This is a genomic window from Streptomyces sp. KL109B (assembly GCF_030766935.1).
Classification (GTDB): domain Bacteria; phylum Actinomycetota; class Actinomycetes; order Streptomycetales; family Streptomycetaceae; genus Streptomyces.
On record NZ_JASERL010000002.1, the window covers coordinates 1,030,874 to 1,087,637 of the forward strand.

General features: G+C 71.1%; 49 protein-coding genes (2 of these 49 cut by a window edge). 25 read left to right on the top strand and 24 right to left on the bottom strand.

Annotation, left to right across the window (positions count from 1 at the left end):
* Window positions 1-105, top strand: partial view of a TetR/AcrR family transcriptional regulator gene (locus RBJ65_RS10325; RefSeq protein WP_306318194.1) — the 3' end only. Its footprint begins 549 nt before the window's first position; the window shows 105 of its 654 coding nt (coding positions 550-654); its start codon lies off the left edge, out of view; it ends in the stop codon at window positions 103-105.
* 132 nt (window positions 106-237) lie between these two features.
* On the opposite strand, the gene acnA is transcribed toward RBJ65_RS10325, so the two are convergent.
* Window positions 238-2,952 (bottom strand): aconitate hydratase AcnA, encoded by a 2,715-nt coding sequence (gene acnA / locus RBJ65_RS10330; RefSeq protein ID WP_306318193.1) that lies wholly within the window; start codon window positions 2,950-2,952, stop codon window positions 238-240.
* A 455-nt stretch (window positions 2,953-3,407) separates the two neighbouring features.
* Here acnA and RBJ65_RS10335 point away from each other — a divergent pair, with 455 nt between their 5' ends.
* From RBJ65_RS10335 to RBJ65_RS10345, 3 genes are all read left to right on the top strand, one after another.
* Window positions 3,408-5,534, top strand: coding sequence for an NB-ARC domain-containing protein (locus RBJ65_RS10335; protein ID WP_306318192.1), 2,127 nt, complete (start codon window positions 3,408-3,410; stop codon window positions 5,532-5,534).
* A gap of 14 nt (window positions 5,535-5,548) precedes the next feature.
* Window positions 5,549-7,078, top strand: coding sequence for a UDP-N-acetylglucosamine 1-carboxyvinyltransferase (locus tag RBJ65_RS10340; RefSeq protein WP_306318191.1), 1,530 nt, complete (start codon window positions 5,549-5,551; stop codon window positions 7,076-7,078).
* A gap of 105 nt (window positions 7,079-7,183) precedes the next feature.
* Window positions 7,184-8,908, top strand: a complete 1,725-nt coding sequence (locus RBJ65_RS10345) for a serine/threonine-protein kinase (protein ID WP_306318190.1) — start codon at window positions 7,184-7,186, stop codon at window positions 8,906-8,908.
* Window positions 8,909-8,990: 82 nt separating this feature from the next.
* Here the strand turns inward: RBJ65_RS10345 and RBJ65_RS10350 are convergent, their stop codons facing one another.
* The 3 genes from RBJ65_RS10350 to RBJ65_RS10360 are packed head-to-tail and all read right to left on the bottom strand — an operon-like array spanning window position 8,991 to window position 11,416.
* Complete coding sequence (locus RBJ65_RS10350; RefSeq protein ID WP_306318189.1) at window positions 8,991-9,848, bottom strand: alpha/beta fold hydrolase; 858 nt, start codon at window positions 9,846-9,848, stop codon at window positions 8,991-8,993.
* 27 nt (window positions 9,849-9,875) lie between these two features.
* Window positions 9,876-10,298, bottom strand: coding sequence for a RidA family protein (locus RBJ65_RS10355; RefSeq protein WP_306318188.1), 423 nt, complete (start codon window positions 10,296-10,298; stop codon window positions 9,876-9,878).
* Entirely contained in the window at window positions 10,295-11,416 is a 1,122-nt protein-coding gene (locus RBJ65_RS10360) for an acyl-CoA dehydrogenase family protein (RefSeq protein WP_306318187.1), read from the bottom strand. Before RBJ65_RS10360 ends, RBJ65_RS10355 begins: the two co-directional genes overlap by 4 nt.
* 127 nt (window positions 11,417-11,543) lie before the next feature.
* Here RBJ65_RS10360 and RBJ65_RS10365 point away from each other — a divergent pair, with 127 nt between their 5' ends.
* From RBJ65_RS10365 to RBJ65_RS10400, 8 genes are all read left to right on the top strand, one after another.
* On the top strand, window positions 11,544-13,175 hold the full coding sequence (locus tag RBJ65_RS10365) for an AMP-binding protein (protein WP_306318186.1): 1,632 nt from the start codon (window positions 11,544-11,546) through the stop codon (window positions 13,173-13,175).
* A 142-nt stretch (window positions 13,176-13,317) separates the two neighbouring features.
* A complete protein-coding gene (locus RBJ65_RS10370; RefSeq protein ID WP_306318336.1) occupies window positions 13,318-14,091 on the top strand; it encodes a PaaX family transcriptional regulator C-terminal domain-containing protein in 774 nt (257 codons plus the stop codon).
* Between the two features lie 64 nt (window positions 14,092-14,155).
* Window positions 14,156-15,049 carry a sulfotransferase gene (locus RBJ65_RS10375; RefSeq protein ID WP_306318185.1) on the top strand — a complete coding sequence of 298 codons (894 nt, stop codon included), beginning with the start codon at window positions 14,156-14,158 and terminating at the stop codon, window positions 15,047-15,049.
* Entirely contained in the window at window positions 15,031-15,462 is a 432-nt protein-coding gene (locus RBJ65_RS10380; RefSeq protein ID WP_306318184.1) for a hypothetical protein, read from the top strand. The genes RBJ65_RS10375 and RBJ65_RS10380 overlap by 19 nt, the downstream gene beginning before the upstream one ends.
* Window positions 15,459-16,691: a glycosyltransferase family 4 protein gene (locus RBJ65_RS10385; RefSeq protein ID WP_306318183.1), complete on the top strand. Its 1,233-nt coding sequence runs from the start codon at window positions 15,459-15,461 to the stop codon at window positions 16,689-16,691. Before RBJ65_RS10380 ends, RBJ65_RS10385 begins: the two co-directional genes overlap by 4 nt.
* A complete protein-coding gene (gene cysC / locus RBJ65_RS10390; protein ID WP_306318182.1) occupies window positions 16,688-17,245 on the top strand; it encodes an adenylyl-sulfate kinase in 558 nt (185 codons plus the stop codon). The genes RBJ65_RS10385 and cysC overlap by 4 nt, the downstream gene beginning before the upstream one ends.
* Before the next feature lie 20 nt (window positions 17,246-17,265).
* Window positions 17,266-18,153, top strand: a complete 888-nt coding sequence (cysD, locus tag RBJ65_RS10395; protein WP_306318335.1) for a sulfate adenylyltransferase subunit CysD — start codon at window positions 17,266-17,268, stop codon at window positions 18,151-18,153.
* A 2-nt stretch (window positions 18,154-18,155) separates the two neighbouring features.
* A complete protein-coding gene (locus RBJ65_RS10400) occupies window positions 18,156-19,427 on the top strand; it encodes a sulfate adenylyltransferase subunit 1 (RefSeq protein ID WP_306318181.1) in 1,272 nt (423 codons plus the stop codon).
* Window positions 19,428-19,452: 25 nt separating this feature from the next.
* Here the strand turns inward: RBJ65_RS10400 and RBJ65_RS10405 are convergent, their stop codons facing one another.
* A complete protein-coding gene (locus RBJ65_RS10405) occupies window positions 19,453-21,738 on the bottom strand; it encodes a bifunctional salicylyl-CoA 5-hydroxylase/oxidoreductase (RefSeq protein WP_306318180.1) in 2,286 nt (761 codons plus the stop codon).
* 2 nt (window positions 21,739-21,740) lie between these two features.
* Complete coding sequence (locus tag RBJ65_RS10410; RefSeq protein ID WP_306318179.1) at window positions 21,741-22,571, bottom strand: enoyl-CoA hydratase family protein; 831 nt, start codon at window positions 22,569-22,571, stop codon at window positions 21,741-21,743.
* Window positions 22,572-22,815: 244 nt separating this feature from the next.
* Here RBJ65_RS10410 and RBJ65_RS10415 point away from each other — a divergent pair, with 244 nt between their 5' ends.
* Entirely contained in the window at window positions 22,816-23,271 is a 456-nt protein-coding gene (locus RBJ65_RS10415) for an ATP-binding protein (protein ID WP_306318178.1), read from the top strand.
* Here the strand turns inward: RBJ65_RS10415 and RBJ65_RS10420 are convergent.
* The 5 genes from RBJ65_RS10420 to RBJ65_RS10440 form a co-directional block, all read right to left on the bottom strand.
* The gene (locus RBJ65_RS10420) at window positions 23,237-24,679 is read right to left on the bottom strand and encodes an amino acid permease (protein WP_306318177.1); all 1,443 of its coding nucleotides are present in this window, start codon (window positions 24,677-24,679) and stop codon (window positions 23,237-23,239) included. The genes RBJ65_RS10415 and RBJ65_RS10420 overlap by 35 nt on opposite strands.
* Before the next feature lie 123 nt (window positions 24,680-24,802).
* Window positions 24,803-25,798: an ornithine carbamoyltransferase gene (gene argF, locus RBJ65_RS10425; RefSeq protein WP_306318176.1), complete on the bottom strand. Its 996-nt coding sequence runs from the start codon at window positions 25,796-25,798 to the stop codon at window positions 24,803-24,805.
* Window positions 25,799-25,894: 96 nt separating this feature from the next.
* Window positions 25,895-27,130 (bottom strand): arginine deiminase, encoded by a 1,236-nt coding sequence (locus RBJ65_RS10430; protein WP_306318175.1) that lies wholly within the window; start codon window positions 27,128-27,130, stop codon window positions 25,895-25,897.
* 145 nt (window positions 27,131-27,275) lie between these two features.
* Window positions 27,276-29,855, bottom strand: a complete 2,580-nt coding sequence (locus RBJ65_RS10435; protein ID WP_306318174.1) for a polynucleotide kinase-phosphatase — start codon at window positions 29,853-29,855, stop codon at window positions 27,276-27,278.
* Window positions 29,852-31,324: a 3' terminal RNA ribose 2'-O-methyltransferase Hen1 gene (locus RBJ65_RS10440; protein ID WP_306318334.1), complete on the bottom strand. Its 1,473-nt coding sequence runs from the start codon at window positions 31,322-31,324 to the stop codon at window positions 29,852-29,854. Before RBJ65_RS10440 ends, RBJ65_RS10435 begins: the two co-directional genes overlap by 4 nt.
* 117 nt (window positions 31,325-31,441) lie before the next feature.
* Between RBJ65_RS10440 and RBJ65_RS10445 the strand changes: the two genes are divergently transcribed.
* Window positions 31,442-32,365 (top strand): LLM class F420-dependent oxidoreductase, encoded by a 924-nt coding sequence (locus RBJ65_RS10445; protein ID WP_306318173.1) that lies wholly within the window; start codon window positions 31,442-31,444, stop codon window positions 32,363-32,365.
* A 247-nt stretch (window positions 32,366-32,612) separates the two neighbouring features.
* Window positions 32,613-32,801 (top strand): hypothetical protein, encoded by a 189-nt coding sequence (locus RBJ65_RS10450; RefSeq protein ID WP_306318172.1) that lies wholly within the window; start codon window positions 32,613-32,615, stop codon window positions 32,799-32,801.
* Between the two features lie 21 nt (window positions 32,802-32,822).
* Here the strand turns inward: RBJ65_RS10450 and RBJ65_RS10455 are convergent, their stop codons facing one another.
* The 7 genes from RBJ65_RS10455 to RBJ65_RS10485 form a co-directional block, all read right to left on the bottom strand.
* On the bottom strand, window positions 32,823-33,326 hold the full coding sequence (locus tag RBJ65_RS10455) for a DUF6099 family protein (protein ID WP_306318171.1): 504 nt from the start codon (window positions 33,324-33,326) through the stop codon (window positions 32,823-32,825).
* Window positions 33,327-33,478: 152 nt separating this feature from the next.
* Entirely contained in the window at window positions 33,479-33,838 is a 360-nt protein-coding gene (locus RBJ65_RS10460; protein WP_306318170.1) for a nucleotide pyrophosphohydrolase, read from the bottom strand.
* Window positions 33,835-34,971, bottom strand: a complete 1,137-nt coding sequence (locus RBJ65_RS10465) for an ATP-binding protein (protein WP_306318169.1) — start codon at window positions 34,969-34,971, stop codon at window positions 33,835-33,837. The genes RBJ65_RS10460 and RBJ65_RS10465 overlap by 4 nt, the downstream gene beginning before the upstream one ends.
* Window positions 34,972-35,174: 203 nt before the next feature.
* Window positions 35,175-35,555 carry a cell division protein SepF gene (locus RBJ65_RS10470; protein ID WP_306318168.1) on the bottom strand — a complete coding sequence of 127 codons (381 nt, stop codon included), beginning with the start codon at window positions 35,553-35,555 and terminating at the stop codon, window positions 35,175-35,177.
* 106 nt (window positions 35,556-35,661) lie between these two features.
* Window positions 35,662-36,420, bottom strand: coding sequence for an ABC transporter ATP-binding protein (locus RBJ65_RS10475; protein ID WP_306318333.1), 759 nt, complete (start codon window positions 36,418-36,420; stop codon window positions 35,662-35,664).
* 139 nt (window positions 36,421-36,559) lie between these two features.
* Window positions 36,560-38,035 carry an amidase gene (locus RBJ65_RS10480; RefSeq protein WP_306318167.1) on the bottom strand — a complete coding sequence of 492 codons (1,476 nt, stop codon included), beginning with the start codon at window positions 38,033-38,035 and terminating at the stop codon, window positions 36,560-36,562.
* Window positions 38,036-38,181: 146 nt separating this feature from the next.
* Entirely contained in the window at window positions 38,182-38,757 is a 576-nt protein-coding gene (locus RBJ65_RS10485; RefSeq protein ID WP_306318166.1) for a TetR/AcrR family transcriptional regulator, read from the bottom strand.
* 165 nt (window positions 38,758-38,922) lie between these two features.
* On the opposite strand from RBJ65_RS10485, the gene RBJ65_RS10490 reads away from it, so the two are divergent.
* The 8 genes from RBJ65_RS10490 (at window position 38,923) to RBJ65_RS10525 (ending at window position 47,516) form a co-directional block, all read left to right on the top strand.
* Window positions 38,923-40,638: a CocE/NonD family hydrolase gene (locus tag RBJ65_RS10490; protein ID WP_306318165.1), complete on the top strand. Its 1,716-nt coding sequence runs from the start codon at window positions 38,923-38,925 to the stop codon at window positions 40,636-40,638.
* A 30-nt stretch (window positions 40,639-40,668) separates the two neighbouring features.
* Entirely contained in the window at window positions 40,669-42,333 is a 1,665-nt protein-coding gene (locus tag RBJ65_RS10495) for an ABC transporter substrate-binding protein (RefSeq protein WP_306318164.1), read from the top strand.
* Window positions 42,330-43,280 carry an ABC transporter permease gene (locus tag RBJ65_RS10500; RefSeq protein WP_306332123.1) on the top strand — a complete coding sequence of 317 codons (951 nt, stop codon included), beginning with the start codon at window positions 42,330-42,332 and terminating at the stop codon, window positions 43,278-43,280. Before RBJ65_RS10495 ends, RBJ65_RS10500 begins: the two co-directional genes overlap by 4 nt.
* Window positions 43,277-44,146, top strand: coding sequence for an ABC transporter permease (locus RBJ65_RS10505; RefSeq protein ID WP_306318162.1), 870 nt, complete (start codon window positions 43,277-43,279; stop codon window positions 44,144-44,146). The genes RBJ65_RS10500 and RBJ65_RS10505 overlap by 4 nt, the downstream gene beginning before the upstream one ends.
* Window positions 44,143-45,117, top strand: coding sequence for an ABC transporter ATP-binding protein (locus RBJ65_RS10510; RefSeq protein ID WP_306318161.1), 975 nt, complete (start codon window positions 44,143-44,145; stop codon window positions 45,115-45,117). The genes RBJ65_RS10505 and RBJ65_RS10510 overlap by 4 nt, the downstream gene beginning before the upstream one ends.
* Window positions 45,101-45,934, top strand: a complete 834-nt coding sequence (locus tag RBJ65_RS10515; RefSeq protein WP_306318160.1) for an ABC transporter ATP-binding protein — start codon at window positions 45,101-45,103, stop codon at window positions 45,932-45,934. Before RBJ65_RS10510 ends, RBJ65_RS10515 begins: the two co-directional genes overlap by 17 nt.
* 19 nt (window positions 45,935-45,953) lie before the next feature.
* Window positions 45,954-46,385: a DUF3237 domain-containing protein gene (locus tag RBJ65_RS10520; protein ID WP_306318159.1), complete on the top strand. Its 432-nt coding sequence runs from the start codon at window positions 45,954-45,956 to the stop codon at window positions 46,383-46,385.
* Between the two features lie 123 nt (window positions 46,386-46,508).
* A complete protein-coding gene (locus tag RBJ65_RS10525; protein ID WP_306318158.1) occupies window positions 46,509-47,516 on the top strand; it encodes a glycosyl hydrolase in 1,008 nt (335 codons plus the stop codon).
* Here the strand turns inward: RBJ65_RS10525 and RBJ65_RS10530 are convergent.
* The 4 genes from RBJ65_RS10530 to RBJ65_RS10545 all read right to left on the bottom strand — a co-directional run bounded on the left by RBJ65_RS10530 (window position 47,506) and on the right by RBJ65_RS10545 (window position 51,841).
* Window positions 47,506-48,576, bottom strand: a complete 1,071-nt coding sequence (locus RBJ65_RS10530) for a LacI family DNA-binding transcriptional regulator (protein ID WP_306318157.1) — start codon at window positions 48,574-48,576, stop codon at window positions 47,506-47,508. The two genes, RBJ65_RS10525 and RBJ65_RS10530, sit on opposite strands and share 11 nt — an antisense overlap.
* The gene (locus RBJ65_RS10535; RefSeq protein WP_306318156.1) at window positions 48,573-49,436 is read right to left on the bottom strand and encodes a carbohydrate ABC transporter permease; all 864 of its coding nucleotides are present in this window, start codon (window positions 49,434-49,436) and stop codon (window positions 48,573-48,575) included. The genes RBJ65_RS10530 and RBJ65_RS10535 overlap by 4 nt, the downstream gene beginning before the upstream one ends.
* Window positions 49,433-50,290, bottom strand: coding sequence for a carbohydrate ABC transporter permease (locus RBJ65_RS10540; protein WP_306318155.1), 858 nt, complete (start codon window positions 50,288-50,290; stop codon window positions 49,433-49,435). The genes RBJ65_RS10535 and RBJ65_RS10540 overlap by 4 nt, the downstream gene beginning before the upstream one ends.
* 210 nt (window positions 50,291-50,500) lie before the next feature.
* Window positions 50,501-51,841: an ABC transporter substrate-binding protein gene (locus tag RBJ65_RS10545; protein ID WP_306318154.1), complete on the bottom strand. Its 1,341-nt coding sequence runs from the start codon at window positions 51,839-51,841 to the stop codon at window positions 50,501-50,503.
* A 204-nt stretch (window positions 51,842-52,045) separates the two neighbouring features.
* On the opposite strand from RBJ65_RS10545, the gene RBJ65_RS10550 reads away from it, so the two are divergent.
* Both RBJ65_RS10550 and RBJ65_RS10555 read left to right on the top strand, forming a co-directional pair.
* Window positions 52,046-54,478: a glycoside hydrolase family 2 protein gene (locus RBJ65_RS10550; RefSeq protein ID WP_306318153.1), complete on the top strand. Its 2,433-nt coding sequence runs from the start codon at window positions 52,046-52,048 to the stop codon at window positions 54,476-54,478.
* Complete coding sequence (locus RBJ65_RS10555; RefSeq protein ID WP_306318152.1) at window positions 54,475-55,506, top strand: LacI family DNA-binding transcriptional regulator; 1,032 nt, start codon at window positions 54,475-54,477, stop codon at window positions 55,504-55,506. Before RBJ65_RS10550 ends, RBJ65_RS10555 begins: the two co-directional genes overlap by 4 nt.
* Here RBJ65_RS10555 and RBJ65_RS10560 read toward each other — a convergent pair.
* Complete coding sequence (locus tag RBJ65_RS10560; RefSeq protein WP_306318151.1) at window positions 55,418-56,014, bottom strand: flavin reductase family protein; 597 nt, start codon at window positions 56,012-56,014, stop codon at window positions 55,418-55,420. The genes RBJ65_RS10555 and RBJ65_RS10560 overlap by 89 nt on opposite strands.
* Before the next feature lie 2 nt (window positions 56,015-56,016).
* Window positions 56,017-56,764, bottom strand: the final stretch of a protein-coding gene (locus RBJ65_RS10565; RefSeq protein WP_306318150.1) for a tryptophan halogenase family protein. Its footprint extends 878 nt past the window's final position; only the last 748 of its 1,626 coding nucleotides appear in the window; the start codon falls outside the window, past its right edge; the stop codon is at window positions 56,017-56,019.

Here is a 56,764-nt window from a genome sequence, read left to right on the forward strand (position 1 = left end):
TCCTTCCACGGCGCCCTCCCCCTGCCGGGGAAGGAGGTCGACGCGCTGGTCGGCTCAGGCGTCGACGCCTTCCTCCAACTCCACGGAGCGGACACCCGCGCCTGACCCCCGCCGGACTCGGGCGGCAGGCGCCCCGCAAGCACAGAAGAACCCCGCACCCGGTACCGGGTGCGGGGTTCTTCGTCGTTCCAGGTCGCGCGGCCCCGCTCACGGGGCTGCGCACTGGCTCACATCAGGTCAGGAACCGGCGAGCTCGCGCAGCACGTACTGCAGGATGCCGCCGTTGCGGTAGTAGTCCGCCTCACCGGGGGTGTCGATGCGGACGACCGCGTCGAACTCGACGCCGGTGTCGGTGGTGACCTTCACCGTGGACGGCGTGGTGCCGTTGTTGAGCTCGGTGACGCCGGAGATCGAGATGGTCTCCTCGCCGGTCAGGCCGAGGGAGTCCGCGGACTGGCCCTCCGGGAACTGCAGCGGCAGGACGCCCATGCCGATGAGGTTCGAGCGGTGGATGCGCTCGTACGACTCGGTGATGACGGCCTTGACGCCGAGGAGCGCGGTGCCCTTGGCGGCCCAGTCGCGGGACGAGCCGGAGCCGTACTCCTTGCCGCCCAGGATGACGAGCGGGGTGCCCTGCGCCTGGTAGTTCTGCGAGGCGTCGTAGATGAACGACACCGGGCCGTCGGCCTGCGTGAAGTCGCGGGTGTAGCCGCCCTCGGTGCCCGGCGCGATCTGGTTGCGCAGGCGGATGTTGGCGAACGTGCCACGGATCATGATCTCGTGGTTGCCGCGGCGCGAGCCGTACGAGTTGAAGTCGCGGCGCTCGACGCCGTGCTCCGACAGGTACTTGCCGGCCGGGGTGTCGGCCTTGATCGCACCGGCGGGCGAGATGTGGTCCGTCGTGACCGAGTCGCCGAGCTTCGCGAGGACGCGGGCGCCGGAGATGTCCTCGACCGGGGCCGGCTTCATCTGCATGCCCTCGAAGTACGGGGGCTTACGGACGTACGTCGACTCGCTGTCCCACTCGAAGGTGTTGCCGGTCGGGACCGAGAGGGCCTGCCACTGGGCGTCGCCCGCGAACACGTCCTCGTACGACTTCGAGAACATGTCCTCGCCGATGGCGTTGGCGACGACGTCGTTGACCTCGGCCTCCGACGGCCAGATGTCCTTGAGGAAGACCGGGTTGCCGTCCTGGTCGGTGCCCAGGGCGTCCTTCGTGATGTTGACCTTCATCGAACCCGCGATGGCGTACGCGACGACCAGCGGCGGGGACGCCAGGTAGTTCATCTTGACGTCGGGGTTGATGCGGCCCTCGAAGTTCCGGTTGCCGGAGAGGACGGACGTCACGGCCAGGTCGTGGTCGTTGACGGCCTTCGAGACCTCGTCGGGCAGCGGGCCCGAGTTGCCGATGCAGGTGGTGCAGCCGTAGCCGACGAGGTTGAAGCCGACCTTGTCGAGGTACGGGGTCAGACCCGACTTGTCGAAGTAGTCCGTGACGACCTTCGAGCCCGGGGCGAGCGTCGTCTTGACCCACGGCTTGCGGGTCAGGCCCTTCTCGACGGCCTTCTTCGCGACGAGGGCGGCGGCCACCATCACGTACGGGTTCGAGGTGTTGGTGCAGGAGGTGATGGCCGCGACCGTCACCGCGCCGTGGTCCAGCTCGTACGTCGAGCCGTCGGGGGCGGTCACGGTGACCGGGTTCGACGGGGTGCCATTGGAGACGGCCGGGGCGTCGGAGGCCGGGAAGGACTCCTTGCCCGCCTCGGAGTCGTCGGCGACGTAGTTGCGCACGTCCTGCGAGAACTGCTGCGCGGCGTTCGCGAGGACGATGCGGTCCTGCGGGCGCTTCGGACCGGCGATCGACGGAACGACCGTGGAGAGGTCGAGCTCCAGCTTCTCGGAGAAGTCCGGCTCGGCGGCCGGGTCCAGCCAGAGGCCCTGCTCCTTGGCGTACGCCTCGACGAGCGCGACCTGCTGGGCGTCACGGCCGGTGAGGCGCAGGTAGTTCAGGGTCTCGTCGTCGATCGGGAAGATCGCGGCGGTGGAGCCGAACTCCGGCGACATGTTGCCGATGGTGGCGCGGTTGGCGAGCGAGGTCGCCGCCACACCCTCGCCGTAGAACTCGACGAACTTGCCGACGACGCCGTGCTTGCGCAGCATCTCGGTGATCGTGAGCACGAGGTCGGTGGCGGTGGTGCCGGCCGGCAGCTCGCCGGTCAGCTTGAAGCCGACGACGCGCGGGATCAGCATCGAGACCGGCTGGCCGAGCATCGCGGCCTCGGCCTCGATGCCGCCGACGCCCCAGCCCAGGACGCCAAGGCCGTTGACCATCGTGGTGTGCGAGTCCGTGCCGACCAGGGTGTCGGGGTAGGCCTGGCCGTTACGGACCATGACCGTACGGGCCAGCTTCTCGATGTTGACCTGGTGCACGATGCCGGTGCCGGGCGGGACGACCTTGAAGTCGTCGAACGCGGTCTGGCCCCAGCGCAGGAACTGGTAACGCTCCTTGTTGCGGCCGTACTCCAGGTCCACGTTCTGCTTGAACGCGTCCGAGGTGCCGAACTTGTCGGCGATGACGGAGTGGTCGATGACCATCTCGGCCGGGGACAGCGGGTTGATCTTCGCCGGGTCGCCGCCGAGGGCCTTCACGGCCTCACGCATCGTGGCGAGGTCCACGACGCAGGGCACGCCGGTGAAGTCCTGCATGATCACGCGGGCCGGCGTGAACTGGATCTCCTTGTCGGGCTGGGCCTGGGAGTCCCAGTTGCCGAGCGCACGGATGTGGTCGGCGGTGATGTTCGCGCCGTCCTCGGTGCGGAGCAGGTTCTCCAGAAGGACCTTGAGGCTGTAGGGAAGGCGGGCCGAGCCCTCGACCTTGTCCAGCCTGAAGATCTCGTACGACTCGTCGCCCACGCTCAGCGTGCTGCGGGCGTCGAAGCTGTTCGCCGACACGACAGTCTCCTTCAGTGCATTCAGTACCGGACCGCGGGAACGAGTGAGGTAAGGTAACCCTTACCTCGCCCCTCCGGGCGGCCTTGGCGCGCCTTCGCGCGGATATCTCGATGTCGAGATAACCCTAGTACATCGCTCGGCGGAACCACCAAGGGGCATCGTCGTCCGCGTACCGAGGGGCACCGTCGTCCGCGTCACCCAGGGGCATCGCCCTGCGCGTACCAGGGGGCATCGTCGTGCGCGTGCCACGGGGCGCGTACCCACGACGGGTGTCTTCATCTGTCTCCATGCCTGTCTCCATCCTCGCCGTCCTCGCGCCCTTCCGCCGTTCGGCGCGGCACTTTCCCATCCCGGGCGACGCCCCGTGACCGATGCGGGCGAAACCCCGCGCGCGACGGTGGCCGCCTGGTAACACCGGGTGACCAACTGTTGATCCGGAAGGGGACGGGCCGGACATGCCGGAGAAGCGACAGCCGGGAAATCTGCCGGAGGAGACCGTCCGGCTGGTCGGGCGGCAGGCGGAGCTCGACGAGGTGACACGGTGGTGCGGGCGCTCCCGCCTGGTGACGGTGACCGGGGTGGGCGGAGTCGGCAAGACCCGGCTCGCGCGGGAGGCCGCGGCCGGGCTCCGGCCCGGGTTCCCCGACGGGGTGTGGTGGGTGGACCTGTCCCCGCTGCGGGAGGGCGGCGTCCTGGCGCACGTCATCGCCGAGGCGCTGCCGCTGGCCGACCAGACCAGCCGCCCCATGCTCGACGTACTGACCGAGTACCTGACGGAACGCCGACTGCTGCTGGTCCTCGACACCTGCGAGCACCTGGTCGAGGAGTGCCGGGCGGTCGCCGCCGTACTGCTCCAGGCCGCACCGGGGCTGCGGGTCCTTGCCACCAGCCGCCGCCCGCTCGGCCTGCACATCGAGGAGGTGCTCGCCCTCGATCCGCTGCCCGTGCCGGAGGCCGACGACGACGCGGCGGACTCCCTCGTGCTGCTGACCGAACGGGCCGCCGAGGCGGTGCCCGGCCGCACCCTCACCGCCGCCGAGCGCGTCGAGGCGGCCCGGCTGTGCCGCCGCCTCGAAGGGCTGCCGCTGGCCCTGGAGTTGGCCGCGGCGCGGCTCCGGGAGCTGCCGGTCGCCGAGCTGAACCGGCGCCTCGACGACCGCTTCGCGATCCTCGGCGACACCGAGCACGAGGACTTCGACGCGGACCCGCCCTGGCACCAGGCGCTGCGCACCGCGATCGGCTGGAGCCATCAACTGTGCACCCCCGCCGAGCGGTTGGCCTGGGCCCGCCTCTCGGTGTTCGCCGGAAGCTTCGACGCCGACGCGGCCCGCTGGGTGCTCACCGATGAACGGCTGCCCGCCGGGCAGGTCCCCGAACTGCTCGCCGCCCTGGTGGAGAAGTCCATCCTCGGCTGGCAGCCCAGCGGGTCCGGGGAGCGCTACCGGATGCTCGACACCATCCGCGAGTACGGCGCCCACTGGCTGCGCGGCCTCGGCGAGGAACACGAGCTGCGCGTCCGGCACCGGGAGTGCTGCCAGGCGCTCGCCGACCGGGCGGACGCCGCGTGGATGGGGCCCGAGCAACTCGACTGGTACGAGCGTCTCGTCGCCGAGCACGCCAACCTCCGCGCCGCGCTCGAATTCTGTCTGGCCGAAGGGGACGGGCCGGCCGCGCTGAAGCTCAGCGGGTCGCTGTACTTCTTCTGGACGGCCTGCGGTTTCGCCAAGGAGGGCCGGCACTATCTGGCCAGGGCCCTGCTGCTGGACCGGGCCGTGACGCCGGACCCGGCACTGGGCCCGGCACCGGGCCCGCACCGGGCCAAGGCCCTGTGGGCGGGCGGCCACGTCGCCGTCATCCTGGGCGAGGCGGAGAGCGGGCTCAGGTTCGCCGCCGGGTTCCGGGAGGCCGTGGCCGCGGAGGGCGACGAGGACGCCGGGTTCGTCACCGCCGCCGTGGCGGGGCTCAGCCTCACACTGCTCGGCCGCCTCGACGAGGCCGCCGCCGCACTGGACGCGGCGCCGCCCGGCCGCCCCGGCACCGGCAAGTACATCGCCGCCTGGTTCGCGACGCGGACCATCCGCGGTTTCGTCCACGTCTGCCAGGGCGAGTTCGCCGAGGCGGCCGCGCTCGCCGACGAGCTGCGCCACGAGGGCGCCAGGCGCGGCGAGACATGGGGCCGGGCCTGGGGCGACTACGTGCTCGCCGTCGCGGCGCTGGCCCTTGGCAGGACGGCGGAGGCCGCGGCCCTGGCCCGCGCCGCCCTCGACGGCAAGCGCCGCTTCAACAACGGCGTCGGCATCGCCATGGCGGTCGACGTGCTCGCCTGCGCGGCCATGCACGCCGGGCACGCGGAGGCCGCCGCCCGGCTCCTCGGTGTCGCCGAGCAGACCTGGCACACCCTCGGCACCCCCCAGATGGGCATCCCGCCGCTCGTCGCCGCCCGCCGGGACTGCGAGGCGCGGGCCCGCCGCCGCCTCGGCGACGAGAGATACGCGGCCGTCTTCGCCTCCGGCTACGACACCGACCTCGACACCGGCATCGCGTACGCACTCGCCCCCCAAGATGCGACATCTCATATCTGAGATAACCTGCCGCCATGGCAGACGACTACCTCGAACGCATCGGCAAGCTCATCCGCGACGCCCGTCAGCACCGGGGCTGGACCCAGTCGCAGCTTGCGGAGGCGCTCAACACCAGCCAGAGCGCGGTCAACCGCATCGAGCGCGGCAACCAGAACATCAGCCTTGAGATGATCGCCCGAATTGGCGAAGCCCTCGACAGTGAAATCGTCTCCCTCGGGTACGCGGGACCGATGCATCTGCGCGTGGTCGGCGGACGCCGGCTCTCGGGCTCGATCGAAGTGAAGACGAGCAAGAACGCGTGCGTGGCTCTGCTGTGCGCCTCGCTGCTCAACAAGGGCCGCACCGTGCTGCGCCGCGTCGCCCGCATCGAGGAGGTCTACCGCCTCCTTGAGGTGCTCGGCTCGATCGGCGTCCGCGCCCGCTGGATCAACGAAGGCGCCGACCTGGAGATCGTGCCGCCCGCCGAGCTCGACATGAACGCCATCGACGCGGACGCCGCGCGCCGCACCCGCTCGATCATCATGTTCCTCGGCCCGCTGCTGCACCGCATGGACCACTTCAAGCTGCCGTACGCGGGCGGCTGCGACCTCGGCACCCGCACCATCGAGCCGCACATGATCGCGCTGCGCCGCTTCGGCCTCGACATCACGGCGACCGACGGGCTCTACCACGCGGAGGTCCACCCGGACGTCGCGCCGGACCGCCCCATCGTGCTGACCGAGCGCGGCGACACCGTGACGGAGAACGCGCTGCTCGCCGCCGCCCGCGCCGCCGGCACGACGATCATCCGCAACGCCTCCTCCAACTACATGGTCCAGGACCTGTGCTTCTTCCTTGAGGCGCTGGGCGTACGGGTCGAGGGCATCGGCACGACGACGCTCACCGTGCACGGTGTGCCGCACATCGACGTCGACGTGGACTACTCGCCGTCCGAGGACCCGGTCGAGGCGATGAGCCTGCTGACCGCGGCCGTCGTCACCCAGTCCGAACTCACGGTCAAGCGCGTGCCGATCGAGTTCCTGGAGATCGAGCTGGCGGTCCTTGAGGAGATGGGCCTCGACCACGACCGCTCGGCGGAGTACCCCGCCGACAACGGCCGCACCCGCCTCATCGACCTGACGGTCCGCCCCTCGAAACTCGAAGCGCCGATCGACAAGATCCACCCGATGCCGTTCCCCGGCCTGAACATCGACAACGTCCCGTTCTTCGCGGCCATCGCGGCATCCGCCCAGGGCAAGACCCTCATCCACGACTGGGTCTACGACAACCGGGCGATCTACCTGACCGATCTGAATCGGCTGGGCGGCCGCCTCCAACTCCTCGACCCCCACCGGGTGTTGGTCGAGGGGCCCACCCGCTGGCGGCACGCCGAAATGATGTGCCCGCCGGCGCTGCGGCCCGCCGTGGTCGTGCTGCTCGCGATGATGGCGGCCGAGGGCACGTCGGTGCTGCGCAATGTGTACGTGATCAACCGCGGGTACGAGGATCTGGCGGAGCGGCTCAACTCCGTTGGCGCGCAGATCGAGACGTTCCGGGACATCTGAGGTACGCGTGTCGTCGCAGTCCGGTAACGGCAGCCGGGCCGCGGCGACATCGCCATATGGTGATGTTCGATTCAACACCTGATCAGGACGAGGGAGTTGTCGGACATGGGGGACGGGAGCGGGGACGGGGGCGGCGGACTCGGAGCGGGGTTCCGGGCGCTCGGTGCGGACGATCCGGCGAGCGTGGCCGGTTACCGGCTGGCCGCGAGGCTCGGGGCCGGGGGCATGGGCAGTGTCTATCTGTCGTACACGCCGGGCGGCCGCCCGGTGGCGATCAAGGTGATCAGACCCGAGTTCGCGGGCGACCCTGAGTTCCGGCGCCGGTTCCGCCAGGAAGTCGGCGCGGCGCAGCGGGTCCAAGGGCTCTACACCGCCTCCGTCGTCGACTTCGACACCGAGGGGCCGCGGCCCTGGCTCGCCACCACGTATGTGGCCGGTCCCTCCCTCGCGGACGCGGTGTCCGGGCAGGGGCCGCTGCCCGCCGGGACCGTGCCCCTTCTCGTGGCGGGGGTCGCCGAGGCGCTGACCGCCATCCACGGCGCGGACGTCCTGCACCGGGACCTCAAGCCCTCCAACGTGCTCCTGGCCTCGGACGGCCCGCGCGTCATCGACTTCGGAATCGCCCGCGCCGCCGACGCCACCGCGCTGACCGGCACCGGATCGGTGATCGGCACACCGGCGTTCATGTCGCCCGAGCAGGCGACCGGCGGCGCGCTGACGCCCGCGAGCGATGTCTTCGCCCTCGGCCAGATCGCCGTCTACGCCGCGACCGGGCGCCCCGCGTACGGCGACGGCCCCTCGCACGCGCTGCTGTACCGCATCGTGCACGAGGAGCCCGACCTCTCCGACGTGCCCGCCGCGCTGCGGCCGCTCGCCGAGTTGTGCCTGGCCAAGGCCCCCGAGGAACGGGGAACGCCGGCGGACGTCATCGCCGCGTGCGAACGGGCCACGCCGGAGGGCCGGCTCCGGCTGGGCGACAGCTGGCTGCCGGGCGCCCTCACCGCGGCGATCACGGCCCGCACTCCGGCGGCGCCGCCGGCGCCGGCCTACGCGCCGCATCCGCCGACCCGTCCCGCCGGTCCGCACGCGGCGCCGACGCAGACCGCGTACGCGACGCCGTACGGCGGGCCGACGACGCGGCCGGCGGCGTCGGTCCCGGGAGGCCGACGGCGCGCCAGGACCGCCGTCGCGGCGGCGGCCGCCGCGCTCGTGCTCTTCGGCGGCGGCGTGCTGGCAGCCACGCTCTTCGACCAGGGGGATCAGGGGAGCCAGGGGAACCAGGGGAACGACAAGAGCGGCGGCTCCGGCGGCACGTCCGGGCAGGCGCGCGGCGGCACGACACCCACAGCTACGACACCGACAGCTACGACACCGACGGGCGTGACGCCGACGAAGGAGTCCTCGGCTCCCGCGCAGCAGGAAGCGCCCCCGAAGGCCGAGCAGTACAAGGCGCTCGACCTGCCGGTCGACCACGGCCTGAACCTCTCCGACAATCCGCCGCGGCCTGTCGATGGAACAGGCCAGTACAGCGGTGACTTCGACTATGCGGGCTGGAATCTCGACGCCTTCCGCGCGGCCCCGGAGAACCAACTCGCCCTGTTCGCCGAAGGCAAGCGGGGATCCCTCGAAACCTGTAGGTCAGCGGCCCGCTACATCACGAAGATCAAAGTGGCCGACCTCTCCGCGGGAGACCAGTTCTGCGTACGCACGAAGGACGGGGACCTCGGGCTCGTCACGTTCCGGTCGGACTCACCGGAGAACACGGAGGGCACGGCGAGCCAGTTCGCCACGATCGACCTCACGGTCTGGCACGACGCCCTGAGCCAGTAGTGCGCGGCCGACGCCCCGCTGCTCAGTCGCCGCAGGGGCTTGAATGGCTCAATCGCCGCCGAGGCCCTATTGAGCCGAGGCCCTATTGAGTCGACGTGGTGAAGTCGCGGATCGCTGTCGCCAAGGCCCTCGGCTGGTCCAGCGGGATCAGCGTGCCGCAGTCGTCCAGTTCCACCAGGCGGCCCTGTGGGAGGAGTTGGGCGAGGCGGTGGGCGTGGGCGAGGGGCATCATGCGGTCCTGTTTGCCCCAGACGACCAGGGCCGGGTGGTCGTAGGCGCGCAGGGCGTCGGCCGCCTCCAGCATTTCGGTCTTCACGCCGGAGCGGAGGTAGTGGAGGAAGAGGGCGCGGGGCGCCGGGTTCTCGCGGAGCGGTGCGATCCAGTCGTCGATCAGTTCGTGCGGGACGGGGCGGCGCGACATCACCGCGTACCCCGTGCCGGGCATGCGGCGCAGGGGGCGTACGGAGAGGGTGCGGATCAGGAACGGGATGCCGCCGGGGACGCGGGACAGGACGGTGAGCATCTTGCCGGGCGAGCCCGGCGGGTAGTTGTCGAAGGCCTCGCAGCCCGCGATCACCATGCGGCCCACGCGGTCGGGGCGCTCGGCGGCGAGTTGCTGGAGGCGGCCCGCGTCGTTCTCGACGAACACCGTGTCGTCGCCGAGCTTGAGGGTGTCGGCGAACTCGCCGATGAGCAGGGCGACCGAGTGCGGGGTGACCTGGGCGCCGGGGTTCAGGGGCGTGTGCTGGCTGCCGTACGGGAGGTGGGGCACGATGCACCGGAACGACGCGCCCAGTTCCTCGACGACGTGCCGCCACACCGAGCCGTTCTGGGCGAGCCCGTGGAGGAGGACGACGGGTGTGCCGTCGCCTCCCGAGTCCTCGTACGCGATCGGCCCCACGGAGAGGTCCACGACCGTCGGTTCCGGCTGCTGCGTCATACCGTCGACACTAGGCGCCGGGCGGGCTCAGGGCAGGACCGCGATTCCGTCGAGTTCCACCATGGCGTCCTCGTCCCAGAGGCGGGTGACGCCGACGACCGCCATCGCCGGGTAGTCGCGGCCCGCCAACTCGCGCCAGATTCGGCCGAGTTCGCGGGCGTGCGTCCGGTAGTCCGCGATGTCGGTGGCGTAGACCGTGACGCGGGTGAGGTGCTCGGGCGTGCCGCCGGACGCGCGCAGGGCGGTGAGCAGGTTGGTGAGGGCGCGGGTGAACTGGGCGGGGAGGGTGGCGCCGGTGACCTTGCCGTCGGCGTCGAGGGAGGTCTGGCCCGCGAGCATCACCAGGCGGGTGCCGGTGGCGACGACGGCGTGGGAGAAGCCGGTGGGTGGGGAGAGTTCGGGCGGGTTGACCCGTTCGACGTCCGCACTGTCCGCACTGTCCGCGCTCATTGCGCCGCCTCCTTGTACAACTCGCGGGCGATGATGGCCTGTTGGACCTCGGTCGCGCCTTCGTAGATGCGGGGCGCCCGGACCTCGCGGTACAGGTGCTCCAGTACGTGGCCGCGGCGCAGCGCCCGCGCGCCGTGCAACTGCACCGCGGTGTCGACGACTTGCTGGGCGGTCTCGGTGGCGAGGAGTTTCGCGGCTGCAGCTCGGCGCGGGACGTCCGTGGCGCCCTCGTCGTACGCGGACGCCGCCGCGTAGACCATGAGGCGCGCGGACTCGACGCGGACCGACATGTCGGCGACCTGGTGGGCGACCGTTTGGAGGTTCTTCAAGGGGGCGCCGAACGCCTCCCGTTGGGACGTGTGCGTGAGCGTCGCGTCGAGGGCGGCCTGCGCCATGCCGACGGCGAACGCGCCGACGCTGGGGCGGAACAGGTTCAGCGTGCCCATCGCGACGCGGAACCCGGCGTCGACCTCGCCGAGCACGTCGTCGCGGGTGACCGGGACGCCGTCGAAGGCCAGGGCGCCGATGGGGTGCGGGGAGAGCATGTCGAGCGGCTCCCCCGTCAGGCCGGGGCGGTCGGCGGGGACCGCGAAGGCGGTGACGCCGCGGGCGCCCGCGTCGGGGGTGGTGCGGGCGAAGACGGTGTACACGTCGGCCTCGGGGGCGTTCGAGATCCAGCACTTCTCGCCGGTCAGGCGCCAGCCGTCGGCGTCCCCCTCCGCCGCGAGGGACAGCGCCGCCGCGTCCGAGCCGGCGCCCGGCTCGCTCAGCGCGAACGCCGCGACGGCGCGGCCCGCGCGCACCTCCGGGATCCAGCGCTCGCGCACCGCCGGGCCGCCGTGCGCGTGGATCGGGTGCGCGCCGAGCCCTTGCAGCGCGAGCGCCGTCTCGGCCTCCGTGCTGACCTGGGCCAGGGACTCACGGAGCAGGCAGAGGTCGAGGGCGCCGGAGGTGAACAGACGGTCCAGGAGACCGAGTTGGCCGAGTTCGGCGACGAGGGGGCGGTTGACGCGGCCCGGTTCGCCCTTCTCGGCGAGCGGGGCGAGGCGCTCGGCGGCGAGGGCGCGCAGCTCCGCGCACCACGCGAGCTGCTCCGGTTCGAGCGAGAATGTCCCCATACGTGGTGCTCCTCTCACGGCTGCCTCGCGGTCGCACACAGGAACCGTATCGCGCCCCGTTGACTGTCGTCACCATCACGATACGCTCGATGGGCGGTCACCGATCCCAACAAAGGGGCGCCCGGACATGACCACCACCCCGTCTCAGCCGTTGTCCCCGTCGGCCCATCTGGACACGTTCGCGCGGGACCATCTGCCGCCCGCCGCGCTGTGGCCTTCGCTCGCCTTCGACCTGCCGGAGCTGCGCTACCCGCAGCGCCTGAACTGCGGCGCCGAGCTGCTCGACGCCACCGTGCGGCGGCACGGCACGGACCGGCCCGCCTTCCACTCCCCCGGTCAACGGCCTTGGTCGTACGGCGAGTTGAAGACGTACGTCGACCGGATCGCGCACGTACTCACCGACGACCTGGGCGTCGTGCCCGGCAACCGGGTGCTGCTGCGCGGCCCCACCACCCGCCATCTCGCGGCCTGTTGGCTCGCCGTGATGAAGGCGGGGGCCGTCGCCGTGACCGTGCTGGCGCAGCAGCGGGCGAGCGAGCTGGCCACGGTGTGCGGGATCGCCGAGGTCGGGCACGCGCTGTGCGACGTACGGTCGGTGGACGACCTGGCGAAGGCCGAGGTGCCGGGGCTGCGCATCGCCACGTTCGGCGGGGACGGGCCCGACGACCTGCTGCACCTGGCGGCCGGGAAACCGGCGGCGTACGAGGCCGTGGAGACGGCCGCCGACGACGTCGCGCTGATCGCCTTCACCTCGGGGACCACCGGGCGGCCCAAGGGGTGCATGCACTTCCACCGGGATGTGCTCGCGGTCGCGGACACCTTCTCCCGGCACGTTCTGAGGCCGACCCCGGACGACGTGTTCGCGGGCAGCCCGCCGCTGGGCTTCACGTTCGGGCTCGGCGGCCTGGTGCTCTTTCCGCTGCGGGCGGGCGCGTCCGCCCTGCTGCTCGAACAGGCGGGTCCGCAGAAGCTGTTGCCCGCGATGGCCGAGCACCGGGTGTCGGTGCTGTTCACCGCGCCGACCGCGTACCGGGCGATGCTGCCGGAGCTCGCGGCGTACGACATCTCCGCGCTGCGCCGCTGCGTGTCCGCGGGCGAGAACCTGCCCGCCGCGACCTGGCAGGCCTGGCAGGAGGCGACGGGCCTGCGCATCATCAACGGCATCGGCGCCACCGAACTCCTGCACATCTTCATCTCCGCCGCCGACGACGCGATCCGGCCGGGCACGACCGGGCTCCCCGTACCGGGCTGGCAGGCGCGCATCATCGACACCGAAGGCCACCAACTCCCGGACGGCGAACCGGGGTTGCTCGCCGTACGCGGACCCGTCGGCTGCCGCTACCTCGCCGACGAGCGGCAGACCGGGTACGTACAGCACGGATGGAACGTCACCGGGGACACGTACATCCGCGAGGCCGACGGCTACTTCCGGTACGTGGCACGGGCCGACGACATGATCATTTCCGCCGGGTACAACATCGCGGGCCCGGAGGTGGAGGACGCGCTGCTCCGCCACCCGGACGTGGTGGAGGCGGCCGTGGTCGGGCGGGCCGACGAGGAGCGCGGGCAGGTCGCGGTCGCGTATGTGGTGCTGCGGGCGGGGGCGCGCCAGGACGCGGAGGCGCTGCGGGAGTTCGTGAAGGCGGAGCTCGTCCCGTACAAGTGCCCGCGCGCGGTCGAGTTCCTGGACGCGCTGCCGCGCACGGCCACGGGAAAGCTCCAGCGGTTCCGGCTCCGCGAGCCCAAAACCGTAGAGTGACCGCGTGCCCGAGCAGCCCCAGCCCAGCGCCCCTCACCGGCCCACCGCGCCTCACCAGTCCCCCACCCCTCAGCAGTCCACCGCTCCTCACCAGTCCCCCACCCCTCAGCAGTCCACCGCGCCTCATACGCCGCGTTCCCTCATCGTCACCCTGTACGGCGCCTACGGCCGCGGCCTGCCGGGTCCTGTGCCGGTCGCCGAGCTGATCCGGCTGCTCGACGCGGTGGGCGTCGACGCACCGTCCGTACGCTCGGCGGTGTCCCGGCTGAAGCGGCGCGGCCTGCTCCTCCCGGCCCGCACCGCGACCGGCGCGGCGGGCTACGCGCTCTCCGACGACGCCCGCCAGCTCCTCGACGACGGCGACCGCCGCATCTACGCGGAGGGCGCTTCGGGAGGCACAGGCTGGGTGCTCGCCGTGTTCTCCGTGCCGGAGTCCGAGCGCGCCAAGCGGCACGTGCTGCGCTCCACACTCGCCGGACTCGGCTTCGGCACGGCGGCGCCCGGCGTGTGGCTCGCGCCCATCGGCGTGTACGAGGAGACCCGGCACACCCTGGAGCGCATCGGCTGCGCCGGGTACGTGGAGCTGTTCCGGGGCGAGCACCTCGGTTTCGCGGCGACCGCCGACGCCGTGGCCCGCTGGTGGGACCTCTCCGCCCTCGCCAAGCTCCACGAGGCGTTCCTCGACGAGCACGAGCCGGTGCTGCGCGCCTGGCAGTCCCGCGAGGACACCCCACCCCGCGAGGCCTACCGGGACTACCTGCTGGCCCTCGACTCGTGGCGCCACCTCCCGTACGCCGACCCGGGCCTGCCGCCCGAGCTGCTGCCGGACGGGTGGCCGGGGGTGCGGGCGGCGGGGGTGTTCCGGGCGTTGGACGGGAGGTTGCGGGGGGCGGGGGCGGAGTTCGTGGGCGCGTAGCCCTAAGGGAACCCTCAGGTTCCTCCGCGCCTGCTCTCAGAATGCCTGCTTAGCGTCGTTTCGCATGAGTCTGATGCGCAACATGAACCGGGCGCTGACCGCCACCACCGGCCTTCAGGTGCGCCGCGCGCCCAAGGAGCGGGCCGTGGCTCCCGCCGAGCCGTCGCCCAAGTCGTCGTCCGTGAAGCGGGGCGCCGCGACGTACCGATGTACCGACGACCCGGCGACCGACCGGCTGCTCCGCCGACCCGTGTTCATCATGTCGCCGGTGCGCTCGGGCTCGACGCTGTTGCGGATGCTGCTCGACGCGCATCCGCGGCTGCACGCCCCGCACGAGTTGCACATCCGCCGCCTGGAGGTCGGGTACGGCAGCAAGTTGTCCCAACGCGCCATGGACGCGCTGGACTTGGGGCGGGGCGACCTGGAGCATCTGCTGTGGGACCGCGTGCTGCACCGCGAACTCGTGAAGTCCGGCAAGGACTTCGTCGTCGAGAAGACGCCCAGCAACGCCTTCGTCTACCAGCGGATCCGCGACTGCTGGCCCGACGCCCGCTTCGTCTTCCTGCTGCGCCACCCCGTCTCCATCGCCCAGTCCTGGCACGAGGGCGATCCGGAGAAGCGTACGTACGACGAGGCCTGCGCGGACGCGCTGCGCTACATGATGGCCGTCGACAACGCCCGCAAGGGCATCACCGGCGGGCACACCGTCCGCTACGAGGAGCTCACCGCCGATCCGGAAGGGCGGCTGCGCGGACTGTGCACCTTCCTCGGCGTCGACTTCGAGCCGTCGATGCTGGAGTACGGCGCCCGCGACGAGACGCAGGTCCAGAAGGGGCTCGGCGACTGGCGGGACAAGATCCGCAGCGGCAGCGTGCAGGCGGGGCGCGAACTGCCGCAGGACGACGAGATCCCCGAGGTGCTGCGGCCCATGTGCGAGGCGTGGGGGTACGCCAAGTGAAGCCGCGCGCCGAGGTCGAGGAAGTGTGGCCGAGGGACGGGCGGATCGGCGTCGTCGGGCGGCTGTACGGGCTGCACGCGGGGGTCGGGGACGGGTGGCGGCTGCTGCTGACGCGGCGTTCGCACACCGGTCATGTCCTCGCGTACGACGTCGAGTTGGACGGTGAGCGGTTCTCCTGTGCGTGGGACGTGGCCGATCTCGCCGCGTACGACGACGGGTTCGGCGGCGCCGACCAGTGGGACCTGCATCTCAGCGACGGGGGCCTGAGGCTGCGCGTCGGGCGCCGGCTCGACGACATCCGCGGCAAGAAGGCGATCTACGTGTATCCGGTGCAGCCCGTGCCAGGGGCGGGGTTCGGCGTGCGGCCGTACTTCACCGTCGAGGACAACCTGTCGCTGGAGTGCCGCGCATGAGCAACACCCGGATCCGGTACCTGCTGCTGCACGCCTACGGGCGCGGCGGCACCATCCGCACCGTCTTCAACCAGGCCAACTCCCTTGCCGCGGCGGGCTGGGACGTCGAGATCGTCAGCGCCGTGCGGCGCCGCGAGGCCCTGCAGTTCCCGCTGGACGAGCGGGTGCCGGTCACGACGGTCGTCGATCTACGGGAGAGCGCCGCCCCCGAGGCCGCGGAGCCGGGGCTCGGCGGCTGGTGGCGTGCGCGCCGGCGCGACAAGCTGGCCGCGTCTCCGGCCCGAGAGATCCCGCGCGGCGAGTTCGGCCACCGGTACTTCGACCGGCGCCTCGAACTGGCCCTCGGCGCGTACCTGCGCTCGCTCGCCGACGGCGTGCTCGTCACGACGCGGCCCGCCCTGAACTTCCTCGCCGCCACGCACGCCACGAGCGGCGTGGTGCGGGTGGCGCAGGAGCACATGAACCACGGCACGCACCGCCCCGACGTGCAGCGCCGCATCGTCGAGACGTACGAGCGGTTCGAGGCGGTCGCCGTGCTGACGGAGCGGGACCGGGCCGAGTACGCGCGCCTGCTGCCCGCCGCGCGGGTCGTGCGCATCCCCAACGCGGTGCACTCCCTCGACCAGGTCCCGGCCAACCACGGCTCCAAGATCGTGGCCGCGGCCGGCAGGCTCTTCCCGCAGAAGGGCTTCGACCTGCTGATCCCCGCGTGGGCGAAGCTCGTGGAGGAGTTCCCCGACTGGCAGCTGCGGATCTACGGCAGCGGTGAGAAGAAGGCGCAGCTGCGTCGCCTGATCGAGGAACACCACCTCTACAACCACGTCCTCCTGATGGGCCACACCGACCGGCTCGACGACGAACTCGCCAAGTCCTCGCTGTACGTGCTGAGTTCACGCTTCGAGGGGCTGCCGATGGTGATGATCGAGGCGATGGCGCACGCGCTGCCCGTCGTCTCCTTCGACTGCCCGACCGGCCCCGCCGACGTGCTCACGCACGGCGTCGACGGGCTGCTCGTGCCGGAACAGGACCCCGACGCCCTCGCCGACGCGCTGGCCCGCCTGATGGGCGACCGCGAACTCCGTACGGAGATGGGTACGGCGGCGCTGCTCACGGCGGCGGCCTACGGGCCCGACGCGGTGCACCCGCGCTGGGAGGCCCTCTTCACCGAACTGACCACCCCCGACGCCAAGCGGGCCGTGCGCGGCGCCGCGGAAGGACTGCACGTATGACGACGGCCACGAAGGAACGCGCCCGCGGCGCAACGGTCTGGCTGACGGGGCTGCCAAGTTCCGGGAAAACGACCGTGGCGCGCGCCCTCGCCGGGCAGTTGCGCGCGGAGGGCCACCGCGTCGAGGTGCTCGACGGCGACGAGATCCGCCGCTTCCTCTCGGCGGGCCTCGGCTTCAGCCGCGCGGACCGCCACACGAACGTGCAGCGCATCGGCCTCGTCGCCGAGATCCTGGCGCGCAACGGCATCTTCGCCGTCGTGCCCGTCATCGCGCCGTACGCGGACAGCAGGGAGGCCGTGCGCAAGCGGCACGCCGCCAGTGACACCCCGTACATCGAGGTGCATGTCGCGACGCCGGTGGAGGTGTGCAGCGAGCGTGATGTGAAGGGTCTGTACGCGCGGCAGGCGGCGGGGCAGTTGAAGGGGCTGACCGGGGTCGACGATCCGTACGAGCCGCCGGTCGAGCCCGACCTGGCGCTGGAGACGCAGCACCAGACGCCGCCGCAGTCGGCGGGGTCGGTGCGGGCGGTGCTGGCGGCGAGGGGGCTGGTGTGAGCGACTCGACGACGCAGACCATGAGCCACTTGGACACCCTCGAATCCGAGGCCGTGCACATCTTCCGTGAGGTGGCGGGCGAGTTCGAGCGGCCGGTGATCCTGTTCTCCGGCGGCAAGGACTCCATCGTGATGCTGCATCTGGCGCTGAAGGCGTTCGCGCCGGCGCCGGTGCCGTTCCCGCTCCTTCACGTCGACACAGGGCACAACTTCCCCGAGGTGATCGCCTACCGGGACCGTGTGGTCGCCGCACATGGGCTCAGCCTCCATGTGGCGTCCGTACAGGACTACATCGACCGGGGTGTGCTCCGCGAACGCCCCGACGGGACCCGCAATCCGCTCCAGACGGTGCCGTTGACCGAGGCCATCCAGCACGAGCGTTTCGACGCCGTCTTCGGCGGCGGGCGGCGCGACGAGGAGAAGGCGCGGGCCAAGGAGCGGGTGTTCTCGCTGCGCGACGAGTTCTCGCAGTGGGACCCGCGGCGCCAGCGCCCCGAGCTGTGGCAGCTCTACAACGGCCGGCACGCGCCGGGCGAGCACGTCCGCGTGTTCCCGCTGTCCAACTGGACGGAACTGGACGTGTGGCAGTACATCGCGCGGGAGCGCGTCGAGCTGCCGGGCATCTACTTCGCCCACCAGCGGGAGGTGTTCGACCGCGGCGGCATGTGGCTGACGGCCGGGGCGTGGGGCGGCCCGAAGGACGGCGAACGGGTCGAGAAGCGGCAGGTCCGCTACCGCACCGTCGGCGACATGTCCTGCACCGGCGCCGTCGACTCCGACGCGGAGACCCTCGACCAGGTCATCGCGGAGATCGCGGCCTCCCGGCTCACCGAGCGCGGCGCCACCCGCGCCGACGACAGGCTTTCCGAGGCGGCCATGGAAGACCGCAAGCGTGAAGGGTACTTCTAGAGATGTCTGCTCCTGCTGAGACCGTTGAGGCCGGTACGTTGCGTCTGGCCACCGCCGGATCCGTCGACGACGGCAAGTCCACGCTCGTGGGCCGCCTTCTGCACGACTCCAAGTCGGTCCTCGCCGACCAGCTGGAGTCGATCTCCCGCACCGGCACGCCCGATCTGGCGCTGCTCACGGACGGCCTGCGCGCCGAACGCGAGCAGGGCATCACCATCGACGTCGCCTACCGCTACTTCGCGACCCCGCGCCGCCGCTTCATCCTCGCGGACACGCCGGGGCATGTGCAGTACACGCGGAACATGGTGACCGGCGCGTCCACCGCCGACCTCGCCGTGGTCCTCGTCGACGCCAGGAACGGGGTCGTCGAGCAGACCCGGCGGCATGCGGCGATCGCGGCGATGCTGCGGGTGCCGCGGGTTGTTCTGGCGGTGAACAAGATGGACCTCGTCGGGTACGAGGAGGCGGTGTTCGCGCGGATCAAGGGTGAATTCGCGGCGCACGCGGGCGAGTTGGGGATTCCGGAGCACCACATCACCGCGATTCCGATCTCGGCGCTCGCGGGCGACAACGTCGTGGAGCCGTCCGCCCGCATGGGCTGGTACGGCGGCCCGACCGTCCTGGAGCACCTGGAATCGGTCCCGGTGACGGGCGAATCGCCGTCGGCTCCCGCGCGGTTCCCGGTGCAGTACGTCATTCGGCACGGTGAATTCCGGTACTACGCGGGCCAGTTGGTGTCGGGTGCGCTGCGGGTCGGCGACGCCGTGACCGTGCATCCTTCGGGGCGTACGTCGACGATCGCGGCGCTTGATGTGCTGGGCACGCGGGTCGAGGAGGCGCACGCCGGGGCCTCGATCACGGTGCGGCTCGCCGATGAACTCGACGTGGCGCGCGGTGACGTGATCGCGCCGTCGGGCGGGCGGGGGCCGACGGTGACGCGGGATGTGCGGGGGGCGGTGTGCCATTTGGCGGACCGGGTGTTGCGGGTGGGTGAGCGAGTGTTGGTGCGGCATGGCACGCGGACGGTGCGTGGTGTCGTCAAGTCCCTTGGCGGGGCCGGGGAGTTGGCGGTGAATGACTTGGGCGTGGTGGTGCTGCGCACGGCTGAGCCGTTGCCGCTTGACGGGTATGCCGAGGTACGGCGGACCGGGGCGTTTCTGTTGGTCGACCCGGCGGATGGGATGACGTTGACCGCGGGGATGGCCGAAACGGTGTCGACGTCGCGAGGCTCCGCCCCGGACCCCGCGGGCTCTCGTTCGAAAGGCGGGGCTTGAAGGCGGGGCTTAAAAGACACCCGGTTCACCCGGGGAGCACGAGCCTCGGTTTTGGGGCGTCCAGGCGGCCTGTTTGGGGGCGGCGGCTGCCGGCGGCGTACTGCTGGGGCCAGGTGACGGCCGGGCCCGTGTAGCCCTGTTCGGCTGCGGCGTGGAGCGTCCAGTTGGGGTCGTACAGGTGGGGGCGGGCCAGGGCGCACAGGTCGGTGCGGCCCGCGAGGACGAGGGAGTTGACGTCGTCCCACGACGAGATCGCGCCGACCGCGATGACCGGGATCCCGGCCTCCGCCCGGATCCGGTCCGCGTACGGGACCTGGTAGGAGCGGCCGAACGCGGGGCGTTCCTCGGAGACCACCTGGCCCGTGGACACGTCGATCGCGGCGGCGCCGTGCGCGGCGAAGGCGCGGGCGATCGCCACGGCCTCGTCGCCGCTCGTGCCGCCCTCCGCCCAGTCCGTGGCGGAGATGCGGACCGTCATCGGCCGGTCGTCCGGCCACACGTCGCGTACCGCGTCGAAGACCTCAAGGGGGAACTTGAGGCGGGCCTCCAGCGAACCCCCGTAGGCGTCCGTGCGGCGGTTCGTGAGGGGGGAGAGGAAGCCGGAGAGGAGGTAGCCGTGGGCGCAGTGCAGTTCCAGCAGGTCGAATCCGGAGCGTGCCGCCCGCCAGGCCGCTGAGGTGAACTGTTCGCGTACGTCGGTGAGTTCGGCGGTCGACAGCTCGCGCGGGAGTTGACTGTCGGGGCGGTAGCGGAGTGCCGACGGCGCGACCAGCGGCCAGTTGTCCTCCGGCCGCGGCAGCGGTTCGTCCATGCCCTCCCACATCAGGCGCGTGGAACCCTTGCGGCCCGAGTGGCCGAGTTGGACGCCGATCGCCGTTCCGGGGGCCTGCGTGTGGACGAATTCCGTCACTCGCCGCCAGGCGACTGCCTGTTCCGGCGTGTAAAGGCCCGCACACCCCGGCGTAATGCGGCCCTCCGGGCTCACGCACACCATTTCCGTCATGACGAGGCCGGCGCCGCCGAGGGCCCGCGCCCCGAGGTGGACGAGGTGGAAGTCGCCGGGAACCCCGTCCACCGCCGAGTACATGTCCATCGGTGACACCACGACGCGGTTGCGCAGCTCAAGACCGCCCAGCCGGTACGGCGTGAACATCGGGGGCGTACCCTCCGGGCAGCCGAACTCCCGCTCCACCGCCTCCGTGAAGCCCGCGTCCCGCATCCGCAGGTTGTCGTGCGTCACCCGGCGCGAGCGCGTGAGCAGGTTGAAGGCGAACTGGAGTGGCGGCTGGTCGAGGTAGCGGTCCAGTTCCTCGAACCACTCCAGGCTCGCCCGCGCCGCGCGCTGCGTCGACGCCACGACGGGCCTGCGCTCCTCCTCGTACGCGCTCAATGCCGCCCCGATCGTGGGCTGTTCGGTGAGACAGGCCGCCAGGGCCAGCGCGTCCTCGACCGCCAGCTTCGTACCGGAGCCGATGGAGAAGTGCGCGGTGTGCGCGGCGTCGCCGATGAGCACGCAATTGCCGTGCGACCAGCGGTCGTTGACGACAGTGCGGAAGGTGAGCCAGGAGGAGTTGTTGGCCTTCAGGGGGCTTCCGCCCAGTGCGTTCTTGAAGATCTTCGCGCAGGTGTCGATCGAGTCGCGGACGTCCGTGTCCGCGAAACCGGCCGCCCGCCACACCTCCTCGCGCATCTCGACGATGACCGTCGACTCGCCCTCGCTGAACGGGTATCCGTGCAGTTGCATCACGCCGTGCTCCGTCTCCGCGATGTCGAAGCGGAAGGCGTCGAAGGCGAAGTCGGCGGCGAGCCAGATGTAGCGGTTGCGGTGCTCCTCGATGTGCGGGCGGAACGCGTCGGCGTAGGTGTCGCGGGTCTTGCTGTGCACTCCGTCGGCCGCGATCACCAGGTCGTACTCCGCGCGCAGCCGGGCCACGTCCGGTGCCTCCTCCTGGAAGCGCAGGTCCACGCCGAGCCCGCGGCAGCGGCCGTGCAGGACGTCGAGGAGACGGCGGCGGCCGAGTGCCGCGAAGCCGTGGCCCGTCGAGGTGTGGCGGCGGCCCCGGTGCGCGATGTCGATGTCGTCCCAGCGCACGAACTCGTCCTGGAGCGCGCTGTAGACCACCGGGTCGGCGTGCTCGATGCCGCCGAGGGTCTCGTCGGACAGGACGACGCCGAAGCCGAACGTGTCGTACGGGGCGTTCCGCTCCCAGACCGTGATCTCCCGCTCCGGGTCGAGGCGCTTGAGGAGCGCGGCGGCGTACAGGCCGCCGGGGCCGCCGCCGACGACGGCGATCTTCCGGGCCCTGACCATGGTCACCTCCCCTGCCACTTCGGCGGGCGCTTGTCGGTGAACGCGGCGTGGAACTCGGCGTAGTCCTCGCCGTGCATGAGGAGTGCCTGGGTGGCCGCGTCCATTTCGATGGCCGCGGACATCGGCATGTCCAGTTCCGCCGTGAGCAGCGCCTTCGTCTGGGCGTAGGCGAGCGCCGGGCCTTCGGCGAGGCGGTGGGCGAGGGCGAGCGCCGCCTCGTCGGCCCTGCCGTCGTCGGTCAGCTCGCTGAGCAGGCCGATGCGCTCGGCCTCCGGTGCGCGCACCGGTTCGCCGAGCATGAGGAGGCGGGTGGCGTGGCCGAGGCCGACGACGCGGGGCAGCAGATAGGCCGCGCCCATGTCGCCGCCGGACAGGCCGACCTTCGTGAACAGGAACGCGAAGCGGGCGCTCGGGTCGGCGATCCGGAAGTCGGCGGCGAGGGCGAGGACCGCGCCCGCCCCTGCCGCGACCCCGTGCACGGCGGCGATCACCGGGAACGGGGCCTCGCGCACGGCCCGTACGACCTGCCCGGTCATCCGGTTGAAGTCGAGGATCTGCGCGGTGTCCATGGCGAGGGTGGCGCCGATGATGTCGTCGACGTCGCCGCCGGAGCAGAAGCCGCGGCCCTCGCCGGCGAGGACGAGCGCGCGGACCGTCTTCTCGCGGGACAGCTCGGCGAGGAGGTCGCGCAGGTCGGCGTAGGCGCCGAAGGTGAGCGCGTTGAGTTTCTCGGGGCGGGCGAGGGTGACCGTGGCGACGCCGTGCTCGTCCACGGCGTACGTCAGGTGGTGCCAGGAGTCGGTGCGGGCGGCGGAACCGGTGAAGGGGCTCATGCGGGCCTCCGGCATACGTGACGGCTCGACCCGTCGAAGGTATCACCGACTTGTGACTGTCGTCATGAGTGCGCGATAGAGCGGGGGTGGCGGAAGGCGGCAGGCGAAAAGAGGCCGGACGTCCCGACCTGCACCGACAGGAGCCTCTTTCGCCCCACGCCGTACCATTCATAAGGTTGAACGCAGGACAGTCCCCCTTGAGCCCGTTGACACCCATGAGCCCGTTGACCCCCAGGACTCCGCAGTGACCCCCTTCTCCGGTCCCCCCACGCCCACGTCGTGGCGCATCGCCCTGCCGCACACGGCCGCGGCCGTGCCGGTGGCGCGCGCCCTCGTGCGGACCGCGCTGTCCGAGATCGACTCACCGGGGGCGGACACGGACACGGCGGAGCTGCTCACGGCGGAGCTGGTGGCGAACGCGGTGGAGCACACCGCGGGGGACGCGCCGATCGAGCTGGTCGTGGAGCTGCTCGACTCGGGCTGTCAGGTCGAGGTGCACGACGCGGACCCGGCGCCGCCGACCGAGCTCACCAACCCGGAGGACCCCGGGGCGCCCGACCCCTGGCAGGAGCACGGCCGCGGCCTGCTCCTCATCCGCACGCTCAGCTCTTCGTGCGGGCACCGCCCCACCGATTCCGGCAAGGCGGTGTGGTTCACGCTTCCGGCTACGGTGCCTGCGCCGCGTCCGGCTTCGGAGTAGCGCCGTCCCCGAGCCGCGAGTTGCGGCGGCCGTACACCGCGTAGATCACCGCGCCCACGGCGAGGAACACCAGGAACTGCAGCATCGTCGTCCAGCCGGTGCCCCAGATCAGGTACAGGCAGAAGCCGACGCCGAGGATCGGGCTGACCGGGTACAGCGGCAGCCGGAACGAGCGCTTCAGGTGCGGGTGCGAGCGGCGCAGCGCGATCACCGCGATGTTCACGACGACCATGGTGGCGAGGGTGCCGATGGTCGTCAGGTTCACGACGGCGTCCAGCGAGGAGAACGCGGCGGGGATCGCGAAGACGACCGCGACGATCCAGGTGCCGCCGACCGGCGTGTGCGTCTTCGGGGAGACCCGCTCGAAGACCCGCGGGATCAGCCCGTCACGGGACATCGACATCAGGATCCGCGTCTGTCCGTACATCACGGCGAGCACGACGGAGGCGATGGCGACGACCGCGCCGAACGCGATGATGCCGCCGCCGATGGACGAGCCGGTGACCTGGTCGACGACGAGGGAGAGCGCGGCGGGCTTGTTCCCGACGGCGTCCGCGCCGAGCGCGCCGATCGCGGCGACGGCCACGGCGACGTACAGCAGCGTGACGATGCCGATGCAGATCATGATCGCGAGCGGGATGTTGCGGCGCGGGTTCTTGACCTCTTCGCCCGCCGTGGTGACCGCGTCGAAGCCGATGTACGAGAAGAAGGCGAGCGAGGCGCCGGAGGTGACACCGGCCATGCCGTCCTTGAGGAACGGCGTCAGGTTCCCGGCCTGGAACGCGGAGTACGCGATCGCGCAGAACACGATCAGGATGCCGATCTTGAGCACGGCCATCGCGGCCGTCGCCCGCGCGCTCTCCCGGATGCCGCGCACCAGGAGTGTCGCCGCCATCAGCATCACGAGCACGGCGGGCAGGTTGATCACGCCGCCGTCGGCGGGCCCTGCGGACAGCGCCTCGGGCAGCTGCCAGCCGAAGACGCTGTCGAGCAGTTCGTTGAGGTACTGGCTCCAGCCGACGGCCACGGCCGAGACGGACACCCCGTACTCCAGGAGCAGGCACCAGCCGACGAGGAACGCGACGCGCTCGCCGAGGGTCGCGTAGGCGAAGGAGTACGAGGATCCGGAGACCGGGATCGCGCTGCCCAGCTCGGCGAAGGAGAACGCCGTGAAGATGCAGGTGATCGCGGCGAGGATGAAGGAGACGATGACGGCGGGCCCGGCCTCGGCGACCGTGTCGGACAGGCCGACGAAGATGCCGGTGCCGACGATCGCGCCGACGCCGAAGCACACGAGCTGGAAGAGCCCCATGGTGCGCTTGAGGCCGTGGCCTTCGAGGTCGGCGCCCGATTCGGCGATGAGGGATTCGGGCGACTTGATGCGCAGGCCGGACGGGGTCGGCGACATGGGGTGGTGCTCTTTTCTGGTGGTGCGCGGGGCGGCGGGGTAGGCCGCGTGCTGGTGGGGCCGGTATGGGGTGGTCCGGCTCCACCAGTTTGAACGGTTATTCGTTGAATGTGCTGTTTGTGGCTACTGGCCGAGCGTGGCGACCATGACGGCCTTGATGGTGTGCATCCGGTTCTCGGCCTCGTCGAAGACGACGGAGTGCGCCGACTCGAAGACCTCGTCGGTGACTTCGAGGGACTCCAGGCCGTACTTGGCGTGGATCTCGCGGCCGACCTTCGTGCCGAGGTCGTGGAAGGCGGGCAGGCAGTGCAGGAACTTCACGTCCGCGTTCCCGGTCGCGCGCAGCACGTCCATGGTCACGGCGTACGGGGCGAGGGCCTTGATGCGCTCGTCCCAGATCTCCTCCGGCTCGCCCATCGACACCCATACGTCGGTGACGACGAAGTCGGATCCGGCGACGCCCTCCTCGACGGACTCGGTGAGCGTGATGCGCGCGCCGCTGGCGGCGGCCAGCTCGCGGGCCTTCGCGACGATGCCGTCGGCCGGCCAGTACGCCTTCGGCGCGACGATCCGGACGTCCATGCCGAGCAGGGCGCCGGTGACGAGGTACGAGTTGCCCATGTTGAAGCGGGCGTCGCCGAGGTACGAGAAGGAGATCCCGCCGAGCGGCTTCGCGCTGTGCTCGGTCATCGTCAGCACGTCGGCCAGCATCTGCGTGGGGTGCCAGTCGTCGGTCAGGCCGTTGTAGACCGGCACGCCCGCGTACTCGGCGAGCGTCTCCACGATGGCCTGCTCGTCGCCGCGGAACTCGATGGCGTCGAACATCCGGCCAAGTACGCGGGCGGTGTCCTTGCTGGACTCCTTCTTGCCGATGTGCGAACCGGCCGGGTCGATGTACGTCGTCGACGCGCCCTGGTCGGCGGCGGCGACCTCGAAGGAACAGCGGGTGCGCGTGGACGCCTTCTCGAAGATCAGCGCGACGTTCTTGCCCTTGAGGTGCTGCGGCTCCGTCCCCGCCTTCTTGGCCGCCTTCAGCTCGGCGGCGAGGTCGACCAGGCCTCGGAACTCCTCGGCGGTGAAGTCCAGCTCCTTGAGGAAGTGGCGGCCGGTGAGGTTCATGGGAGTGCTCCTGGACATGGCTCGGGGACGAGATCGGGACAGTGGAAGTCTATACGATGTCCCACATTTCTATTCAGTGATGCACGGCACCCCTGTTCAGTGGTGCACGGCGTCCCGTTCCACCGGGCAGCTCATGCACCGCGGCCCGCCCCGGCCCCGGCCCAGCTCGCTGCCCGGGATCTCGATGACCTCGATGCCCTGCTTGCGCAGAAACGTGTTCGTCGTCGCGTTCCGCTCGTACGCGACGACGACGCCCGGCTCGACGGCGAGCACATTGCAGCCGTCGTCCCACTGCTCGCGCTCGGCGGCGTGCACGTCCTGCGTCGCGGTGAGGACCCGGATCCCGGAGAGCCCGAGGGCGGCGGCGATGGCGCGGTGCATGTGCTCGGGCGGATGGTCGGTGACCTTCAACTCGGCGCCCGACGTGCCCGGTTCGATGGTGTACGAGCGGAGCATGCCGAGCCCCGCGTACTGGGTGAACGTATCCCCGTCGACCATCGTCATGACCGTGTCGAGGTGCATGAACGCGCGCCGCTTCGGCATGTCGAGCGCGACGATCGTCCGGGCGGACCCCGCCGCGAACAGCTTGTGCGCGAGCATCTCCACGGCCTGCGGCGTGGTCCGCTCGCTCATCCCGATGAGCACGGCGCCCTGCCCGATGACGAGGACGTCGCCGCCCTCGATGGTCGACGGGAAGTCGGCCTGCCCCTCGGACCAGACGTGGAACGGTTCGGGGGCGTCCCGGAACAGCGGATGATGCCGGTAGATCGCCTCGAAGTGCACGGTCTCGCGCTGCCGGGCAGGCCAGCGCATCGCGTTGATGGATACGCCGTCGTAGATCCACGCCGAGGTGTCGCGCGTGAACAGGTGGTTGGGCAGCGGGCCGAGCAGGAAGTCGTCGAGCTCCATGACGTGGAAGCGCACGGAGGTCGGCTCCGGGTGCGCGGCGAGGAACTCCCGCTTCGTCATCCCGCCGATCAGCGCCTCGGCGAGCTCCGGCGACGGCAGCGTCTCGAACGCCTCCCGCAGGTGGTCCGTGGCCAGCGGCCCGTACTCCTTCTCGTCGAAGACGCGGTCCAGGACGAGGCCGCGGGCGGCGTCGACGTCGAGGGCCTCGGTGAGCAGGTCCCCGAACAGGTGCACGCTGACGCCGCGGTCGCGGAGCACGTCGGCGAATCCGTCGTGCTCCGCGCGGGCGCGGCGTACCCACAGCACGTCGTCGAAGAGCAACTGGTCCTTATTGCTGGGCGTGAGCCGCTTCAGCTCCAGGTCGGGCCGATGCAGAACTACTCGGCGTAGGCGACCGGCCTCGGAGTCGACGTGGAATCCCATGGCCACATCCTTACCCGCCCCACCGTGATTGCGCCCTGGGGCTCAATCGCCGGCGGGGCTTGGTGTGTCAAGCCTCGCCGGCGATTGAGGCGCGGGGGCCGGGGCAGAGCCCCGAGGCCGCAACCGCGGGTGACCGGGACAAACGTCAGAGCCGAGGATCGACCGGCTCCGACTCAAGCGCCAGAACCGCGAACACGGCCTCGTGCACCCGCCACAACGGCTCCCCCTCCGCCACCCGGTCCAGGGCCTCCAGGCCCAACCCGTACTCCCGAACCGCCAACGACCTCTTGTGCCCAAGAAACCGCTGCCGCAACTTCACGAGATTCCCCGGCCTCGTGTACTCCGGCCCGTAAATGATCCGGAGGTACTCCCGCCCACGGCACTTCACACCGGGCTGCACCAACCTCCCCTTCTCGTCCCGCACCAACGCCCCGACCGGCTTCACGACCATGCCCTCGCCGCCCCGCCCGGTCATCTCCAGCCACCAGTCGACCCCGGCCCGCACCGACCCGGCGTCCCCCGTGTCGACGTACAGCCGCCGCGTCGTCTGCAGCAGCCCCGTCGTGTCGTGCGCGACGACCCGGTCGATCAGCGCGAGCTGCTCGTCGTGCGGCACCGCCGCGAGCGAACGCCCCCGCACCGCGAGGATCTGGAACGGCGCGAGCCGCACACCGTCGAGCCCGTCCGTGGTCCAGCAGTAGCGCCGGTACGCCTCCGTGAACGCCGCCGCGTCGGCCGCCCGGCCCCGCTGCCGGTCCAGCAACTCGCCCACGTCGACGCCCCGCCCGGCCGCCTCCTCCAACGCCCCGAGCGCCCCCGGGAACACGGCACCGGAGGCCGCGCCCACCGCCGCGTACTGGGCGCGCAGCAGCCCGGACGCCTTGAGCGACCACGGCATCAACTCGGCGTCGAACAGCACCCAGTCGGTGTCGAGCTCCTCCCAGAGCCCGGCCGCCGTGACGGCGTCCCGCACCCGCGCGAGCACCGCCTCCGTCGTCCCGGCGTCGTCGAAGAACGGCCGCCCGGTACGCGTGTAGACCGAACCGGTGACGTCTCCCGCGGCCCCGAACCGCTCCTTCGCGGCCTCAGCGTCCCGGCACACCAGCACCACGGCCCGCGACCCCATGTGCTTCTCCTCGCACACGACGCGCTCCACGCCATCGGCGGCGTACTGCGCGAACGCCTCCGCCGGGTGCTCCAGGTAGCCCTCCACCTTCGACGTGGCGGTGGGCGCCATCGTCGGCGGCAGGTACGGCACGAGCTGCGGCGCGACGGCGAACCGGCTCATGACCTCAAGGGCCGCCGCCGCGTTCTCCTCGCGCACGGTGACGCGCCCGCTGTGCCGGGTCTCGACGCTGCGCCGCCCGTACACATCGGCGAGGTCGAGCGGCCGCCCCTCGTGCCCGCCCGGCGCCTCGGTCGCCAGCGGCCTGGTCGGCTCGTACCAGACCTGCTCGGCCGGTACGTCGACGAGCTCGCGCTCCGGCCAGCGCAGCGCGGTGAGCTTCCCGCCGAACACGGCACCCGTGTCGAGGCAGATGGTGTTGTTGAGCCACGTGGCGGTGGGCACCGGAGTGTGTCCGTACACCACGGCCGCCCGGCCCCGGTAGTCCTCCGCCCACGGGTAGCGCACCGGAAGCCCGAACTCGTCGGTCTCCCCCGTCGTGTCGCCGTACAGGGCGTGCGAGCGCACCCGCCCGGACGTGCGGCCGTGGTACTGCTCGGGCAGCCCGGCGTGGCACACGACGAGCCGCCCGCCGTCCAGCACGTAGTGGCTGACGAGGCCATCGACGAACGCGCGCACCTCGGCGCGGAACTCCTCGCTCTCCCCCTCCAGCTGCGCGATGGTCTCGGCGAGCCCGTGCGTGTGCCGCACATTGCGGCCCTTGAACCAACGCCCCAGCTTGTTCTCGTGGTTGCCGGGCACGCACAGCGCCGTACCGGCCTTCACCATCCCCATCACGCGGCGCAGCACGCCGGGTGTGTCGGGGCCCCGGTCGACGAGGTCGCCCACGAAGACGGCGGTCCGCCCCTCGGGGTGCGCCCCGTCCACGTAACCCAACTTGCCGAGCAGAGTGTCGAGTTCGCTCGCGCATCCGTGGATGTCGCCGATGATGTCGAACGGTCCGGTGAGGTGGGTCAGGTCGTTGTACCGCTTCTCGGTCACGACACTCGCGCCCGCCACGTCCGCGACGCCGCGCAGCACGTGCACCTTGCGGAAGCCCTCGCGCTCCAAGTGCTTGAGGGAGCGCCGCAGTTCGCGGGTGTGCCGGGAGATGACGCGGCGCGGCATGTCGGCGCGGTCGGTGCGCCCCGCGTTCCGCTCCGCGCACACGTCCTCGGGGACGTCGAGCACGATGGCGATGGGCAGCACGTCGTGCTTGCGTGCCAGGTCGACCAGTTGACGGCGGGCGTCCTGCTGGACGTTGGTCGCGTCGACGACGGTGCGGCGGCCCGCCGCGAGCCGTTTGCCCGCGATGTAGTGCAGTACGTCGAAGGCGTCGCGGCTGGCGCCCTGGTCGTTCTCGTCGTCGGCCACGAGGCCCCGGCAGAAGTCGCTGGAGATCACCTCGGTCGGCTTGAAGTGCGCCCGCGCGAACGTGGACTTGCCCGATCCGGACGCCCCGACCAGCACGACCAGCGAGAGGTCGGTGACGGGCAGCACACGCCCGCCCTCGGTGGTGTCGTCGTGGTCGGTGGAACTTGTGGTGCCGGCGGCGCTCATACGGCCTTCGCCTCCTTCTCATCCGTTTCGGTTCCGGTCGTCGTGAAGACCGCCATCTGCGTCGGCGGCCCCACCTCGGGGTCCTCGTCCCCCACCGGCACGTACCGCACCGCGTATCCGTGCCGCTCGCCGACCCGCTCCGCCCACGCGCGGAACTCGGCGCGCGTCCACTCGAACCGGTGGTCGCCGTGCCGGACGTGCCCGGCGGGCAGCGTCTCCCAGCGGACGTTGTACTCGACGTTCGGCGTGGTCACGACGACCGTACGGGGCCGCGCCGAGCCGAACACCGCGTACTCCAGGGCGGGAAGGCGTGGCAGGTCGAGGTGCTCGATCACCTCGCTGAGCACCGCGGCGTCGTACCCCTTGAGCCGCTTGTCGGTGTACGCGAGCGAACCCTGCGTCAGCCGTACGCGCGCCGCCTGCCGCTCCCCCAGCCGGTCCAGCTTCAGCCGGCGCGAGGCAACGGTGAGCGCCCGCACGGACACGTCGACGCCCACGATCTCGGTGAACCGCACGTCCTTGAGCAGCTCCCGCACCAACTGGCCCTGCCCGCAGCCCAGATCGAGCACCCGCCCGGCACCGGTCTCGCGGAGCGCTTCGAGGATCGCCTCCCGGCGCCGCACGGCCAGCGGCACGGGACGCTCCTCGGTGTCGCTCTCCTCGTCCACGGCGTTGTCGATCTCGTCGACATCCGTGTCATCGGCGTCCGCGAGCCGAATGAGCTCAAGGCGCTCCATCGCCTCCCGCGTCAGCGACCACCGCCGCGACAGATACCGGCCCACGATCAGCCTCTGTTCGGGGTGCTCCGCCAGCCACCCCTCCCCGGCGCGCAGCAACTTGTCGACCTCGTCGGCCGAGACCCAGTAGTGCTTCGCGTCGTCGAGCACCGGCAGCAGCACGTACAGGTGGCGCAGCGCGTGCGCGAGCCGCAGCTCGCCCTCCAGGACCAGACGTACGTACCGCGAGTCGCCCCACTCCGGGAACCGCTCGTCCAGCGGCACGGCCGTCGCCTCGACCGCCCACCCGAGCGGCTCGAACAGCTTGCGTACGAGATCGGACCCACCCCGCGCGGGCAGTGCGGGCACCTCGATGCGCAGCGGCAACGGCTGCTCGGCCCGCTCCGGACGCGCCCTGCACACGCCGCGCAGCGCACTGGAGAAGACGCTGCTCAGCGCCACCGCGAGCAGCGAAGACGCGGCGTACGGCCGGTCGTTCACATACTGCGCGAGCGACGCGTCGGGCGCGCCGCCCCGGCCCTTGCCCCGGCCCCGCCGCGCCAGCGCCACGGGATCCACTTCCAGCAGCAGCGCGGCCGTGCACCGCTCGTCGCCGGCCTCGGGGTAGAGGACGTGCGCGGTGCCGTGCGCCGTGCTGAAGACCTGCGCCCTATCAGGGTGCTTGTGCAGCAGAAAGCCCAGGTCGGTGGCCGGATTCGCGGCATTGCCCGTGGTAGAGATCGTCATGAACACACGCCCGAGTATGACCGCCGCCGCGCCCTGGCCACCATGGGTTTTCGCCCGCGCGAAGCCGCCGACGCCGCCGCCCACTTCATCGAAGCGCACGCCCCTGACCTGCATGATGGGTGCATGGATCTTCGCGTTTTCACCGAACCGCAGCAGGGCGCCACCTACGAGACGCTGCTCCGCGTCGCCAAGGCCGCCGAGGACTTGAACTATGGAGCCTTTTTCCGGTCCGACCACTACCTCCACATGGGACCCGTCGACGGCCTGCCGGGCCCCACGGACGCCTGGACCACGCTCGCCGGGCTGGCCCGCGAGACGAGCCGGATCCGGCTCGGCACCCTGATGACGGCCGGCACCTTCCGCCTTCCGGGCGTGCTCGCCATCCAGGTCGCCCAGGTCGACCAGATGTCCGGCGGCCGCGTCGAGCTGGGGCTCGGCTCCGGCTGGTACGAGGAGGAGCACTCCGCGTACGGCATCCCGTTCCCCAAGGAGAAGTTCGGGCGCCTGGAGGAGCAGCTCGCCATCGTGACGGGCCTGTGGGAGACGCCGGTCGGCCAGCGCTTCAACTACGACGGCACGTACTACCAGTTGACGGACTCCCCGGCCCTTCCCAAGCCCGCCCAGCCGCGCGTACCGATCCTCGTCGGCGGCCACGGCGCCAAGAAGACGCCCGCGCTCGCCGCGAAGTACGCCACCGAGTTCAACATCCCCTTCGCCTCGATCGCCGACACCGAGCAGCAGTTCAAGCGCGTGAAGGCGGCGGCCGGGGAGCACGGCCGCGCCCAGGACGCGCTCACCTACTCCAACGCCCTCATCGCCTGCGTCGGCCGCGACGACGCCGAGGTGAAGCGCCGCGCCGACGCCATCGGCCGCGACGTCGACGAACTCAAGGCGAACGGTCTCGCCGGCTCCCCCGCCGAAGTCGTCGACCGCATCTCCGCCTACCAGGCCGTCGGTTCCCAACGCATGTACCTCCAGATGCTCGACCTCGACGACCTGGACCAGCTGGAACTGATCGCTTCCGAGGTGGCTCCGCAGTTGACCTGAGCCGACGGAAGCGTTCGCACACGCGTCGACCTCGCCGTCCGCCTCTTCGGCCCCGTCACCACGGTCGGGTGAAACTCGTCAACCCGGTGCGTGGTGACGGGCGTCGCGCAGTGACTCGGTCCCCGTCGTGATCGTTGACTCGGGCGGAGCCGGACCGCCCGGCACCCGCGCCGGCGGTCGCTGCCGGGCGCCACATTGCGTCAACTCCCCTTCCCCGCGCGGGAGGGCGAGGGCCGAGGAGGCCGCCATGTCCCAGGAATCCGTGCCGGATCAGGCCGGGCCGGACACATCCGTGCCGGAGCAGCAAGGCGCCCCCAAGGGTCTGCTGCAGCAGATGGAAGAGCTGATGGCCGCGCTCAACGCCGACCTGTCGCAGCTCGACGCCGACCTCCAACAGCCGCCCGGGGCCTCGCGCCCCACCGGTGAGGACGCCTGAGCAGGGCACCACCGCCCGCTCTCACGCCGCCGAGTCCGAGTCCGGTTCCGGCTCGGGCTCCCGGTCGGCCAGGGGCAGGGCGCGACCGCCTCGCGGAAGCCGCTGCAGTATGTCGAGGATTCTGTCCCTCGACTCGTCCGCCGCGTCGATCGCTTCCATGCACTGCCAGTAGGCCCCCTCCTCGAACGATTCGCTCGCCACCCCGACGAGGGCGATGCCCACGTCGCCGAGCAGCGCGCCGAGGTCGATCAACGCCTGGTGCACATCGCCCAGTTCGGTCAGCTGGGCCGCCCGTATGCCCCCGGCGCCCACGACCGGTGTCGCCGAGCCGCCGCTGCCGCGAGCCCCCGCCTCGCCCAGCCCCAGCGCGTCTACCCGTAACTCCGGTGGCCCCTGCAGGGCGAGGCGGCTCCCTATCGCCTGCGCCAGGGCCTGTGCCTGCCATGCCTCCCTCATGATGTCCGGCGGTTCCTGACTCTCCGCCAGGGCCCGTCGGCCGACCCCGATGAGTCGTACCGCATCCATCGCGTCCCCGATCGTCTCCCGCCCGAACTCCTTCGGCCACTACCCAGAGTGAAGGCATGCGCGACGAAAAGCTAGGGGGTGCCCGAAATCTGTGGACAGAAAGTGCGATCTGAATAAGACTTTGACTCCGGAGAGTGACATTCGGTCCCGGATTACCCAACTTCCTTGCCGGGGACCGGGAACCGCCGCTCGTTGCGGTCGATCTTCGCCGACAGCGCGGCGAGCGCGTCGATGCCCAATACCTCGCAGAATTGCAGGAGATACGCGAGGACGTCGGCGACCTCGTCCTCGACCCGGTGGGCCGATTCCGGGTCCGTCATCACGCGGGCCGACTGCTCGGGGGTCAACCACTGGAAGATCTCGACCAGTTCGGAGGCCTCGACGCTGAGCGCGGCCGCCAGATTCTTCGGGGTGTGGAAGGGCTGCCAGTCGCGGGCGGCCGCGAACCGGGCCAGGCGGGCCTGGAGGGTTGCCACGTCGAGGGGACCGTCTTCGGTGCGTTCTTCGCTCATCGGCCCAGGTCTACCATCGTCGCCCCCTCCGCCCGCGCTCCCCACGTCGCCGCCGAGTCCTCGCCGAGCGCGGCGACGAGCCGGATGTGGCCGCGGGCGCACATGCGGGCGGCGAGCGCGGTGAGTTCGGCGCACTGGGTGGGGTCGAGGGCGCGGTCGAAGCCGTCGGCGAGGACGGTCAGGCTCTGGAACGCCTCCGGTACCTCGGCCGCCGCGTCGACGGCGAGCACGCGGGGTCCGGTGAGCAGGACGAGCGCGAGGGCGAGGTACCTCAACTCGCCGTCCGCGAGCCGCTCGACGGGGCTGGTCACGCCGGCCCCGCGGTCCACGACGGCGCGCACGGACCCGTCGGGCGCGGCCTCGGCGCGTACGTCGGCCACCGGGCCCGCGAGTCCCGCGCGGGCCGCGGTGACGAGGAGGGTGTGCCGGTTGCCGCACTCGGCGCCGGTGCGGCGCAGTACGGAGGCGAGGTTGCCGCAGCCGCCGTGCAGCCGGTCGGCGGCAGCGGGGGCCGGGACGCGCATCCGGCGGGGGTCCGGGTCGCAGGCGAAGGTGGAGCGCAGGCCGACGACGACCTGCTCCGCCGCGGCGAGCACCTTGCGCTGCCCCTCCGTGCGGCCCGCGACGCGCAGCGGGAGCATCGCCGTACCGAGCAGGTCGTCGGGGAGCGGTCCGCGGGTCACGGGCACGGAGCCGGCCGTGTGCCAGGCGGCCTGGACGTCGCGTCGGCCGGGGTCGCGCAGGGCGGTTTCCAGGTACGTGACGTCGGGGCCGGTCAATCGCTCGCCCACGACGCGGAGTTCGGGTTCCGCCTGGACGGCGAGGTCGAGGCGGACGGGGCCCGCGGGGCCCTCGACGGTGCAGCCGATGCGGAAGCCGCGGCGGCGTTCGGCGTCGGGGCGCGCGCGTTCGGGGACGTAGGCGCGGGGGTCGGGGAACACGTCGGCGAGGTGGGCGCCGCCGCCGAGTCCGGCGAGGGCGGTCAGGGCGTGCAGTGCGCTGCTCTTGCCGCTGCCGCTGGGGCCGGAGAGGGCGGTGAAGGGGGCGAGGGGGATGGTGATGCCGCGGTGCCGGGCGTAGGCGGAGAGCCGGAGGCGGGTGACGCGCGGGGCGTCCCGGCGGAGCACGGTCATGGGGTGAACGTAGGTGGGGCCTGGGGCGCAGAACCGTTTGCGCGCGGTCGGCTTCCTACGATCGGGGGACTATGCCTGTCGGGCTTGCCCGGGTGTTCGGTGTGCGGTCGGCCGGGGTTGCGGCCTCGGGGCTCTGCCCCGGACCCCGCTGGCTCTCGTCCGACGGCGGGGCTTGATTTGCCGGCCGCACGGGCTTGATGTGGTTACGAGACCGCGCCCGCCACCAGGCCCTGGACCTCCGTGCCGGGAGGGGCCAGGAGGAAGACGTTGCGGTCGACGCGGTGCATGCCGCAGCCGAGGCCCATGACGACGCCGCTGCTGAAGTCGAGGACGCGCTTGGCGACTTCGGTTTCGGCGCCGGTGAGGTCGAGGAGGACCGGGATGCCGGACATGACGGTCTCGGCGACCTCGCGGGCGTCACCGAAGACGTTGATCCGTAGGACGACGAAGCGGCGGCGGGGCTCGGTGTCCGCTTCCGGCATCGCCCGGTGGTCGACCGCGGACGGCCACTCGTTGCGGTTGCGGAGCGGCACGACCTGGGCGAGCCCTTCCCACTGTTCGTCCGTGACGTCGTGGCCGTTCACTGCCCCCACCCCGTTTGGGCTCGCACTGTTGTCTGCACCGCCCAATTCTTACGTCATGTAACCCGTTCGGCCCAACACCGACACGGTGCGGAGTCCGTGCGTCCGGTCACACCTGGTCGCCGGAGCGCGCGAGCCACCGTCCGGCGTGCCGGGTGACCTCGACGGGGCGGCCGAAGCAGGACGTCATCAGATCCTTCGTCAGCACCTCGTCGACGGTGCCGCGGGCGAGGACGCGGCCCTCGCGCAGCAGGAGGGCGTGGCTGATGGCCGGGGAGAGTTCTTCGAGGTGGTGGGTGACCGTGACGGTCGCCAACTCCGGGCGAGTGTCCGCGAGTTGGCGCATCGTGTCGATCAGGTCCTCGCGGGAGGGGAGGTCGAGCGCGTTGAAGGGCTCGTCGAGGAGGAGCAGGGCCGGGTCGGCCATGAGGGCGCGGGCGATGAGGAGGCGGGCGCGCTGACCGCCGGAGCAGACGCCGTAGGGGCGGTCGGCGAGTTCCTTGATCTGGAGTTCGGCGAGGAGCGCGTCGGCACGCGCGCGTACCTCGTCGTCGTACGACTTCCAGAGCGGTTGGACGGTGCCGCTGTGGCCCGTGAGGACGACGGTGTTGCCTGGCATGTCCTGCGGGACGCGCTGCGAGGTGGAGACGTGGCCGATGAGGGCGCGCAGTTCGCGGACGTCGACGCGGCCGAGGCGGTGGCCGAGGACCTCGACGGTGCCGGTGGTGGGGAAGTTCGTGGCGCCGATGAGGCGGAGGATGCTGGTCTTGCCCGCGCCGTTCGGGCCGAGCAGCGCCCAGTGTTCGCCGGAGCCGACCGTCCAGTCGATGTCGTCGAGGATGACCTGGCCCGTGGTGTAGCGGCGCATGCTGACGCCGTCGAGGGCTGCCACGGTACGGCCTTGGTTCTCGTTCACGGCGCCTCCTGCCTCGTCGCGTAGGACTCAGAGGGTAGCTGTGTGCTGCATTTATCCCGGTGGGTGTCCATTTCTTGGACGCGGGCGGGTGTTACGTCCACGTTCTCCTCGTCGGTGAGCGGTCCTCGACGGCCTGCGCCGCGTCGAGCAGCCCGTCTTCCGTGAACCGGCCGCCCACCAGTTGCACCCCGATGGGCAGTCCTTCGTGCGCGGTCACCGGCACCGTGACGGCGGGGAAGCCGAGGATGGGGATCGAGGCCATCGGCCACATGGCGGGCCAGAGTTCCAGGGCGCTTGCCTCGGGCCCGAGGTCGGCGTCCTGCTCGAAGGGCGGTTGCGCGGACACCGGGGTGAGCAAGAGGTGGTCGGCGCCGAGGAGTTGCTGGAGGCGGGTGACGAGTGCGCCGCGGCGGGCCCAGCCGTTGATGTACGTCTCCAGGTCGGGGCGCTCGCCCCATACGGCGGCCGACGCGGCGAAGTGCCGGGCGAGGGCGGTGCGGATCGCGTCGTCGCCGATCCGGTCGACGACGCGGAGCAGCGGCCGGGTGTCCTCGGTGAGCAGGAGCAGCCAGAGCCGGGCGGCCTCGGCGAGCAGTGGCTGCGTCGCCACCTCGTCGACCTCGTACCCCGCGTCGGCGAGGTGCGCGGCGGCGGCGTCGAGGGCCGCGTCGACGGCCGGGTGGTTCTGCGCGCCGTCGTCGCCTCGGACGAGGGTGACGCGTGCCGGGTTCCGATGGTCCCGGCCGGGCCGCGGTCCTGGCAGCGCGGGGACGCCGTAGGGGTCGCGCAGGTCGGGTGCGCTCATGGCGTGCAGGGCCAGGCGGGTGTCGGCGACGGTCCTGCCGAGCGGCCCCTGCACCGCGCAGGCCTGCACCGTGGGCGGGAAGTCGAGCGGGACCCGGCCCTCGGGGGTGTCGGCGTACGCGGGCGGCGCCCAGTCGGAGACCCGTCCCACGGTGGGCCGCAGCCCGACGACGCCGCAGCAGGCCGCGGGGTACCGGATGGAGCCGCCGATGTCGTTGCCCTGCGCCAGCGGTGTCATGCCGGCCGCGATCCCGGCGGCGGCGCCTCCGCTGGAGCCTCCGGGGGTGCGCGCGGCGTCCCACGGGTTGAGGGTCCGCCCGTGCAGGTCGTTCGCGGAGAACCAGCGCAGCGAGAAGGCGGGGACGTTGCTGCGGCCGAGCGGGATCGCACCCGCCGTACGCAGGGCGGTGACGCAGGCCGCGTCCTCTGCGGCGATGTTGTCGGCGAGGGCGCGCACGCCGTTCGTGGTGGCGTGGCCGCGCTGCTCGGTGTTGACCTTGATGGAGACGGGGACGCCGTGCAGCGGCCCGAGTTCGGCGTCGGCGCCTCCCGCCGCGACGGCGGCGTCGGCCGCCCGCGCCGCCGCGAGCGTCTCTTCGGGGCGGACCTCGACGAGCGCGTTGACCTTCGGGTTCGTCGCCTCGATGCGGTCGAGGCAGGAGGTGACGATCTCGTAGGACGACACCTCGCGAGCGCGTACGGCGGCGGCGAGTTCGGTCGCCGGGCGTTGCCACAGCTCCGTGTTCCGGGCGGGACTTTCCATGGCGCACCTCTTTCGGTCGCGTGCGGGTCCAGCTGCACAGCCGCGTAATACAACGGCGTTTTATTTCGTGGACAGAGTGCGGTTCGGTGTCGGCCGATGTCAACAGCCGCCGATGAAAGGGCAGTTCAGCGCGCCCGCCCCGGCATTCAGCCCGCTTGCCCGCGCAACCTGTCGACCACGGCCAGGATCGCCCGCTCGCCGCGCTCGGCCGGCCAGCTCTCGGCGTCCTCCAGCGTGGCGAGCCAGTAGCCGCGCAGGATCAGGTGGAGGATGTCGCCGCTCAACTCCGGTTCGGGCAGGCCCGCTTCGGCGATCAACTCGGCGAGGCCCTCGTAGTCGCCGCGGGCGTTGGACCGCCGGGTCTCGTCGACCTCGGCGCCGGGGGCCGCGCTCGCGATCTCCATCATCAGGCGGCGCACCACCTCGTCGTCCTGCTCCGTGGTGCACATCCAGCGGATCGCGGCGCGCAGCCGCTCCTCGCCCTCGGCGCCCTCGATGGCCCGCTCCAGCTCGCGGCTCCAGTCGGCCCCGGCGCGGCGCAGCGCGTTGATCATCAACGCGGCGCGGCTGGAGACGTAGTTGGTCACCATCGCGGTGGAGCCGCCGAGTTGCCCGGCCACGGCCCGGATGGTCACGGAGCGCACGCCCCGGTCGCGGGCGACCTGGATGGTGGCGGCCGCGATCTCGTCGAGCCGCCTGGCCTCGTCTACCTCGATCGGCATGCCGCCGACCCTACCCAATGGGTTGACCGCGTTCACACGGAGCTGCAATGTTGTTGTACAACGCCGTTGCATCACGGTGTCGTTCTTCGTTTCCGCGTTCTCTACCGCATTCTCTTCCGCGTCCTCACCAGCCCTGTTTCCAGGAGATTTTGGGGGACCCCCGCCATGAGTCTTCATTTCACGCGCGTCGGCCCGGCCCCGGTGTCCGAGCGCGCCGAGCAGCACTGGGTGCGGATGCGCGACGGCATCCGGCTCGCCACCGACGTGTACCTGCCCGCGCCACCGGACGACGTACGAGTCCCGACCGTCCTCGTGCGCCTCCCGTACGACAAGAACAGCCGCTACGTGTACTTCGACGAGATCGCGGCCCGCTTCACGGCCCGCGGCTACGCCGTCGTCGTCCAGGACGTGCGCGGCAAATTCCGCTCGGAAGGGCAGACGCTGCCGTTCCTGCGGGAGGGCGACGACGGGTACGACACGCTCGACTGGATCGTCCAACAGGCCTGGTCCGACGGGGTCGTTGGGATGTTCGGCGACTCGTACTACGGCTTCACCCAGTGGGCCGCGGTCGCGTCCGAGCATCCGGCGCTGCGGGCGATCGTGCCCCGGGTGACGACGGTCGACTTCAACGCGACGACGCAGGGCTGCCCGGACGCGCCGCCGGGCGTCGGCCGCCCGGTCTGGCTGGAGGGCATCGACTACTACGCCCACTACTGGGTCGACCAGGGGCTCTACGAGTACGAGCCGGACCGCTCGATCCGCCCGGTCGTCGAGCAGTACGAGGAGGCGTTCCGGGCGATCGGAGCCCGCTCGGCCTGGTTCGACACGCTCGTACCGCACTTCACGGACTTGTTCCCGGCGCGCGGCCGGCACCCCTACGACGCGCGGCCGGTGCCGGTGCTGCACTGCGTCGGCTGGTTCGACAACATCCTGCTCCCGCATCTGCGGGACTATCTGGCCCTCGCGGCGCGGCCCGGCTGGGACGCCGTGCAGTACCTGTGGGCGGGCGCGGTCGACCACGAGAACTACCGGCTCGCCGACGCTCCCGCGACCGCCGGAACCGACCACGCGGTGAACCCGGCGGCCCTCGACCGGATGCTGCCGCAGTACGTGGACCCGGCGCTCGGGTTCTTCGACGTGTTCCTCAAGGGGGCCCGGCCGGTGACCGAACTGGCCAAAGTGCGCTGGGAGTTGGGGAGGGCGGAGGACGGCGGCGCGTGGCGCACGTCGAGCGCCTGGCCGCCGCCGGAGGCCGTCGAGCGCACCTTCTGGCTGGCCCGCCCGGAGGACGCGGCGGGTCCGCTCCCCGGCGGAGCGCTCGTCGACTCACCGCCAGAAACGCCGGAATCGGAGAGTTCGGCGCGGTGGGCGTACGACCCGGACGACCTGGTGCCCTCGGACGTCCCCAACTCCTTCGCGTATCTGCACAGTTACCCGGATCTGGCGCGGACGGCCGCACGTGACGACGTGCTCGTGTTCTCCGGGGCGGCGCTCACCGAACCGCTCGACCTGGCCGGGCCGCTCGGCCTGCGCCTCCATGTCTCCGGCAGCGCCCCCACCTTCGACGTGTTCGTGAAGCTCCTGGACGTCGGGCCCGACGGGCGCGCCCATCAGATCGCGCGCGGCGAGGTGTCCGTACGCGGCGAACTCGCGCCGGACGAGGTCCCCGTCGACCTCGGGCACACCGGCTACCGGGTGCGCGCGGGCCATCGCCTCGCCGTCCTCCTCGCCTCCAGCGACTACCCGCTCTTCCTGCCGTCGTCCGGCAGCGAGGACAACCCCTGGACCACCCCCGCCGCCAAGCCCTCCGCGCAGACCCTGCGCACCGGCGCCGCCCGCCCCTCACGCCTCACGGTCTCGGTGCTGCCCGGCCGCGACTGACCCGGCACCCCTTCCCTCAGGAGCACCCACATGCACGCTCCCCGACCCACCCTCGTATCCATCGCCGCACTGGCCTGCGCGCTGGCCCTGGCCTCCTGTTCCTCCGGCAACTCCCCCTCGGCGAACGGGAACGCGAACGCCGGCGCGCCCAAGCTCACCACCACGACCCCCGCCGCCCACGGCACCGTCGACCACGTCACCTGGAACCTGCCGATGGGCGAGCCCACCACGCTCGACCCGGCGAAGGTCGGCGACTACTCCCCCAGCACCGTCGCCTCCAACCTCTGCGACCCGCTGATCCGCCTCAAGCCCGACTACTCGACGGCCCCCGGCCTCGCCACCTCCTGGCACCGACCCGACCCGAAGACGCTGGTCCTGAACCTCCGCCACGGCGTGCGCTTCTGGGACGGCAGCCCGATGACCGCGAAGGACGTCGTGGCGAGCCTGGAGCGGCAGCGCGTACCGGCCACGCAGAGCGTGAACGTGCAGGTCCTCGCCAACGTCACCACCATCAGGGCCACGAGCGACCACCAGGTCACCGTCCGCTTCCGCGCCCCCGACTCGCTGTTCCTGAAGTACCTCGTCAACGGCTTCGGCGCCGTCGGCAAGGCCGCGTACATGAAGAAGGCGGGCACCTCGTACGGGACCGCGCGCGGCGGGCTCATGTGCACCGGTCCTTTCGAGCTGAAGGAGTGGCACTCCGGCGATTCGATCACCGCTGTGCGCAACACCGCGTACTGGGACCGCTCGCTGCGCCCCAAGGTCAAGAAGCTCACGTTCCGCTTCATCACCGACAACGGGACGCTCACCAGCGCCCTCATGTCCGGTCAGATCGACGGGAGTTACGAGATTCCCTCGACGTCCGCGAAGGCGCTGCGCGGCTCGGAGGAGGGGAGCCTGCACTACGGTCCTTCCGCTCAGACCGTGTTCCTCGCGGCGACCTCTCCGACCTCGCCGATGGCGGACCGGCGCGTCGCCGACGCGCTCTCCCTCGTCCTCGACCGCGACGCGCTCGTCAAGAACGTCTTCGACGGCGCCGCGCAGCGCCAGAAGACCTTCATCCCGTCCCTCGTCTGGAAGAACAGCGAGGCCAAGGACGTGTACGCGAAGGGGTACGCGGCGCTGCCCGCCGCCCCAGGGCCCGATGTCGCCAAGGCGAAGAGGCTCGTGGCGAAGGCCGCGCCGAAGCGGCGGACGCTCGTCGTCGCCACGGCCGCCGGGGACCAACAGTCGTTGCAGACCCTGACGTTCCTCCAGGCCGCCGCCAAGGGGATCGGCCTCAAGGTCGTCATCCGGCAGCTCCAGCCGACGCAGATGTCAGGCCTTTTCTTCAACCCGGCGCTGCGCAAGGGCCTCGACGCCACGATGGCCCTCGGCTACGTCGAGATCCCCGACCCACTGTCGTACGCGGACATGCTGACCGACCCGAAGTCGCCGATGAACTGGACCAACTACCGCAACAGCGCCGTGACTTCACACATTCGGGCGGCGAAGGCGACGACCGATCCGCAGGACGCCGCGCGCGAGTTCACGAAGGCGCAGGCGCTGTACGCGAAGGACTTCCCGATCGTGCCGATCGCCTGCCCGTACGAGCGGATGTTCCTGAACAAGCGGCTCAGCGGGATCCCCGCGTCGTTCGCGTACATCAACATGCCGTGGGCGGCGCGCCTCGGCGGGACCGGGCGGGAGTCGTGATCTGGCGGTTCGTGGCCCGGCGGGCCGCCATGCTCGCCGCGACGGCGCTGGTCGCGAGCGTCGCCGTGTACGGGGCGCTGTTCGTGTCGCCGGGCGATCCGGCGACGCTCCTCGTCGGCGGCGGGAAGCCGCCGAGCGAGCGGCTGCTCGCCGAGATCCACCGCCAGTACCACCTCGACGACCCGTTCGTGCGCGGCTATTGGCGCTGGCTGAGCGGACTGCTGCGCGGCGATCTCGGCGAGTCGCTCAGCTACCGGGACTCCGTCGCGCACCTCGTCGGCGACCGGCTCGGCAACACCCTCTTCCTCGTCGCCCTCGCCGCCCTGCTCATCATCGGCGCGGGCGTGGCCCTCGGCACGCTGGCCGCGCTGCGCGGCGGCTGGGGCGACACGGCGGTGACCGTCGTGACGACGACGCTGATGGCGGTGCCGACGTTCGTGATGTCGGTGGTGCTGATCTGGTGCTTCTCGGTGCGCTGGGGGCTGTTTCCCGCGTACGGGAGCGGGTCCGGGTTCGGCGGGCGGCTTGAGCATCTGACGTTGCCGGCGCTCGCGTTGGCCGCGACCTGGCTTGCGTACGTCGCGCAGGTGACGCGCTCTGCGGTGCGCGCCGAACTGGCCTCTGAGCATGTGCAGACGGCGCGCGGGCGCGGCCTGCCGGAGCGGCTCGTGGTGCGCAAGCACGTGCTGCGCAACGCGTCCGCGCCCGTCTTCTCCGTCTCCGGTGTCGCCGTCGCGGGCCTGATCGCGGGCTGCGCGGTCGTCGAGCAGGCCTTCGGCATCAACGGCATCGGGGCGCTGCTCGTGCAGAGCGCCGCGAAACAGGACCTGGCGGTGGTGCAGGCGCTCGCGCTCATCAGCGTCGTCCTGTTCGTCGGCGTGAACACCGTGGTCGATGTGGTCTCCGCGCTGCTCGACCGGCGTACACCCTTGGAGGCATCGGCATGACCACTCTCGAACTCGCCGCGAAAGCGGGGGCGTTGGGGCGAGGGCGGGCCGTCGCGCGGGGCAACGGTGTGCTGATCGGCGCGGGCGTCGTCGTCGCGCTCGTCGTCCTCGCCGCCGTGTGCGCGCCACTGCTCGCGCCGTACGATCCCGAGACCGTCGACCCGATGGCCGTGTACCAGGGCAGTAGCGGCGCGCACTGGCTGGGCACCGACGACACCGGGCGCGACATCCTCTCCCGGATCCTGTACGGGGCCCGGCTCAGCCTCCTCGCGCCCGCCGTGGTGACGCTCGCCGCGTCCGTGGTGGGCACGGCGCTCGCCGTCTCGGCGGCGTGGCTCGGCGGCTGGTACGACCGGGGCGTGTCGTCGGCGCTGAACGTCGTGTTCGGCTTCCCGGGTCTGATCCTCGCCGTCGTCGGCGCGGCCGTCTTCGGGGCGGGCCTCCAGGTCGCGGTCGTGACGCTGTCCGTCGCGTATCTGCCGTACGTGGCGCGGACCGTGCGCGGCGCGGCGCTGCGCGAAGTGCATCTGCCGTACGTGTCCGCGCTGCGGATGCTCGGGGTGCCGGGCCGGCGGATCTGCCTGCGGCACCTGGTGCCCGCGCTGCTGCCGCTCGTCCTTGTGCAGGTGACGGTGTCCTTCGGGTACACGCTGCTCGACGTCGCGGCGTTCTCGTTCATCGGGCTCGGCGCGCAGCCGCCGACCGCCGAGTGGGGCCTGATGGTGGCCCAGGGCGCGTCGGGCGTGCTCGCGGGGCGGGCCGAACAGTCCCTGTACGCGGGCCTCGTGATCGTCGTGTTCGTCATCGCGTGCACGCTGCTCGGCAACGGCCTGTCCCGACGACTGACGGGGGAGGACGCGCGATGACGCTCCTGGACATACGTGGGCTGCGCGTCACCCTGCCCGTGGGCGGGGGCGACCGTACGGTCATCCACCGGGCGGATCTGTCCGTACCGGCGGGCGGGGCGCTCGGGCTCGTCGGCGAGTCCGGTTCCGGGAAGTCGCTGACGGCGCGTTCGGTGCTGCGGCTGCTGCCGGCCGGGGCCCGCGTCGAAGGTGACGTACTGGTCGACGGCGCGTCCGTGCCCGCGATGGGGCCTGGCGCCCTGCGCGCGCTGCGGGCGACGGACGTCGCGATGGTCCATCAGGATCCGCGCGCCCACATCAACCCCGTCCGCACGGTTGGCGACTTCCTCACCGAGGGCCTGATCGCGCGCGGCACCCGGGCCCGCGCGGCCACCGCCACCGTCACCGGGCTGCTGCGCGACGTCGGCATCCCGGACGCCGAACGCAGGCTGCGGCAACGGCCGCCGGAGCTGTCCGGGGGGCTGCTCCAGCGCGTCATGATCGCGGCGGCGCTCGCGGGCGGGCCCCGGCTGCTGCTCGCCGACGAGCCGACGACGGCGCTCGACGTGACGACGCAGGCCGAGGTCATGGCGATCATCGACGAGGCACGGGCCGACCGCGGCCTCGCCCTCCTCTTCATCACGCACGACCTGGCGCTGGCGGCGGCCGTGTGCGACCGGATCGCCGTGATGTACGCGGGTTCCGTGGTGGAGGAACTCCCCGCCGACCGGCTCCACAAGGCGGCCCGCCACCCGTACACCCGGGCGCTGCTCGCCTCCCGGCCCGCGCCGGGCGCGGACGCGCGGGAACTGCGCGCCATCCCCGGCCGACCGCTGTCCGCGTTCGAGGCGGGCGCCGGTTGCGCGTTCGCGCCGCGCTGCCCTGCGGCCCGCGCCCGGTGCCGCACCGAGACCCCGCGGCCGCGCCCGGTCGGCGACGGCATCGCCGCCTGCCACTACCCCGAGGAGCCCGCAGATGACGCCGACGCCTGAACCGGGCGACCGCCCGTACGTGCTCGAAGTGACCGCGCTCCGCAAGGAGTTCGCCGGTGTCGTGGCCGTCGACGACGTCGACCTGGCGCTCGCGCCCGGCGGCTCCCTCGCGGTCGTCGGCGAGTCCGGGTCGGGGAAGACGACCACCGCCCGGATGATCGCGGGCCTGGAGCGGCCGACGGCCGGGGTCGTGCGTCTGGCCGGCCGGGAGCGTACGCGCCCTCCTCGCCGCACGGCCGAACGGCGGCGCGCGGCCCGCGAGGTGCAGATGGTGTTCCAGGACCCGTACGCCTCCCTCGACCGCCGCCAGCGCGTACGCGACTGCGTCGCCGAGGCCGTCGCCCTCCACACCGAGCTGCGCGGCACGGCCCTGGACCGGCGGGTCGCCGAACTCCTCGACCAGGTGGGCCTCGACGAGCGACAGGCCGCGGCGCTGCCCCGCGCGCTCTCCGGCGGCCAGCGCCAACGCGTCGCCATCGCAAGGGCGTTGGCCGTCGCGCCACAGCTTCTGGTCCTCGACGAGGCGGTGGCCGCGCTCGACGTGTCCGTACAGGCGCAGATCCTCACGCTGCTGCGCGAGATCCGTGAACGGACGCCGGTGGCCTACCTGTTCATCACCCACGACCTCGGCATCGTCCAGCACGTCTGCGAGGACATCGTGGTCATGCGCCACGGCCGCATCGTCGAACGCGGCGCCGTACGCACCGTGCTGACCGAACCCCGGGACGCGTACACCCGCACGCTGCTCGACTCGGTGCCGCGCCCCGGCTGGAAGCCCCGCCGCAGCCGGACGACCCTTGCAACACCCGCCCACTGACAAGGAGTTGACCTCACCCATGACGCCCGACACCCCCGCCCTCTCCTACGCCTTCGAGATCCGCGCCGAGGTCGACAAGCCGCTGCACATCGGGCACGGCACGACCGGCGAGCGCACCGAGTTCACCCCGATCACCGGCGGCACCGTACGCGGCCCCCGCCTGAGCGGCACCGTGCTGCCCGGCGGCGGCGACTGGTCCAGCACGCGCGGCGACGTCTGCGAACTGGAGGCCCGCTATCTGCTGCGCGCGGACGACGGCGCCGTGATCGACATCGTCAACCGGGGCTACTACGTGGAGAGTTCGGGCTACTTCCGCACCGCGCCGGTGTTCCGCACCGACTCCCCCGCCCACCTCTGGCTCGCGCGCACGGTCTTCGTCGGCCACGCGCACGACGAGGGGAACCCGCGGGACGGCGTCGCCATCGTGATCCGCTGCTACAGCGTGGATTGAATCGATTTCACAGCGCTCGGCCCACGCCGTTTACAAAACGTTCAGTAAACAATTCGGTCGGCGCCTCCCGGAATGCGGCGCAATCCATTGACGCCCGCCGGAACTACCGCCACCGTCACCCCCATGAAAAGAAGAATCAAACACTGCCTCGCCTTCTTCGTCGCGGCCGCTGCCGTCGCCGCGGGCCTCATCACCTGGCCCGCGACGGAATCGGCGCAAGCATTCCCGCCGAGTTCGAAGCAGACCGTCCTGAACTACTTGAAGAGCATCTCCGGAAACCACATCGTCTCCGGCCAGCACAACAAGGAACCCGCCACCTCCCCCGGCCAGTACACGCAGCAGGTCAAGGACGTCTCCGGCCAGTACCCCGGCCTGTGGGGCGGCGACCTGATGTTCAACGCGACGGACGTCGCCAACCGGCAGCGCGTGATCGACCAGGCCAAGACCGAGTGGAAGAACGGCTCGCTCGTGGCCCTGACCTGGCATGTCTGCCCGCCGACCATGGGCAGCAGCTGCGCGTTCGAGGGCGGCGTGAAGTCGAACATCCCGGACGCGCAGTTCTCCCAGCTCGTCACCGACGGCAGCGCGCTCAATACGGCGTGGAAGAAGCGGCTCGACGAAGTCGTGCCCTATCTCAAGCAGTTGAAGGACGCGGGCGTGCCCGTTCTCTTCCGGCCGCTGCACGAAATGAACGAGTCGTGGAACTGGTGGGGCCACCGGCCGGGCTCGAACGGCAGCGCGCGCCTCTACCAGATCACCCACGATTACCTGGCCAACACCAAAGGGCTCGACAATCTGATCTGGGTGTGGAACGTGCAGGACAATCCGGCGGGCGGCTGGAGCAATTACTACCCCGGTAGTTCCTACGTCGATGTGGCGTCCCTCGACGCCTGGTACAAGAATTACCCGAGCTCCGCCGACTATCAGCAGATACGCGGCATCGCCGGCGGCAAGCCGATCGCCATCGCGGAAATGGGCAAGATGCCGAACGACGCCCTGCTGACGAGCCAGCCGCAATGGGCCTGGTTCATGATGTGGTCCGAGCAGTTGCGCGGCAACAACACCAACGCCGAGATCCAGTCGACGTACTTCCACCCCCGCGTACTGAACCAGGGTGAACTCACCCTCTGACCTCCTGCCCCTGCCTCGTCCCCCGCGGCGGCGCGCTGCTGCCGCGGGGCACGAGCACGGGCGGCGCGACGGACTCCGAGGAAGGGTTGCGGCGGTGGACCACATCGAAGAGGCGGCGCGTGACGTCCGCGCCGAAGGCGAAGACGTCGTGGCTCATCGCGGACAGCGGCGGGTACGTGAGGCGGCACAGCTGCGAGTCGTCCCAGGCGATCAGGCTGACGTCCGCCGGTACGGCCAGGCCCAGTTCGGCGGCTGCCGCGAGCCCGGCGACCGCCATGATGTCGTTGTCGTAGACGATCGCCGTGGGCCGCGGAGCGCGGCCGAGCAGCCCGCGGGTGGCGCGGGCACCCTGCTCGGCGGAGAAGTCGGTGGTGACGCTGAGGGCCGGTTCGAGGCCGAGGTCGGCGACGGCCCGGTTCAGGGCGACGGTACGCAGGATGGTGTGGCCGAGCGCCGGGTGCCCGCCGACCCGGGCGATCCGCCGGTGCCCGAGCCCCGCGAGATGCCGCACCACCTCCCGTACGGCCGTCTCGTCGTCGGTCCACACCGAGGTGTAGCCGCCGGTCAGCGACGGGTGGCCGACGGCGACGGCCGGGAGGCCGATGGACCGCAGGGCGGCGATCCGCGGGTCGTCGTGCTGGAGGTCGACCAGGATGGACCCGGCGATCCGGCGGGCACACCACCAGTCCCGGTGCACGACGACCTCCCGCGCGGTGTCCCGCACCAGGCGCAGCAGCAGCGAGCAGCCGTGCTCCTCCAGGACCGACTCGGCGCCGGCGATGAACTCCACGTAGAACGGCTCCAGTTGGAGCTGCCGCGCCGGCCGCGCCAGGACGAGGCCGACGGTGTCCGCGGCGCCGGTCGCCGACCCGGACAGCTTGCCGGGCGGCTGGTGCGGCGACCAGCCCAGTTCGGCGACCGCCGCCATGATGCGGGTGCGGGTGGCGTCTGAGACGCCGGGGCGGTTGTTGTACGCGAGGGAGACCGCGCCCCGCGACACCCCGGCGCGGGCCGCGACATCGGTGATGGTGACGCGCCGTTCGCCGTCGCGGCCGGTCATTTGGTGGCACCGGACGCGAAGCCGTTGTAGATGTAGCGCTGCAGGAAGAGGAAGACGAGCAGCGTCGGCAGGATCACGAGGATCGCCCCGGCGGAGATGTTCTCCCAGTGCGCGCCGAACGGCCCCTTGAAGCGGAACAGGGCGGTGGAGATCGTGCCGTGCTCCTCGGACGGCATGTAGAGGAACGGGATGTAGAAGTCGTTGTACGTCGTGATGCCCTTGACGATGACGACGGTGGCGATGGCCGGCTTGAGCAGCGGCAGGATGATCTTCCAGTAGATGGTGAAGGTGTTCGCGCCGTCGATCCGCGCGGCCTCGTCGAGCGACCTCGGGATGGACCGGATGAACTGCAGGAAGATGTAGATCGAGACGATGTCCGTGCCCATGTAGAGCAGGATCGGCGCCCACCGCGTGTCGAACAGGCCGAAGCTGTTGACCACTTGGAAGGTGGCGACCTGCGTCGTCACCGCCGGCACGAGCGTGGCGACGAGGAACAGCGCCATGACCGTCTTCTTCAGCCGGAACTCGAAGCGGTCGATGGCGTACGCCGTCATCGAGCCGATGAGCACGGTGCCCGTGATCGAGAAGAGCAGGATGAACGCCGTGTTCCCGAACGCGGTGAGCATGTGGCCGTCACTGAACGCGGTGACGTAGTTGGACAGGTTCAGCCAGTCGTCGGGAAGGCTGAACGCCCCACCGCCCTCGGTGAGTTCACGGGACGACTTCAACGACGTCAGGAACACGACGACGAGTGGCACCAGCACCACGAGCGCGGCGACGACCAGCGACAGATACGTGAGGACCGTCCCGACGCGCGGCCGCCTACGGGCCCGGTCCAGTACAGCAGGGAGCACGGTCATACGAGATCCACCTTGTCGTCGGGCACAAGCCGCCGCTGAATCCACGTGATCAGCAGAATGATCAGAAGCAGCACCACGGCGCAGGCCGAGGCGAGCCCCGTCTTGTTGAACTGGAAGGCGAGCTTCACCGTCTGGATCACGAAGGTCTGCGTGCCGGTCGCGCCGCCCGTCATGATGTACGGAATCTCGAAAACGGAGAGCGATCCCGAAATCGCGAGAATCACACTCAGCCCGATCACCGGCTTGATGCCGGGCGCGATGATGTGCCGGAACTGCTGCCAGCGACTGGCCCCGTCGAGCTGCGCGGCCTCGTACAACTCCCCCGGAATCGACTGGATCGCCCCGAGGAACAGCACGAAGTTGAGCCCGGTGAACCGCCACACCGACACCCCCGCCAGCGAGGTGTTCGCCGACTCCGCGTCCCCGAGCCACGCGTGGCCGCCGCCCACCCCGAACCACGAGAGGACCGAGTCGAGGGTGCCGCCGTCCTGGAAGAAGTACAGAAAGACGAAGCCGATGGCGACGCCATTGATCAGGTACGGGAAGAACAGGATGCCCTTGAACAGATTCCGGAACCGCAGGTCGAAGCTGAGCACGGTCGCGAAGTACAGCGCGATCACGATCTGCACGGCGGACGCGGCGAGATAGTAGAAGCTGACGAAGAACACCCTGAACAGCTCGGGCCGCGTGAAGAGTTGGGTGTAGTTGTCGACCCCGATGAAGCTCCGCTCGGGGCTCACGCCGTCCCAGTCGGTGAAGCTGTAATAGATGATGTTGCCGACAGGCACGTACGTGAACGTGATCAGCAACCCGAGCGGCACGAGCAGAAAGAGCCACGGCGTGACCCGCCGCACCACTCCTCGCCCCCGCGTGGATCGACCAACTCCTCGCCCCCGCGCCGACCGACCAACTCCTTGCCCCCGCGCCGACCGACCAACATCTTGCCCCCGCGCCGGGTGAGCAAAATCAAGCCCCTGCGGCGATTGAGCAGCGGGGTCCGGGGCAGAGCCCCGCGACGTAGGAACGTCCGACCTCAACCCAGACTTCGCGTCGGAACCCATCCCTCACCCACCCGCACCCGCGGCAGCGCCACCCCACCGCTTGTCGAGCTCCGCGAAGTAGTCCGCCAAGGACCCCTTCTGCGCCCCCCGCGCGATATCGACAAGCTTCTGCCGATAATCCGGCTTCCCCAGCCCGATCTCGGACGCGTTGTCGATCGCGTTCACGTCACCGGTCTTGGCCTCCGACCGCTCGATGTACTTGACATCGTTGTCCTCGTACGGCTTGAGCGTCGCCGGCATCGGCGCCGCCCGCAGCGCGGAGACGGCGCCCTCCTTGGCGGCGTACCCCGACTTCTCGGTGAACCAGTCGATCCAGGCCCGGGCGGCGGCCTTGTGCTCGGAGTGGATGTTCACGGCCTGCTGGTAGTCGGAGAGCAGCGTGGCGCAGAACTTCCCGTCCTTCTGTACGGGGAACGGCATGAACCCGATGTCGTCCGGGTTCTCGCCCGCCTTCTTCGCGGCGTCCTGCATCTGCGTGATGGCCCAGGAGCCGAGCAGCATGCTCGATATCTTCCCCTTGGCCAGCAGGTTCTTGGAGTTCTCCCAGTTGGTGGTGGTCGGGTCCTGCTCGGCGTACTTGTCGTGGACGATGTCGTAGAGCAGCGTGTCGATGACGTTGAGGTCGCTGCCCGCGGCCCACGGCTTCTTGTCGTCGGCGAGCTTGTCGTTGGCCAGCTTGTCGCAGCTGACGGAGCCGATGGAGTTGGACCAGGGGCTGCTCAGCGGCCAGCCGTCCTTGAAGTTGGTGTAGTACGGCACGGAGTCCGTCTTCGCCTTGACGGCCTTGAGGTCGTCGAGCAACTCCTGTGGTGTGGTGGGCCACTTGGTGACGCCGGCCTTCTTCCACACGGCCTTGTTGTAGACGAAGCCGTTGGCGGTGCCGAAGCTGGCGACGCCGTACGTCTTGCCCTTCACGTCCGTCTTCCCGGTGAAGCGGTACTTCTTCTCCAGGTCGGCGGTGCTGCCGAGCGGGGCGAAGAACTTGGGGTAGTCGTTCTTGGCGATGACGCCGGGGATCATCAGCACGTCACCGTAGTTCTCGGTGTTCATGCGGATCTTGACTTCGCCCTCGTAGTCGGTGATGCCCTCGAACTTCACCTTCACCTCGGGGTACGTCTTGTTGAACTCGGCGGCGTACTTCTTCATCGCGCCGCTCTGGACGAGGTCGGTGCGGTGGGTGAGCACGGTGATGGTGCCCGACACGTCCTTGGGGTCGGCGGGCGCCTTGGCCTCACCGCCCGTCCCGCCGCCTCCTCCACTGCATCCTGCTGTCGCTGTCACTGTCGCCAGCATCGCGGTGGCGAGCAACGCCACACCCAGCGGCTTACTCGGCTTCTTCCTCATGTGCCCCACTCCTCAGAGGGTTTGACGGCTCCGGCCCAGCGGGCTGACGGCACTATGGCAGCGATCCATGAACCGGTAAAGCCTCTTGCCCGAAGTCTTCCGACAATCGCGACGGGGAAGGGACTAGACCGGTTTACAAATCCGGGGTTAGGTTGGCGCGGATCGCCAACTCAGGCCTGCCGTACGTCCGATGGGAGCCGCACTATGAAGGACACCGTCCAGCTCGGCGAGGGCTGGAGCCTCGACCACGACGGGACCGAGGTGCCCGCCCGAGTCCCCGGATGTGTCCACACCGACCTGCTGGCCGCGGGCCTGATCCCGGACCCGTTCATCGGCACGAACGAGCACGAGGTCGAGTGGGTGGGCCGCCGCTCCTGGACATACGCACGCTCCGTGGACGCGACTCAATCCCCGTACGAGCGCGTGGACTTGGTCTTCGACGGCCTCGACACGGCGGCCCGCCTCACCCTCGACGGGAAGCCGCTCGGCCACACCCGCAATATGCACCGCTCGTACCGCTTCGACGTCACGGGACGCTCCGGCGAACTGCGCGTCGACTTCGCCTCCGCCTACGAAGAGGCGTCAGCGGTACGGGAGTTGACCGGTGAGCGACCCAACGTCTACCCCGCCCCTTCCCAGTACATCCGCAAGATGGCCTGCTCCTTCGGCTGGGACTGGGGCCCGACCGTGGTGACGGCGGGCATGTGGCGCCCGGTCCGCCTGGAACGCTGGTCGACGGCGCGGCTCGCCCGGATCAGGCCGCTGGTGACGGTGGACGGCTCAACGGGCCGCGTAGAGCTGCGAGTTGAGGTGGAGCGCACGGCGAGCGGGGCCGGGCGGCGACTGACGGCGCGGGCTTCGGTGGCAGGGGCGTCGATGGCTGGGGCGTCGATGGCTGGGGTGGAGGCGCGCGAGTCCTTCGACGGGGACTCGGTGACACTCACCCTGAACGCCCCCGACGTACGCCTGTGGTGGCCGCGCGGATACGGCGAACAGCCCCTGTACGAGGTCGAGTTGACGCTGTTCGACGGCTCGACGGAACTCGACACCTGGCGGCGCCGCGTGGGCTTCCGCACGGTCGAGATCGACCAGCGCCCCGACGAGCACGGCACCGGCTTCACCTTCGTCGTCAACGGCGTCCGCGTCTTCGCACGCGGCGTCAACTGGATCCCCGACGACGTCCTGCCCTCCCGCATCACCCCCGAGCGCTACCGCACCCGCCTCGCCCTGGCCGCCGACGCGAACGTCGACCTCGTCCGCGTGTGGGGCGGCGGCATCTACGAGGACGACGCCTTCTACGACGCCTGCGACGAGCTCGGCCTCATGGTCTGGCAGGACTTCCCCTTCGCCTGCTCCGCCTACCCGGAGGAACAGCCGCTGCGCGGCGAGGTGGAGGCCGAGGCCCGCGAGAACGTGTGCCGCCTGATGCCGCACCCCAGCCTCGTCGTATGGAACGGCAACAACGAGAACCTGTGGGGCTTTCGCGACTGGGGCTGGGAGGGCGAACTCGCGGGCGACTCCTGGGGCGAGGGCTACTACCTGGGCCTTTTGCCGCGCGTCGTCGCCGAGTTGGACCCCACCCGCCCCTACACGGCGGGCAGCCCCTGGTCCGGCTCCTGGGACCACCACCCCAACGACCCCGACCACGGCACGTACCACTCGTGGGAGGCGTGGAACCGCCGCGACTACACCGCGTACCGGTCCGAAGTCCCGCGCTTCGTCGCCGAGTTCGGCTGGCAGGCGCCGCCCGCGATGGCGACGCTGCGCCGCGCCCTGCCCGGTGAACGGCTCGCCGCGGACTCCCCCGGCATGCTGCACCACCAGAAGGCGGAGGACGGGAACGGCAAGCTCCAACGCGGCCTGGAACACCACTTCGCCCCGCCCCAGGGCGACTTCGACCGCTGGCACTACCTGACGCAGCTCGTCCAGGCGCGGGCCGTCGCCACCGGCATCGAGCACTGGCGCGCCCACTGGCCGCGCTGCGCGGGCACCGTCGTATGGCAGCTCAACGACTGCTGGCCGGTCAGCTCCTGGTCCGCGGTCGACGGCGACGGCCACCTCAAGCCGCTCCACCACGAACTGCGGCGGGTGTACGCGGACCGGCTCCTTACACTCCAACCGGCCGGTGACGTAACGGAGTTGATCCTGTCGAACCTCGGCGGCGAGCCGTGGACCACCGCGGTCACCCTGCGCCTGGTGCGCGCCGACGGGACGGTCGCCGGGCAGACGGTCCTGGAGGCGAAGGCGGGCGCCCGGGAGGTGACGCGGCTGCCCGTACCGCGCTCGCTGGTGCCCGCGCCGGGCTCGACGAAGGAGTTCCTGGTGGCGGACGCGGACGGCCTGCGCGCGCTCCACTTTCCCGTACGGGACCGGGAGTTCGGCTACCCCGAGCCCCGCTTCACGGTCGTGACCGAGACCGTCGGCGGGGACCCGGATACAGTCGACGTCGTGGTGACCGCCCAGACCCTCGTACGCGACCTGCTGCTGCAGCCCGACCGCGTCGCCCCGCACGCCCGCGCCGACCGCGGCCCGGTCACCCTGCTGCCCGGCGAGCGGGCCCGGATCCGCCTGACCGGCGCGCACGGCGCGGGCGCCAACACGATCCGCGCGGCCCTCTTCTGCGTGGAACCGGCATGAGCACCCCGATCCGCAACGTCACCATCAAGGACGTGGCGGCGGCCGCCGGAGTGTCCAAGGGCGCGGTCTCCATCGCCTTCAACCAGAAACCGGGCCTTTCCGAGGCCACCCGCGAACGGATCTTCGCGGCGGCGCGGGAACTGGGCTGGGCCCCCAACTCCTCGGCCCGCAGCCTCTCGCGCCGCACCACGGACACCATCGGCCTCGCCCTGTGCCGCCCGGCCCGCCTGCTCGGCCTCGAACCCTTCTACATGGAGTTCATCTCCGGCATCGAGAGCGTCCTGGCCGAACACTCCTGCTCACTCCTCCTGCGCCTGGTCTCCAGCCTGGAGGAGGAGATCGACCTCCAGCAGACGTGGTGGCGCGAACGGCAGGTCGGCGGCAGCGTGTTGGTCGACTTCCACCGGAACGACCCGCGCGTGGAGCCGCTCTCCCGCCTCGGCCTCCCGGCCGTCGCGGTCGGCCACCCGGACCTCACGGGCGGCCTGCCCTCCGTGTGGACGGACGACGGTACGGCGATGACGGAGGCCGTGCGCTATCTCGCGGCGCTCGGCCACCGCAGGATCGCGCGGGTCGGCGGCCCGGCCGACCTCGGCCACAGCGCGATCCGCGAGGAGGCGTTCCAGTCGACGCTGAGCGGGCTCGGCCTGGACGCGAGCCTGCACCTCAACACCGGCTTCGCGGACGAGGAGGGGGCACGGGCCACGCGCTCGCTGTTGCTCCGCCCCGACCGGCCGACGGCGATCGTCTACGACAACGACATCATGGCGGTGGCAGGACTCGGCGTCGCCGCGGAGATGGGGGTGCCGGTCCCCGACGACCTCTCCCTGCTCGCCTGGGACGACTCCCAGCTCTGCCGCCTCACCCACCCCACGCTCTCCGCGATGAGCCACGACGTGCACAGCTTCGGGGCGCAGGTGGCGCGCGTCCTGTTCGACCTCATCGCGGGCAACCCGGCGACCCCGGGCCCCGTGCCGACGCCGTCGCTGACACCGAGGGGGTCGACGGCGCCGCCGGCTCGGGGGTGAAGTGCCCGTCCTCGTACTCGGGTTGCCACTCGACGAACTGGTGCAGCCCGTAGAGCAGGGGGACTCCCTCGGTGAACCGGCTGCCGAGCACGGCGCCGAGCAGGACGGCGTGGCTGCCGACCACGGTCAGTTCGTCGGCGCGGCACTCGGCGACCGCGAAGGCGTCCCGTACCAGCCAGGGCAGCCCGCGGGATCCGAACGGCTCCCACGGCACCGTCGCGAACCGGTCGGCCACCGGGGTGGCGAAGGTCCGGGCGGTGTCGCGGGCGCCGGAGTGCAGCAGGTTCACCGCGAATCCACCGCGCTCGCGGATCGCCGCCAGGGTGCTGCTGGTACTGGTCAGGCACACCAGCAGCGTGGGCGGGCTGAGGGTGACGCTGCACAGGGAGGAGCAGGTGGCTCCGCGCGGCCCCGCACCGTCGTCCAGGCTGGTCACGACGGCCACACCCGTGGGGAACGCGCTCATCAGGGTGCGGAACGCCTCGGCGTCCTCGGCGGGTCGGCCCACGGTCACTCGCCGTGGAGCCGGCGCAGGTGCTCCAGGTTCGAGGGCAGCGTGGCGGCCAGGGACCGCTGTTCCTCGGCCACGCGGTCGAACAGGTACTGGGCGCCCGCGACCGACTCCGGGCGGTGCGCGAGGGCGGGCAGCGGATGGTCCGGTTCGAGGCCGAGACCGGCGAAGACGCTGTAGTAGCTGCCGTTGGTCCAGAAGTTGCGGAACTCGACGTCGAAGTTGTCGTAGTACGAACCCTCCGTACTGGTCGGAGGGTTGACCGGCAGGCCGGCCCGGTACATGGCGATCTTCTCCTGGATCCCGTCGGCCAGGCGGAGATCCTTGTTGGCCTTCCAGAACTCGGTGTCGGTGCGCGGGGACAGCGCGAAGTGCGCCTGGATGAAGTCCCGGGTGTCGTCGAACATCGTCTCGATCTCCGCGTTGAAGCGGTCGGCGAGAACGGGGTCGAAGCCCTTGTCCGGGAAGTGCTTCGCGAGGTTGTAGAGGGCCGCGGTGATGAAGTAGATGCCGGTCGACTCCAGCGGCTCCAGGAAGCAGGACGCCAGGCCGACGCTGACGACGTTGTCCACCCAGGCGCGGCGGTTGCGGCCGACCCGGAACCGCACATGGTTGAGCCGGTCGCCCACCTCGTCCGGGCTCAGCCCCCACAACCGGCAGAAGTCCAGGGCGGCCTGGTCCTGGGTGGCGAAGGCGTCGGAGTAGACATAGCCGGTGCCGAAGCGCCCCAGCATCGGGATCTTCCAG

What these genes read in the sequence shown, in the direction of transcription:
- RBJ65_RS10335 (WP_306318192.1), top strand. Translation starts at nt 3,408, where the DNA reads ATGCCGGAGAAGCGACAGCCGGGAAATCTGCCGGAGGAGACCGTCCGG.
- RBJ65_RS10340 (WP_306318191.1), top strand. Translation starts at nt 5,549, where the DNA reads ATGGCAGACGACTACCTCGAACGCATCGGCAAGCTCATCCGCGACGCC.
- RBJ65_RS10345 (WP_306318190.1), top strand. Translation starts at nt 7,184, where the DNA reads ATGGGGGACGGGAGCGGGGACGGGGGCGGCGGACTCGGAGCGGGGTTC.
- RBJ65_RS10350 (WP_306318189.1), bottom strand. Translation starts at nt 9,848, where the DNA reads ATGACGCAGCAGCCGGAACCGACGGTCGTGGACCTCTCCGTGGGGCCG.
- RBJ65_RS10355 (WP_306318188.1), bottom strand. Translation starts at nt 10,298, where the DNA reads ATGAGCGCGGACAGTGCGGACAGTGCGGACGTCGAACGGGTCAACCCG.
- RBJ65_RS10360 (WP_306318187.1), bottom strand. Translation starts at nt 11,416, where the DNA reads ATGGGGACATTCTCGCTCGAACCGGAGCAGCTCGCGTGGTGCGCGGAG.
- RBJ65_RS10365 (WP_306318186.1), top strand. Translation starts at nt 11,544, where the DNA reads ATGACCACCACCCCGTCTCAGCCGTTGTCCCCGTCGGCCCATCTGGAC.
- RBJ65_RS10375 (WP_306318185.1), top strand. Translation starts at nt 14,156, where the DNA reads ATGAGTCTGATGCGCAACATGAACCGGGCGCTGACCGCCACCACCGGC.
- RBJ65_RS10385 (WP_306318183.1), top strand. Translation starts at nt 15,459, where the DNA reads ATGAGCAACACCCGGATCCGGTACCTGCTGCTGCACGCCTACGGGCGC.
- cysC (WP_306318182.1), top strand. Translation starts at nt 16,688, where the DNA reads ATGACGACGGCCACGAAGGAACGCGCCCGCGGCGCAACGGTCTGGCTG.
- cysD (WP_306318335.1), top strand. Translation starts at nt 17,266, where the DNA reads ATGAGCCACTTGGACACCCTCGAATCCGAGGCCGTGCACATCTTCCGT.
- RBJ65_RS10400 (WP_306318181.1), top strand. Translation starts at nt 18,156, where the DNA reads ATGTCTGCTCCTGCTGAGACCGTTGAGGCCGGTACGTTGCGTCTGGCC.
- RBJ65_RS10405 (WP_306318180.1), bottom strand. Translation starts at nt 21,738, where the DNA reads ATGGTCAGGGCCCGGAAGATCGCCGTCGTCGGCGGCGGCCCCGGCGGC.
- RBJ65_RS10410 (WP_306318179.1), bottom strand. Translation starts at nt 22,571, where the DNA reads ATGAGCCCCTTCACCGGTTCCGCCGCCCGCACCGACTCCTGGCACCAC.
- RBJ65_RS10420 (WP_306318177.1), bottom strand. Translation starts at nt 24,679, where the DNA reads ATGTCGCCGACCCCGTCCGGCCTGCGCATCAAGTCGCCCGAATCCCTC.
- argF (WP_306318176.1), bottom strand. Translation starts at nt 25,798, where the DNA reads ATGAACCTCACCGGCCGCCACTTCCTCAAGGAGCTGGACTTCACCGCC.
- RBJ65_RS10430 (WP_306318175.1), bottom strand. Translation starts at nt 27,130, where the DNA reads ATGGGATTCCACGTCGACTCCGAGGCCGGTCGCCTACGCCGAGTAGTT.
- RBJ65_RS10435 (WP_306318174.1), bottom strand. Translation starts at nt 29,855, where the DNA reads ATGAGCGCCGCCGGCACCACAAGTTCCACCGACCACGACGACACCACC.
- RBJ65_RS10445 (WP_306318173.1), top strand. Translation starts at nt 31,442, where the DNA reads ATGGATCTTCGCGTTTTCACCGAACCGCAGCAGGGCGCCACCTACGAG.
- RBJ65_RS10450 (WP_306318172.1), top strand. Translation starts at nt 32,613, where the DNA reads ATGTCCCAGGAATCCGTGCCGGATCAGGCCGGGCCGGACACATCCGTG.
- RBJ65_RS10455 (WP_306318171.1), bottom strand. Translation starts at nt 33,326, where the DNA reads ATGGATGCGGTACGACTCATCGGGGTCGGCCGACGGGCCCTGGCGGAG.
- RBJ65_RS10460 (WP_306318170.1), bottom strand. Translation starts at nt 33,838, where the DNA reads ATGAGCGAAGAACGCACCGAAGACGGTCCCCTCGACGTGGCAACCCTC.
- RBJ65_RS10465 (WP_306318169.1), bottom strand. Translation starts at nt 34,971, where the DNA reads ATGACCGTGCTCCGCCGGGACGCCCCGCGCGTCACCCGCCTCCGGCTC.
- RBJ65_RS10475 (WP_306318333.1), bottom strand. Translation starts at nt 36,420, where the DNA reads ATGCGCCGCTACACCACGGGCCAGGTCATCCTCGACGACATCGACTGG.
- RBJ65_RS10480 (WP_306318167.1), bottom strand. Translation starts at nt 38,035, where the DNA reads ATGGAAAGTCCCGCCCGGAACACGGAGCTGTGGCAACGCCCGGCGACC.
- RBJ65_RS10485 (WP_306318166.1), bottom strand. Translation starts at nt 38,757, where the DNA reads ATGCCGATCGAGGTAGACGAGGCCAGGCGGCTCGACGAGATCGCGGCC.
- RBJ65_RS10490 (WP_306318165.1), top strand. Translation starts at nt 38,923, where the DNA reads ATGAGTCTTCATTTCACGCGCGTCGGCCCGGCCCCGGTGTCCGAGCGC.
- RBJ65_RS10495 (WP_306318164.1), top strand. Translation starts at nt 40,669, where the DNA reads ATGCACGCTCCCCGACCCACCCTCGTATCCATCGCCGCACTGGCCTGC.
- RBJ65_RS10505 (WP_306318162.1), top strand. Translation starts at nt 43,277, where the DNA reads ATGACCACTCTCGAACTCGCCGCGAAAGCGGGGGCGTTGGGGCGAGGG.
- RBJ65_RS10510 (WP_306318161.1), top strand. Translation starts at nt 44,143, where the DNA reads ATGACGCTCCTGGACATACGTGGGCTGCGCGTCACCCTGCCCGTGGGC.
- RBJ65_RS10515 (WP_306318160.1), top strand. Translation starts at nt 45,101, where the DNA reads ATGACGCCGACGCCTGAACCGGGCGACCGCCCGTACGTGCTCGAAGTG.
- RBJ65_RS10520 (WP_306318159.1), top strand. Translation starts at nt 45,954, where the DNA reads ATGACGCCCGACACCCCCGCCCTCTCCTACGCCTTCGAGATCCGCGCC.
- RBJ65_RS10525 (WP_306318158.1), top strand. Translation starts at nt 46,509, where the DNA reads ATGAAAAGAAGAATCAAACACTGCCTCGCCTTCTTCGTCGCGGCCGCT.
- RBJ65_RS10530 (WP_306318157.1), bottom strand. Translation starts at nt 48,576, where the DNA reads ATGACCGGCCGCGACGGCGAACGGCGCGTCACCATCACCGATGTCGCG.
- RBJ65_RS10535 (WP_306318156.1), bottom strand. Translation starts at nt 49,436, where the DNA reads ATGACCGTGCTCCCTGCTGTACTGGACCGGGCCCGTAGGCGGCCGCGC.
- RBJ65_RS10545 (WP_306318154.1), bottom strand. Translation starts at nt 51,841, where the DNA reads ATGAGGAAGAAGCCGAGTAAGCCGCTGGGTGTGGCGTTGCTCGCCACC.
- RBJ65_RS10550 (WP_306318153.1), top strand. Translation starts at nt 52,046, where the DNA reads ATGAAGGACACCGTCCAGCTCGGCGAGGGCTGGAGCCTCGACCACGAC.
- RBJ65_RS10555 (WP_306318152.1), top strand. Translation starts at nt 54,475, where the DNA reads ATGAGCACCCCGATCCGCAACGTCACCATCAAGGACGTGGCGGCGGCC.